Origin of the sequence: Burkholderia sp. LMU1-1-1.1 (assembly GCF_040675865.1) — a bacterium.
GTDB lineage: Bacteria > Pseudomonadota > Gammaproteobacteria > Burkholderiales > Burkholderiaceae_D > Rugamonas.
In genome coordinates this window covers 57672-115342 of sequence record NZ_JBEGHG010000010.1, presented here as the reverse complement: position 1 = coordinate 115342, position 57671 = coordinate 57672, and the positions used below count along the sequence as shown (strand labels likewise).

Below are 57671 nucleotides of genomic sequence, written 5' to 3'. Positions count from 1 at the left end.
CGCGGAATGGCGATGCGCACCGGGTCCGCGCTGCCTTCGTTTTCATAGTATTTGGCCAGGCGCTTGCGCAGCAGGCCGGCCGTGGTGCGGACGATGGTGTCGTCGGCGGGCAGGTAGTGCGGCGGCCTGCCGAACACCTCGACGCCGATGTGCTGCTCGGTCAGGCGCACGCTGTTGTCGGCCAGCGTGGCGGTGCACACGTAACGCAGAAATGACGAGAGCCGGCCGCTCCGTGAAAACTCGGCGCTGGCCAGCACGCGATCCATCGCGTCCAGCCCCGCGCGGGTTTTTGACATCTCCATATTCACCGCCCAGGTTGACCACGTGGGCAGGATAGCAAGTCGTTATGACAGTGGTGTTACATGGGCCGCCGACGACTCAGACGTTGTCCTTGATCTTGAATACCTCGACGCCGACGCCTTCGCAGTCCGGGTACACGTCCGGCTTCATCGTCGAGACGCGGGCGGCGCGCACGCGCGGATGGTCCAGCATCGCGCGCACGATGTCGTCGCACAGGCTTTCCTGCAGCTGCACGTGGCCGCGCGCCATCAGCTTGGCGATGGTGTCGCGGATGAAGTCGTAGTCGACCACTTCGTCCAACTGGTCGTGGGTCGGCGTCGACACCGCCAGCGGGATGTACAGGTCGACGTTGATCAGCAGCCGCTGCTCGCCCTTTTTCTCGAATTCGTACACGCCGATGTTGATCAGCACTTCGTAGTTGCGCAGGAACAGGCGGCGGCAGTCGGTCAGACTGGGGTGGAACAGGGCGGACAACATGGGATTACCTTCTTTCGATTTAAATTCTACTTATTCACTTGGCGAGCTCATTTTGCCAAAAACATCACGTCGCGCGGCAGCGGTATCAGGTGCTGGCCGCCGTCGACCAGCAGGGTGGTGCCGGTCATGGCGCGCGCCGAGGCGGCGTAGACGACGCTGTCGGCGATGTCCTCGGGGGTGCTGGAACGGCCCAGCGGGGTTTGCCGGTGGGCGTTGGCGAAACCGGCTTCGGTCTGGTCGCCGGACACCATCGTGATGCCGGGCGCGATGCCGACCACCCGCACCGCCGGCGCCAGCTGCTGCGCCAGCATCGTGGTGGCGGTGTGCAGCGCGGCCTTGGACAGGGTGTACGACAAAAAATCCGGATTGAGATTGTACAGTTTTTGATCGAGCAGATTGATGACGGCGGCCGGCTCGCCGCCGCCGCCGACCGTCGCCGCGTGCAGCGCCTGCGACAGCAGGATGGGCGCGGCGACGTTGGCGCGCATATGGGCGTCGAGGCGGGCGGCGGTGAAATCGGTGGCGCTGTCGTAGTCGAACAGCGAGGCGTTGTTGACCACGCAGCGCACCGGCCCGAGGGCGGCGATGGCGCGCGGCAGCAGTTCGCGCACGGCCGCTTCGTCCGACAGGTCGCACTGCAAGGCGACGGCGCGCCGGCCCAGCGCGACGATGTCGGCCGCCACTTGGCGCGCCTCGTCCTCCGAGGCGCGGTAGTGCACCGCCACGTCCCAGCCGGCGCGCGCCAGGCCGAGCGCGATGGCGCGGCCGATGCGGCGCCCGGCGCCGGTCACGAGGGCGACGCGAACGGTCGCCGGCGCGGCCTGGTGTGGAGTGTGCTGCGCGGTGGTCATGGTCGATGCGTATGGTTGTCTGGTCGATGTTAAAAATGTCGCGGGAATCACGCACTATCACGCGCGGACGCCGATTCGCTACAATGCCGGTATGTCCCTACCCGTACCCTCTAGCGACGCGCTGGCCGCGTCCCACGCCCTGCAGAACCTGATCGCCGCCGACATCGAACGCAATGACGGCGCGATTTCCTTCGCCCGCTTCATGGAGCTGGCCCTGTACGCGCCCGATCTGGGCTACTACAGCGGCGGCTCCGCCAAGCTGGGCAAAGATGGCGATTTTACAACCGCGCCGGAACTGACGCCGCTGTTCGGCGCCGCGCTGGCGCGTGTCGCCGCCGCTATTATCGCCCAAAGCGCGCCGCGCATCCTCGAATTCGGCGCCGGCACCGGCAAGCTGGCGTTCGACATCCTGACCGCACTGGCCGCCGACGGCGTCGCCGTCGAGCGCTATTTCATCGTCGAGCTGTCCGGCGAACTGCGCGCGCGCCAGCGCGAGCGGCTGCGCGATTTCCCGCAGGTGGAGTGGCTCGACGCGCTGCCGGACGCCTTTGACGGCGTCGTCTTCGGCAACGAGGTGCTCGACGCCATGCCGGTCCATCTGGTCACCAGGCACCCGGAAGGCTGGCAGGAGCTGCGGGTGACGGTGCGCGACGGCCGCTTCGACTGGCTGGAGGCGCCGGCCGACGACGCGCTGCTGGCGCAGATCGCGCGCCAGATCGCCGACCACGCCGAGCTGCCGGTCGGTTACGTCACCGAGGTGCACGGCGTGGCCTGCGGCTTCATGGCCACCCTGGGGCGCATGCTGCGCGACGGCGGCGCCAACGCCGCCTTCCTGTTCGACTACGGCTTCCCGGCGCACGAATACTACCTGGGCCTGCGCGCCACCGGCACCCTGATGTGCCACTACCGCCACCACGCGCATCCGGACCCGTTCTATTATCCGGGCCTGCAGGACATCACCGCCCACGTCGATTTCACGGCGATGGCGCTGGCGGCGCAGGACGCCGGCGCCGGCGTGCTGGCGTATCTGAACCAGGCCGGCTTCCTGATCGGCGCCGGCATCGGCGAGCTGCTGATGCGGACGGACCCGTCCGACACGAACAATTACCTGCCACGGGCGGGCGCCGTGCAAAAACTGCTGTCGCCGGCCGAGATGGGCGAACTGTTCAAGGTCTTGGTGATAGGAAAGAACGTCACGTTGCCTGGCGCCATCACAATGCATGACCGCAGTCATCGTTTGTAGACAAAATGGCACAATGGCCGGAAAAGCAAAGGCATTCGCTGCCTGAACGGTGGGATGGGCGGGCGAAGATCGGCTATGATGCAAGATCGAGCGCCGATTTAACGCCTTAGGAACAATGGGAAAGATACACACTCACTATGACAACCTGAAAGTGTCGCGCATGGCGCCTCAGGAAGTCATACGTGCCGCCTACAAGGCCCTCAGCCAGAAATACCACCCGGACAAGAATCCGGGTGATGAGAAGGCTGCGCGCATCATGGCCATTCTCAACAGCGCCTACGACACCTTGTCGGACACCCAGCGCCGCCGCGAGCACGACGAGTGGATCGCCGCCGAGGAGTGGGAGATCGAGTGGCTCGAGAGCACCCGCAACGAGGACGGGCGCGGCGACAAGCACCGCCACGACGCCGACCGCTGGAATCCCGAGCCGGTCGACGACCCGCAACCGTTGCCGGCGCCGCTGCGCAAGTGGCGGTGGTGGGCCGCGCTGGCCGGCTGCCTGGTGGCGGGCTGGATCGGCGGGACGATGGCGTCCGAGTCGGCGCTGCTGGAGGCGGCGCTGGGCGGCAAGGTGCGCGGCGGCGCCAAGGTGGAGGCGCCGCGCGTCGCCAAGGCCGAACCGCGCGAGCGCGACGACTGGGCCGGCGGGCACCGGCCGTTCTATCCCGAGGCCGACACCTCGCCGGCGCCCAAGGGGGCCCCGGTCAAGGTGGTGGCGATGTCGCAGATCGTGCTGCCGGGCGTCACGCCCGATTGCGACAACGACAGCCAGACCCTGGTCGCGCCCAACGGCGAGCCGTGGCCGGCCAATTCCGGCTACATCGAGGGTTTCACCATCGGCAACCGCGGCGACGACATCCAGCTGATGCTCGACAACGCCAACAACGCCTCGGCGGTGTTCATCAAGGTCTACGACGTCGAGCGGCGCGCCAACGTGCGCTACGCCTACGTGCAGGCGCACGACAAGCTGATGGTCGACAAACTATCGAATGGCAAGTACGAGATCCGCTACCAGAACCTCGACCCCGGCGCCAGCCGCGGCGGCTGCTCCGGCGCCGGTCCCGGCACCGGCACGGCGCCCAGCCGCACCGCCGCCGCCGGCGAGCACGCGCCGCCGGTCAGCAATTAGCCGGCCGCCGTCTCCATCAATCCCATCTCCTCGCTCGACATCAGCTTGTCGATATTGACCAGGATGAGCATGCGCTCGTCGATGGTGCCCAGGCCGATCAGGTAGTCGGAGCTGAAGGCCGTGCCCATCTCCGGCGCCGGCTTGACCTGCTCGGGCGTCAGGGTGGTCACGTCGGACACCGAATCGACCACCATGCCGACCACGCGGCCGTTGATGTTGAGGATGATGACGACGGTGAACTGGTCGTACACCGGCTCGCCCAGGTTGAACTTGATGCGCATGTCCACCACCGGGATGATGATGCCGCGCAGGTTGATGACGCCCTTGATGAACTCCGGCGCGTTGGCGATGCGGGTGACGGCCTCGTAGCCGCGGATCTCCTGCACCTTGAGGATGTCGATGCCGTATTCCTCGGAGCCGAGCGTGAAGGCGAGGAACTCCCTGCCGGCGATATCGGATGCGTTTTCTTGCATGGCGATGGTCCTTTTGTGTGTCCTGGTTTGGCCCGTCCCGGCACCTTGTTGTGGTCCTTGAAATATTGACCGGCGGCGGCGGCCGCCTGACAAGAGTATCAGAGTCGGGGCCCCGTGACGAGCGCGGTAAAAACGCTGTTTACTAAAAAGCGGCGCGCTGTTGCTATCGCTTCCACGGAGCTTGTCACAGGGGGGGAATCTGATTATGCTAGCCTAAGCTAAGGCACACGGCGCGGCCGGACGCCGGACCTTCCAGGAGATTGTGTATGACAGATTCAACCGCCTCAGACGACGACTGGCTGATCGAGGAAGACGAGGAGGCGCAGCCGGCGGATGGGGCGGGCGCCCCCGACCAGCGCCAATGGCGCGTGCTGATCGTCGACGACGACGTCGACGTCCACGCCGTCACGCGGCTGGCGCTGCGCAACGTCAGCTTCAAGGGCCGCGAGCTTGAACTGTTCTCCGCCTACAGCGGGCGCGAGGCGTTCGAGATCCTGCGCGACACGCCCGACATCGCGCTGGTGCTGCTCGACGTGGTGATGGAGACCGACGACGCCGGGCTGATACTGGCGCGCCGCATCCGCGAGGAGCTGCACAACGCCATCGTGCGCGTGGTGCTGCGCACCGGCCAGCCGGGCCAAGCGCCCGAGCAGCGCGTCATCATCGAATACGACATCAACGACTACAAGGCCAAGACCGAGCTGACCACGCAGAAGCTGTTCACCACTGTGATCTCGGCGCTGCGCGCGTACGAGAGCCTCAACATGCTCGAGCGCAGCCGCATCGGCCTGGGCAAGATCCTGGCCGGCGCCACCAATCTGTACCAGATCCATTCGCTGCGCGAATTCGCCTCCGGCGTGCTCAATCAGGTCAGCGCGATCCTCGACGTCGGCTCCGACGGCGTGCTATGCCTGATGCAGGGCGACACCGGCGTCACCAGCGTGGTGGCGGCCACCGGCGGCTACGCGGCGCTGAGCGAGTCGGAGCTGATGCCGACCAGCCATCCGCTGTGGCCGACCATCGCCAAGGCCTTCGCCGAAAAGAAAAGCCAGTTCGACCATCCGGCCAACGTGCTGTTCATCCACACGCGGGAAAACCGCGAGGTGGCCATCTCGGTCACGCCGCCGTGGCCCCTGGCGCAGATCCAGCGCGACCTGCTGGAGGTGTTCTGCCAGCGCATCGCGGCCGCCTTCGACAACCTGTACATGTTCGGGCAATTGCGCAAGGCGCAGGAGGCCACCGTGGTGGCGCTGGCCGACCTGGCCGAGTTCCGCGACAGCGGCACCGGCGGCCATGTGCGGCGCGTGCAGCAGCTGTCGTCTTCGCTGGCGGCCCGGCTGGCCGAACGCGGCTCCTATCCCGACGAGATCACGCCGCAGCTGCTGGAGATGATCGGGCTGGCGAGCATCCTGCACGATGTGGGCAAGGTCGCCACGCCCGACCACATCCTGCTCAAGCCGGGCGCCCACACGCCCGAGGAGCGCGCCGAGATGCAGACCCACGCGGCGGTGGGGCGCGCCATCCTGGAGCGCGCCGCCGGCATGGTCGACGGCGTCAGCTACCTGACCTACGGCGCCGCGATCGCCGGCGGGCACCACGAGCATTTCGACGGCAACGGCTATCCGAACCAGCTCAAGGGCACCGACATACCGGTGGCCGCGCGCATCGTCGCCGTGGTCGACGTGTTCGACTCGCTGCTGCACGAGCGGCCGTACAAGGAGCCGTGGCCGCACACCGAGGTGATGACCTACATCACCGAGCGCGCCGGCAAGCAATTCGATCCGGAGGTGGTGGCGTCGTTGCTGGAGCTGATCGAGCGCGATCCGACCATCGGCCGCACGCCGGATTAGGCGCCGCGCCTGCTTGGCGTAAACCCGCACCCCCAGGCGGGGTCGTACCCCCACGGGGTACGACCCCTAAGTGGCGGCGCGAGCCGATCGTTCAAGGCGGGCGGCTTGGATCGACCGGTCCCGTTGACTCTCTTCTGCCGCCATCGCCTCGAATTGCGCCGCCGGCATCGGCCGCGCGAACAAATACCCCTGCGCCTCGTCGCACTGTTTCGAACGCAGGAAGTCGCGCTGCGCCTCGGTCTCCACGCCCTCTGCCACCACGCCCAGCCCCAGCGAATGGGCCAGCGCGATGGTCGCCGCGACGATCACCGCGTCGTCCGGATCGGTCTCGATATCCTTGACGAAGCCGCGGTCGATCTTGATGCGGTCGATGTCGAACAACTTCAAGTAACTGAGCGACGAATAGCCGGTGCCGAAATCGTCGATCGCCACCTTGATGCCGCGCGAGCGCAGCTCGACCAGCAGCGCGCGGCTGCGCTCCGGGTCCTGCATCGCCGCCGATTCGGTGATCTCCAGTTCCAGCAGCGCCGGATCGATGCCCTGGCTGGCCAGCAAATGGTCCAGGTGCGGCAGCAGGCCGGCGCCGTGGCATTGGCGCGCCGACAGGTTGACCGCCAGCCGCAGGTGCGCCAGCGGCGTGCCGCGCCACGCCGCCAGCAGGCCGGTGGCGCGCTTGAGCACCCAGTCGCCCAGCGGCAGGATCAGCCCCGACTCCTCGGCGATCGGGATGAAGCGGTCCGGCCCCACCATGCCCAGTTCCGGGTGGTGCCAGCGCAGCAGCGCCTCGGCGCCGATGATCCGCTGCGTGGCCAGCTCCACCTGCGGCTGCAGATACAGCTCGAACTCTTCCTGTTCGAGCGCCTGCCACAGGCGGTTCTCCAGCATCAGCCGCTCGTGGGTGGCGACGTTCATCTCGGCCGAGAAGAACTGGAAGTTGCCGCGCCCCTGGCTCTTGGCGGCGTACATCGCGGTGTCGGCGTGGCGCATCAGCGTGCTGCCGTCCTCGCCGTCGGACGGGAACATCGCCACGCCCACGCTGGCGCCGCTGTGGATGGTCTTGCCTTCGAGGTCGTAGGGCGCGGTCAGCGATTCGACGATGCGCACGGCGATGTTGGAGACGTCGTCCGGCGTGACGCCGCCGGAGGCGACGACGATGAACTCGTCGCCGCCGAGGCGGGCGATGATGTCGACCTCGCGCAGCAGCTCGCGCAGGCGCTGGGCCACGGCGACGAGCAGCAGGTCGCCGGTCTGGTGGCCGTGGGTGTCGTTGATCTTCTTGAAGTGATCGAGGTCGATGAACAGCACCGCCGCCGCGCCGTGCGCGCGCCGCGTCTGCGCCAGCAGCTGCTCCAGGCGCAGGTTGAGCGACAGGCGGTTGTCCAGGCCCGTCAGGGTGTCGTGGTGGGCCAGCCGGTGGATGCGCTCCTGCGCCATGCGCTGCTCGGTGAGGTCGTGCAGGATGGCGACGAACAGGTGCTCGTCGGGCAGCTCGACCTCGCTCACCGAGATCGCCAGCGGGAACTCGCTGCCGTCGCTGCGCCAGCCGGTGAGGGTGTAGTCGTGCGTGACGCCGCAGGCGATCATGCGCAGCAGGCCGGCCGCGTCGAGGCCGTCGGCCTCGCCGACGCCGACCGGAATCAGGCGTTCGAGCCGCAGGCGCGTCATCTGCTCGGGCGTGTAGCCGAACAGGCGCCCGGCGGCGGCGTTGGCCGACATCAGCAGGCCGTCGCCGTCGATGGTGAGGATGGCGTCGGCGGCCTTGTTCAGGATCGCTTGCAGCCGCGCCTCGCGCTCGCGCAGGCGCGCCGTGCTGTCCTTGACCTGCGCCTGGATGCGGGCGCGCTCGCCGCTGATGAGCAGCATCAGCGTGCCCAGCAAGCCTGTCAGCAGCAGGCCGCAGGTCAGCACGGTCCAGCTTTGCCAGCCGCGCTGCTGCTGCAGGTAGGCCGGCGTCGGCGCCAGGGTCAGTTCGTAGATGCGGCCGCCGAAGTGCAGCTGGTGCTGGAAGTCGCCCGCCGCCGGCGCGCGCTGCAGGCTGTCGCGCAAGGTGCGGCCCGGGGTCTCGTCGTCCATGTCCTCGAAGCGCACCAGGAAGTGCTCGAACTCGGAGCGCTTGAGCGCCTGGTCGAGGTAGGCGTCGAACTGCAGCGCGATCAGCAGCGAGCCGACCGGCTGGTGCTGGGCGTTGTTGGGGTAGACGGTCTGCAGCAGCAGCACGCCGTGGCCGGGCAGGGTGCGCGCGAACTGCAGCGGCGCCGTCGCCGTCGGCTGGCCCGACTGGATCGCCCGTTCCAGCGCGGCGCGGCGCTGGTCCTCGGACAGGAAGTCGAGGCCGACGTAGTCGCGCCCCTCGGCCGGTTCGACGAAGGTGACCGGGAAGTAGCGCGGGCGCAGGGCTGACGGGCGCAGGGCGCCCGTCAGCGAGCGCTCGCGGATCTCGAAGGACGGCGCGACGTGCTGGCGCGCCCAGGACTCGAAGGCGCCGCGGTCGGCGCCCGCCACCGGCATCAGCCAGGCCATCGACAGCAACTCGGGGCGCTGGTCGAGATAGCCGTGCGCCAGGTTGCTGAAGTCGTCCGCCCCCAGCGTGCGGCGCGGATCGTTGAGCGCCTTGGCCATGGCGTAGATGAAGCGTTCGTGTTCGCTGAACTGCGCCTGCAGCAGGTCGCCGGTCTGCTGCGCCTTGAGGCGGAAGGTTTGCAGTTGCTGGTTGCTTTCCCATTTGTCCGCCTGCACGTAGATGGCGATGAAGGCGGCGGCCGACAGCACCAGCGGCAGGCCCACCAGCATGCGGCGGCGCTCCCACAGCGCGCGCGGGCGGCCGATGGCGATCCACGTCAGCGGCGCGGCCAGCAGCACGCCGATGGTGTCGCCCATCCACCAGGCCAGCCAGTCGCCCACCAGGCCGTCCCAGCGCAGCACGCCGGCCAGCAGCATGCCCGACAGCGAGACGGTGCAGCTGATGACGGTGACGCTGGCGGCCAGCAGGATGAAGCGCACCACGTCGCGCCCCGAGCCGAGCGCCGGATCGATGTGGCGGCGGAACAGGCGCGCGCCCACCCAGGCTTGCAGCGTGGCGCCGGCGCCGGTCGACAGCGCGCCGAGCACGGCCGCCGTGGTGACGCCGCCGAAGCCCTGCCAGGCCGGCATGAGGTTGACGCACAGCGAGCCGAGCGCCACGGCCGGCAGCAGCCGCATGCCGCCGACGGCGCAGGCGGCCAGGGCGATGCCGGCGGGAAGGAAGATCGGGGAAGCGTAGCCGGGCGGCAGCGCCAGTAGCAGGCCGAGGCGGCCGGCGATCACATAGGCGGCCAGCAGGGCCAGGTTGGCGAGCAGCACGGTGCGTCGGCCGGCGCCAGGGGAATACAGCTGCGTGGTGTTCAACTGCGGTGCTCCCGGGTCGCGTGGCAGGTTGATGAACGAAAAGCGTCGAAAGCGTCGAAAAGCGGGCGAGCGGCGGACCGATCTGCGACCGATTGTATAGGAAATCATTCAACGTAAAAACAACACTTGCACTTTTGCACGTGGTCCAGTTAAAATCTCGCCCCGAAGCAGACGGTTCATCCTCCAGGACGCAAAATATCGCGTTCCAAGCGTAGCGGGAGGGTTGACAGGTCAAAGTAATTGCTTCATACTCTGCGGTTCCTCGCGGAGGGGTGGCCGAGTGGTTAAAGGCGACAGACTGTAAATCTGTTCTCTATGAGTACGCTGGTTCGAATCCAGCCCCCTCCACCAAGTTGTTGCAGTGAGACTGAGTAGCAAAAGTGAAATGAACGATACCTCGCGGGTGTAGCTCAATGGTAGAGCAGAAGCCTTCCAAGCTTACGACGAGGGTTCGATTCCCTTCACCCGCTCCAGTGTTGTTGCAATGCAGATGCGCAGGCAGGGCATCAAATAGTAGTACCCAATCAGCCCTTTTAGCTCAGTGGTAGAGCACTCCCTTGGTAAGGGAGAGGCCACGTGTTCAATCCACGTAAAGGGCACCAGAATTCGCAGGGCATAAGTACCAGGCAAGACGTCGGCATATATGGCGGCATCGCAGCAAAATTCAGTAGCAAAAAATTCAGCAGCATTCACAGACAGTCGGGCGCGAGCCCGGGCAATCACACCAAATCGTTAGGAGTCTAAAATGGCAAAAGGTAAATTCGAACGGACCAAGCCGCACGTCAACGTCGGCACCATCGGCCACGTCGACCACGGCAAGACCACCCTGACCGCTGCGATCGCAACCGTTCTGTCGAAGAAATTCGGCGGCGAAGCTAAAGCATACGACCAGATCGATGCGGCTCCGGAAGAAAAAGCACGCGGCATCACCATCAACACCGCGCACGTCGAGTACGAAACCGCCGCCCGTCACTATGCGCACGTTGACTGCCCAGGCCACGCCGACTACATCAAAAACATGATCACCGGCGCGGCACAGATGGACGGCGCGATCCTGGTGTGCTCCGCGGCCGACGGCCCGATGCCACAGACCCGCGAGCACATCCTGCTGGCCCGTCAAGTTGGCGTTCCATACATCATCGTGTTCCTGAACAAGTGCGACCTGGTCGACGACGCGGAACTGCTGGAACTGGTCGAAATGGAAGTTCGTGAATTGTTGTCGAAATACGAATTCCCAGGCGACGACGTGCCTATCATCAAAGGTTCGGCCCGTATGGCGCTGGACGGCAAAGAAGGCGAAATGGGCGTTGACTCGATCATGCGCCTGGCCGATGCACTGGATTCGTACATCCCTACGCCAGAGCGCGCAGTGGACGGCGCCTTCCTGATGCCAGTGGAAGATGTGTTCTCGATCTCGGGTCGCGGCACCGTGGTGACCGGTCGTATCGAGCGCGGCATCATCAAGGTCGGCGAAGAGATCGAAATCGTCGGTATCACCGACACCGTCAAGACCACTTGCACCGGCGTGGAAATGTTCCGCAAGCTGCTGGACCAGGGTCAAGCCGGCGACAACGTCGGTCTGCTGCTGCGCGGCACCAAGCGTGAAGACGTGCAGCGTGGCCAGGTTCTGGCCAAGCCAGGTTCGATCAAGCCGCACAACCACTTCACCGGCGAGATCTACGTTCTGTCGAAAGATGAAGGCGGCCGCCACACCCCGTTCTTCAACAACTATCGTCCACAGTTCTACTTCCGTACGACTGACGTGACCGGTTCGATCGAGCTGCCAGCGGACAAAGAAATGGTTATGCCAGGCGACAACGTGTCGATCACCGTCAAGCTGATCAACCCGATCGCGATGGAAGAAGGTCTGCGCTTCGCTATCCGCGAAGGCGGCCGTACCGTTGGCGCAGGTGTTGTTGCGAAGATCATCGCTTAAGGAATATCCTGACTTACCACCAGGGGCGTCTCTGGTGGTATAATCGATATCCTTTGTAGTTTTACGTAGGGACGTAGCTCAATTGGCAGAGCGTCGGTCTCCAAAACCGAAGGTTGGGGGTTCGATGCCCTCCGTCCCTGCCACCGTTTTCTGGTGCAGGGCACCGAAAGTAAATTAAATGTCAAATCAATCCGTGCAGACCGTCAGCACGTCGAATGACAAGATTAAGGTTGTGCTGGCAATTGCCGTCGCAATCGCAGGCGTGGTGGGGTTCTATTACCTGTCAGACAAACCAGCTCTCGTGCGCGCAGGCGCACTTGTAGCTGGTTTGGCTTTTGCCGTTCTGCTCTTGTGGACTTCGTCGACTGGCCGTGATTTCCTGAATTTCGCCAAAGAAGCCGTGCGCGAAACGAAAAAGGTCGTTTGGCCTACCCGTCGCGAAGCGACCCAGATCACGGGCATCGTGTTCGCCTTCGTGCTGGTGATGGCGCTGTTCCTGTGGGGCACGGATAAGACATTGGAATTCCTGTTGTACGATCTCATTCTGGGCATACGAAAATAATGAACGAAAACGTGCAAGATGATGCGGCAGGCGAACCGGTGACCGGCGAAGTTCCGGCGACCGAGGCCGTCGCGGCGCCGGTAAGCGTTCCAGTAAGTAACAAGCGCTGGTACGTGGTTCATGCGTATTCCGGTATGGAAAAAAGCGTGCAGCGCGCGCTGACCGAGCGCGTCGAACGCGCCGGCATGCAGGACCAGTTCGGCCAGATCCTGGTGCCGACCGAAGAAGTGGTGGAAGTCAAGAACGGTCAGAAGTCCGTCACCGAGCGGCGTTTCTTCCCGGGCTATGTCCTGGTTGAGATGGAAATGACCGACGAGACGTGGCACTTGGTGAAAAACACCAACAAGGTGACCGGTTTCATTGGCGGCAAATCGAACAAGCCGACCCCGATTCCAGCGCGCGAGATCGACAAGATCATGCAGCAGATGCAAGAGGGTGTCGAGAAGCCACGGCCAAAAGTGCTGTACGAAGTGGGCGAACAAGTCCGCATCAAGGATGGTCCGTTCACCGACTTCAACGGCAACGTCGAGGAAGTCAACTACGAGAAATCGAAAGTGCGCGTCTCGGTCACCATCTTCGGCCGCGCCACACCAGTCGAGCTCGAATTCGGCCAGGTCGAAAAAGTATAAGCAACACCGTTCGCCAGAACGGGCGACGGTGTAAAAACCCGACAAATCTGGCACCAGAGGAGCCCCGCCATGCAAGCGATCGCATGGCGGGGCGCTACTACTCATACCCAAGATAGGAGCCATCATGGCAAAGAAAATCATTGGTTTTATCAAGCTGCAAGTGCCAGCTGGTAAAGCAAACCCATCCCCACCGATCGGTCCAGCGCTGGGTCAGCGCGGTCTGAACATCATGGAATTCTGCAAAGCGTTCAACGCGCAGACCCAGGGTATGGAACCAGGCATGCCGATCCCGGTCGTCATCACCGCGTTCGCCGACAAGTCGTTCACCTTCGTGATGAAGACGCCGCCAGCGACCTACCTGATCAAGAAGCACGCCGGCATCACCAAAGGTTCGCCGAAGCCACATACCGACAAAGTCGGTAAGCTGAGCCGCGCTCAAGCTGAAGAAATCGCTAAATTGAAAACGCCGGATCTGACCGCTGCCGACATGGATGCCGCTGTACGCACCATCGCCGGTTCCGCACGTTCGATGGGCATCACGGTGGAAGGTCTGTAATCATGGCAAAACTGTCCAAACGCGCAAAAGCTATCAAGGCTAAAGTTGATAGCACCAAGACCTATGCATTCGACAACGCCGTCGCGCTGATCAAGGAACTGGCCACCGCCAAGTTCAATGAATCGATCGACGTGTCGGTACAGCTGGGCGTGGATCCTAAGAAGTCGGACCAGGTCGTTCGCGGTTCCGTCGTGTTGCCAGCCGGCACCGGCAAGACCGTTCGCGTCGCCGTGTTCGCTTCGGGCGAAAAGGCCGAGCAGGCGAAAGCCGCCGGCGCCGACGTTGTTGGTATGGAAGACCTGGCCGAGCGCGTCAAAGCCGGCGACATGCCTTTCGATATCGTCATCGCTTCGCCAGACACCATGCGTATCGTCGGTACCCTGGGTCAGATCCTGGGCCCACGCGGCCTGATGCCTAACCCGAAGGTCGGCACTGTTACCCCTGACGTCGCTACCGCCGTGAAAAACGCGAAAGCCGGTCAAGTCCAGTACCGTACCGACAAAGCCGGTATCATCCACGCAACGATCGGCCGCAAGTCGTTCGCCGACGCCGATCTGAAGAGCAACCTGGTTGCCCTGATCGACGCGCTGAACAAAGCCAAGCCGGCATCGAGCAAAGGTGTTTACCTGCGCAAGGTCTCGCTGTCGTCGACCATGGGCGCTGGCGTCCGTGTCGACCAGGCTACCCTGGCTGCTTAAGTTTTAAAAATCAAGTCCTCGTGCGGCTCAGTCGCATGGGGCAGTTCTTTGGGCTGGTCGAGACTGCTTGCAGTAGCGGCCAGACAATCAAAGACCGTTGGGCTCAGCGCAGCAGGCAGGCGCCGGGTTAATTGAATTTTTCACCCAACGCAGATGGTGTACCCGATCAAGTTTCGTAGTCCATTGGACTCCTAAACCTCGGACGCCGTTGTTCGAACCGATGGCAGGCAGTCGCCCGTCATCATTTAAGGAGGTTGACCGTGGGTCTCAATCTGAATGACAAAAAGGCCGTCGTCGCCGAAGTTTCCGCAAAAGTAGCAAGCGCGCAAACTATCGTCGTGGCCGAATATCGTGGCATCCAGGTTGCTCACTTGACGCAACTTCGTGCCAAAGCGCGCGCTCAAGGCGTGTACCTGCGTGTGTTGAAAAATACGCTCGCTCGTCGCTCCGTCGAAGGCACGCAGTTCGCCAGCCTGGCAGACAGCATGACCGGTCCGTTGATCTACTCGATCTCGGACGATGCCGTTGCAGCAGCTAAAGTCATCGCTGACTTCGCTAAAACCAACGACAAACTGGTCATCACCGCAGGCAACTACGCAGGCAAGCAGCTGGATAAAGCAGCTGTTACCGCGTTGGCGAGCATTCCTAGCCGTGAAGTCCTCATTTCGCAGTTGTTGGGCGTTATGCTGGCTCCGGTGTCGGGCTTTGCACGTGGTCTGGCTGCTCTGGCAGCGAAAAAATCCGAAGGCGCTCCTGCCGCTGCTGAAGCAGTGGCGGAAGAAGCCCCAGCCGCTTAATTGCGACTGCGTCCCCGTCTAGGCGGGGCGGATTTTTCTCAAGTACCAATCTGATGTACTAACGAATCAATAAATTATTGGAGTTTCAAATGGCAATTAGCAAAGACGACATCCTGGCAGCAGTTAGCGAAATGTCCGTAATGGACCTGAACGAACTGGTCAAAGCTTTCGAAGAAAAATTCGGCGTTTCGGCCGCAGCAATGGCAGCTCCAGCAGCTGGCGGCGCCGCAGCTGGCGCGGCTGTTGAAGAACAGACCGAATTCAACGTTGTTCTGACCGAAGTCGGCGCGAACAAAGTCGGCGTCATCAAAGCAGTTCGCGAAATCACCGGTCTGGGCCTGAAAGAAGCCAAAGACGTGGTCGATGGCGCACCGAAGACCGTGAAAGAAGCTCTGTCGAAAGCCGACGCTGAAGCCGCTAAGAAGAAGCTGGAAGAAGCTGGCGCCAAGGCCGACCTGAAGTAATCAAGTTGTACGGCGGCTAGTTAGCGCCTCGAGCCAAAGCTGCGGATTTCCTTTCGAAAGGGAGGAAATCCGGCTTTGGCTCCTTTGTCGTCCTCGTCGTATTTGTAGCGTTTTGTCCGACGCTGCAGTGGTTAGTAGTTTATTCAAATCAGCTGGAAATGGTAGAGATTTCAGGTTTCGTCTGTGTGACATGCAGCCGAGATCGTTGCTGAAGTGGCTGTGGGGCGGTCGAAGCTGACCGGTTCGCGCACTGGCAAAACCTGAATTTTTTATCCTTTCTGTCACTCACGGAGTGTCCATGCACTACTCATTTACTGAGAAGAAACGCATTCGCAAATCATTCGCGAAGCGCGCCAACGTTCACCACGTTCCGTTCCTGCTGGCTACCCAGCTCGAGTCCTACCATAGTTTCCTGCAGGAAGACGTCGCACCGTCGACCCGCAAGAACGACGGCCTGCAGTCGGCCTTTACCTCGATATTCCCCATCGTGTCGCACAATGGCTTTGCGCGTCTCGAATTCCTGTCGTACGTCCTGGGCGATCCCGCCTTCGACGTCAAGGAATGCCAACTGCGTGGCCTGACGTTCGCGTCGCCGCTGCGCGCCAAGGTGCGTCTGGTGATCCTGGACAAGGAATCGCCGACCAAACCGGTCGTCAAAGAGATGAAGGAACAGGAAGTCTACATGGGCGAACTGCCTTTGATGACGACCACCGGTTCGTTCGTCATCAATGGTACCGAGCGCGTTATCGTTTCGCAGCTGCATCGCTCCCCTGGCGTGTTCTTCGAACACGACCGCGGCAAGACCCACTCGTCGGGCAAACTGCTGTTCTCCGCGCGTATCATTCCTTACCGCGGTTCGTGGCTGGACTTCGAGTTCGATCCGAAAGACATCCTGTTCTTCCGCGTCGACCGCCGCCGCAAAATGCCGGTCACGATCCTGCTCAAAGCCATCGGCATGTCGCACGAGCAAATCCTGGCGAACTTCTTCGTCTTCGACAATTTCAACCTGCGCTCGGAAGGCGCGGAGATGGAATTCGTTGCCGAGCGTCTGCGTGGCGAAGTCGCCCGCTTCGACATCGTCAACAAGGAAGGCAAGACCCTGGTGCTGAAGGACAAGCGCATCAACGCCAAGCACGTGCGCGACATCGAATCGAACGGCATCAAGCATATTTCCGTGCCGGAAGACTACCTGCTGGGCCGCGTGCTGGCCAAGAACATCGTTGATCCGGAGACCGGCGAAGTCGTCGCGTCCGCCAACGACGAGCTGACCGAAGACGTCCTCGGCCGCCTGCGCGAAGCCAACATCAGCGAAATCCAGACGCTGTACACCAACGATCTGGACCAGGGCGCGTACATTTCGCAAACCCTGCGCATCGACGACACCGCCGACCAGATGGCCGCCCGCGTCGCGATCTACCGCATGATGCGTCCTGGCGAACCGCCAACGGAAGACTCGGTCGAAGCGCTGTTCAACGGCCTGTTCTACAGCGCCGACCGCTACGACCTGTCGGCCGTCGGCCGCATGAAGTTCAACCGCCGCATCGGCCGCGACGAACTGACCGGCGCCATGACGTTGTCGAACGAAGACGTGCTGGCCGTGATCAAGATCCTGGTGGAACTGCGCAATGGCCGCGGCGAAGTCGACGATATCGATCACCTGGGTAACCGCCGCGTGCGTTGCGTCGGCGAACTGGCCGAAAACCAGTTCCGCGCCGGCCTGGTGCGCGTCGAGCGCGCCGTCAAGGAACGCCTCGGCCAGGCCGAAGCGGATAACCTGATGCCGCACGACCTGATCAACAGCAAGCCGATCTCGGCCGCGATCCGCGAGTTCTTCGGTTCGTCGCAGCTGTCGCAGTTTATGGACCAGACCAACCCGCTGTCGGAAATCACGCACAAACGCCGCGTTTCCGCCCTGGGACCTGGCGGTCTGACCCGCGAACGCGCCGGCTTCGAGGTGCGCGACGTGCACCCGACCCACTACGGCCGCGTGTGCCCGATCGAAACGCCTGAAGGCCCGAACATCGGCCTGATCAACTCGCTGGCACTGTACGCCCGCCTGAACGAATACGGCTTCCTGGAAACCCCGTACCGCAAGGTCGAAGGCTCCAAGATCACCGACCAGATCGATTACCTGTCGGCGATCGAAGAAGGCCGCTACATCATCGCTCAGGCGAACGCGACCATCAGTGCCGAAGGCACCTTGAGCGACGAGCTGGTCTCGGCCCGTGAAGCCGGCGAAACCATTCTGGTCTCCCCGGAGCGCATCCAGTACATGGACGTCGCCCCAGGCCAGATCGTGTCCGTCGCCGCGTCGCTGATTCCGTTCCTGGAACACGATGATGCGAACCGCGCATTGATGGGTGCCAACATGCAGCGCCAGGCCGTTCCTTGCCTGCGCCCTGAAAAAGCACTGGTCGGTACCGGTATCGAACGCACCGTGGCAGTCGACTCGGGCACCACCGTGCAGGCCCTGCGCGGCGGTATCGTCGACTACATCGATGCGGGCCGTGTCGTGATTCGCGTGAACGATGACGAAGCGACCGCCGGCGAAGTCGGTGTCGACATCTACAACCTGATCAAGTACACCCGTTCGAACCAGAACACCAACATCAACCAGCGTCCTATCGTCAAGGTGGGCGACCGTGTGGCCAAGCGCGACGTGATCGCCGACGGCGCATCGACCGACCTGGGTGAATTGGCGCTGGGCCAGAACATGACCGTGGCCTTCATGCCATGGAATGGTCTGAACTTCGAGGATTCGATCCTGATCTCGGAAAACGTCGTCAAGGACGACCGTTACACGTCGATCCACATCGAAGAACTGAGCGTCGTTGCTCGCGATACCAAACTGGGCGCGGAAGAAATCACCCGCGACATCTCGAACCTGGCCGAGAACCAGCTGGCTCGTCTGGATGAGTCCGGTATCGTCTACATCGGCGCCGAAGTGCAGGCCGGCGACACCCTGGTCGGTAAAGTGACGCCGAAGGGCGAAACCCAGCTGACCCCGGAAGAAAAGCTGCTGCGCGCGATCTTCGGCGAGAAGGCTTCGGACGTCAAGGACACCTCGCTGCGCGTGCCATCGGGCATGATCGGCACCGTCATCGACGTGCAGGTCTTCACCCGCGAAGGCATCGTCCGCGACAAGCGCGCGCAACAGATCATCGACGATGAACTGAAGCGTTTCCGCCTGGACTTGAACGACCAGATGCGTATCGTCGAGGGCGACGCCTTCCAGCGTCTGGAAAAAATGCTGATCAACCAGGTCGTCAATGGCGGTCCGAAGAAGCTGGCCAAGGGCGCCAAGATCACCAAGGAATACCTGGACGATCTGGACAAGTACCATTGGTTCGACATCCGTCCGGCCGACGACGCCGCCGCCACCGCCCTCGAAGCGATCAAGGAATCGATCAACGAGAAGCGTCACCAGTTCGATCTGGCCTTCGAAGAGAAGCGCAAGAAGCTGACGCAGGGCGACGAGCTGCAACCTGGCGTGCAGAAGATGGTCAAAGTGTATCTGGCCGTTAAGCGCCGCCTGCAGTCGGGCGACAAGATGGCGGGTCGCCACGGTAACAAGGGTGTGGTTTCCCGTATCGTGCCGGTCGAAGACATGCCATACATGGCCGACGGCACGCCGGCGGACGTGGTGCTGAACCCGCTGGGTGTTCCTTCGCGTATGAACGTGGGGCAGATTCTCGAGACCCACCTGGGTTGGGCGGCCAAGGGCCTGGGTATCCGTATCGGCGAGATGCTGCAACAGCAGATCAAGGTCGAAGAGATGCGCAAGTTCCTGACCACCGTCTACAACGAGAACGGCCGTCCGGAAGATCTGGACCAGTTCGACGACGAAGAGATCATGAAGCTGGCGAACAACCTGAAGAAGGGTGTTCCGTTCGCCACCCCGGTGTTCGACGGCGCGCACGAGTCGGAAATCCGCCGCATGCTGGACCTGGCGTACCCGGACGACATCGCCCAGAAACTGGGCATGACCCCGTCGAAGAACCAGGTCACGATGTACGACGGCCGCACCGGCGAAGCGTTCGAGCGCAAGGTCACCGTCGGCGTGATGCACATGCTCAAACTGCACCACTTGGTCGACGACAAGATGCACGCGCGTTCGACCGGTCCGTACTCGCTGGTGACGCAGCAGCCGCTGGGCGGTAAAGCCCAGTTCGGCGGCCAGCGCTTCGGTGAGATGGAGGTGTGGGCACTGGAAGCGTACGGCGCATCGTACGTGCTGCAAGAGATGTTGACCGTGAAGTCCGATGACGTGAATGGCCGTACCAAAGTGTACGAAAACCTGGTCAAAGGCGACCACGTGATCGACGCCGGTATGCCTGAATCGTTCAACGTGCTGGTCAAGGAAATCCGTTCGCTGGGTATCGATATCGACCTCGAACGAAACTAAAAGACAGGAAACACTGTCGTTTGGTTTGAGAAACGCAAAGCCCGGCTGGGTAACCAGTCCGGGCGATGTAGTCTCAGGAATTAGAAGTTTAATCACCTCTGGAGTGATACATGAAAGCACTGCTCGATCTATTCAAGCAAGTACAGACGAACGAGACCTTTGACGCGATCAAGATCGGTCTCGCCTCGCCTGAAAAAATCCGTTCGTGGTCCTACGGCGAAGTTAAAAAGCCGGAAACCATCAACTATCGTACCTTCAAGCCTGAGCGCGACGGTCTGTTCTGCGCCAAGATCTTTGGCCCGATCAAGGACTACGAATGCCTGTGCGGCAAGTACAAGCGCCTGAAGCACCGCGGTGTGATCTGCGAAAAGTGCGGCGTTGAAGTTACCCTGGCCAAGGTGCGCCGCGAGCGCATGGGCCACATCGAGCTGGCCTCGCCGACCGCCCACATCTGGTTCCTGAAATCGCTGCCGTCGCGTCTGGGCATGGTGCTGGACATGACCCTGCGGGACATCGAACGCGTGCTGTACTTCGAAGCATACGTCGTGACCGATCCAGGCATGACCCCGCTGAAGAAGTGCCAGATCATGTCGGAAGACGACTACGCCGCCAAGTACGAAGAGTACGGCGACGACTTCACCGCCTTCATGGGCGCCGAAGGTATCCGTGAACTGCTGCGCTCGATCGACATCCACCGCGATGCCGAGACCCTGCGCGTGGAACTGAAGGAATCGAAGTCCGAAGCGAAGATCAAGAAATACGCCAAGCGTCTGAAAGTGCTGGAAGCGTTCCAGCGTTCGGGCATCAAGCCCGAGTGGATGATCATGGAAGTGCTGCCGGTGCTGCCGCCGGAACTGCGTCCGCTGGTCCCGCTGGACGGCGGCCGTTTCGCGACCTCGGATCTGAACGATCTGTATCGCCGCGTGATCAACCGTAACAACCGCCTGAAACGCCTGATGGAGCTGCGCGCTCCAGAGATCATCACGCGCAACGAAAAGCGCATGCTGCAAGAAGCGGTCGACTCGCTGCTGGACAACGGCCGTCGCGGCAAAGCGATGACCGGCGCCAACAAGCGTCCGCTGAAATCGCTGGCAGAGATGATCAAAGGTAAGGGCGGTCGTTTCCGTCAGAACTTGCTGGGTAAGCGCGTCGACTACTCGGGCCGTTCGGTCATCGTGGTGGGTCCGCAGCTGAAACTGCACCAGTGCGGTCTGCCGAAGCTGATGGCCCTCGAGCTGTTCAAGCCGTTCATCTTCAACAAGCTGGAACTGATGGGCTTGGCTACCACGATCAAGGCCGCTAAAAAGCTGGTCGAGATTCAAGAGCCGGTCGTCTGGGACATCCTGGAAGACGTGATCCGCGAACACCCGATCATGCTGAACCGTGCGCCTACCTTGCACCGTCTGGGCATCCAGGCTTTCGAGCCGGTCCTGATTGAAGGCAAGGCCATCCAGCTGCACCCACTCGTCTGCGCGGCGTTCAACGCCGACTTCGACGGTGACCAGATGGCTGTGCACGTTCCGCTGTCGATCGAAGCGCAGATGGAAGCGCGCACCCTGATGCTGGCGTCGAACAACATCCTGTTCCCGTCGAACGGCGAACCGTCGATCGTTCCTTCGCAGGATATCGTGCTGGGTCTGTACTACGCGACCCGCGAAGCGATCAACGCGAAGAACGAAGGCATGCTGTTCCAGGACGTGTCGGAAGTCATCCGCGCCTACGACAACAAGGAAGTGGAACTGACGACCCGCATCACCGTGCGCATCGTCGAGCATCCGAAAGATCCGGCGACGGGCGAATTCGTCCGCACCGTGACGCGTTACGAGACCACGATCGGCCGCGCCATCCTGTCGGAAATCCTGCCGAAAGGCCTGCCTTTCTCGGTGCTGAACCGCGCGCTGAAAAAGAAAGAAATTTCCAAGCTGATCAACACCTCGTTCCGTAAGTGCGGCCTGCGCGCCACGGTCGTGTTCGCTGACCAACTGATGCAGTCGGGCTTCCGCCTGGCGACCCGCGCCGGTATTTCGATCTGCGTGGACGACATGCTGGTACCGCCACAAAAAGTCACCCTGATTTCGGCCGCCGAGTCCGAAGTCAAACAGATCGAGCAGCAGTACGCCTCGGGTCTGGTGACCTCCGGCGAGCGCTACAACAAGGTGGTCGACATCTGGGGCAAGACCTCGGACGAAGTCGGCAAGGCCATGATGGACCAGCTGAAAGTGGAAGACGTCATCAAGCGTGACGGCACCAAGTCGACCCAGGAATCGTTCAACGCGATTTACATGATGGCCGACTCGGGCGCCCGCGGTTCGGCGGCGCAGATTCGCCAGCTGGCCGGTATGCGTGGTCTGATGGCGAAACCGGATGGTTCGATTATCGAAACGCCGATCACCGCGAACTTCCGCGAAGGTCTGAACGTTTTGCAGTACTTCATTTCGACCCACGGCGCTCGTAAAGGTCTGGCCGATACGGCGCTGAAAACCGCGAACTCGGGGTACCTGACCCGTCGTCTGGTCGACGTGACCCAGGATCTGGTCGTCATCGAAGATGATTGCGGCACGACCAACGGCACCTTGATGAAGGCGATGGTCGAGGGTGGTGAAGTGATCGAAGCGCTGCGCGACCGTATCCTCGGCCGCGTGGTGGTCAACGACGTCGTCAATCCGGAAACCCAGGCTACCTTGTACGAAGCCGGCACCCTGATGGACGAGGACATGGTCGAAGAGATCGAGCGTCTGTCGATCGACGAAGTCAAGGTCCGCACCCCGCTGACTTGCGACACGCGCTTCGGCCTGTGCGCCAAGTGCTACGGCCGCGATCTGGGCCGCGGCATGCTGGTCAACGCCGGCGAAGCCGTCGGTGTGGTCGCCGCGCAGTCGATCGGCGAACCAGGTACCCAGCTGACCATGCGTACGTTCCACATCGGTGGTGCGGCGTCGCGTGCGGCGGTGGCCTCGTCGGTCGAAGCGAAGTCGAACGGTACCATCCGTTTCACCTCGACCATGCGTTACGTCACCAACGGCAAGGGCGCGCAAATCGTCATTTCCCGTTCGGGCGAAGTGCTGATCACCGACGACCACGGCCGTGAGCGCGAGCGTCACAAGGTGCCGTACGGCGCGACCCTGATCGTCAAGGACGGCATGGTCATCAAGGCCGGCACGGCCCTGGCGACCTGGGATCCGCTGACCCGTCCGATCATCACCGAGTACGCCGGTGTGGTGCGTTTCGAGAACGTCGAAGAAGGCGTGACCGTTGCCCGTCAGGTGGACGAAGTGACCGGTCTGTCGACCCTGGTTGTGATCGATGCGAAGCGTCGTGGTTCGCTGACCAAGACCATGCGTCCGCAAGTGAAACTGCTGAACGACTCGAACGAAGAAGTCAAGATCGCCGGCACCGAACACTCGGTGGCGATCGGCTTCCAGGTCGGCGCGCTGATCATGGTGAAAGACGGCCAGGCGGTATCGGTCGGCGAAGTGCTGGCACGTATCCCGACCGAATCGCAGAAGACCCGCGATATTACCGGTGGTCTGCCGCGCGTTGCCGAGCTGTTCGAAGCACGTTCGCCGAAGGACGCGGGTATGCTGGCCGAAGTGACCGGTACGGTTGCATTCGGTAAGGAAACCAAAGGTAAGCAGCGTCTGGAAATCACGGACATGGACGGCAACAAGCACGAGTTCTTGATCACCAAGGACAAGCAAGTGCTGGTCCACGACGGCCAGGTGGTGAACAAGGGCGAGATGATTGTCGACGGCCCTGCCGATCCACAAGACATTCTGCGTCTGCTGGGTATCGAAGCGCTGGCCCGTTATATCGTTGACGAAGTGCAGGACGTTTATCGTCTGCAGGGCGTTAAGATTAACGACAAGCACATTGAAGTCATTGTGCGCCAGATGCTGCGTCGCGTTCAGATCGTTAATGCCGGCGACACCAACTATATCGTTGGCGAGCAGGTCGAGCGTTCGGAACTGCTGGATGAAAACGATCGTGTGAATGCGGAGAATAAGATCCCTGCAACCTACGAAAACGTTCTGCTGGGTATTACCAAGGCGTCGCTGTCGACCGATTCGTTTATCTCGGCCGCATCGTTCCAGGAAACCACCCGCGTTCTGACGGAAGCCGCAATCATGGGCAAGCGCGATGGTCTGCGCGGTCTGAAAGAAAACGTCATCGTTGGTCGTCTGATTCCAGGCGGCACCGGTCTGGCATTCCACCGCGCTCGCAAAGAGAAAGAGCAGTGGGAAGTGGAAGAGCGTCAAGCTCTGCTGCTGGCAGAAAAAGCCTCGATGTCCGGCGGCGATGTGGAAGCGACCGAAACTGTCGCCCCGCACGACGGCGAAGCGTAATAGAAATAAAGCGCAATATGGAACGGCACCTTCGGGTGCCGTTTTTTTATGCCCGAATATTTATATCGGGCTATAAACAATATTTCCCGGCAATTAAATGACCCCGATATGTATAACCGCCTCGCACATAAAACAACATGTCCCGCTCCAGCGCCATCGTCCAAATAACGTTGCACACCGTGAAGACACGTAGGGCGGATTAGGCGGCACGCCGTAATCGGCCAAGCGCCGCCAATAACGCCGCGCGAGAGCGCCACCGGGAACTAAGGTATAGTCCGTGTAGAATTGGTGGACCTGACCCCGGAGTTTGCGCCAGCAATTAGTTTGTTCATGCTAAGATCTGGCTCATGATTGCTCAAGCCCTCTTCACCCCCGCCCAGCAGAAACTGCTGGGCTTGCTGTTTGTACGTGTCAATCAAGGTTTCCACTTGAACGAGATCATGCGTCTGACCGGCCTGGGCAGCGCTTCGGCCCAGCGCGAACTCAAACGCCTGCACGAATCCGGCGTCATCACGTCCGAACGCATCGGCAATGTGCGCCGCTTCAAGCCCAACAAGGATTGCATCGTGTTCGGGGAATTAAGCAGCCTGGTCAAGAAAACCTTCGGCCTGGTCAGCGTATTGAATTCCGCGCTGGCGCCGCTGCAGCACGTATTGAACGTGGCCTTTGTTTATGGCGCGACCGCCAAGGAACACGAGGGCATGGATACGCCGGTGGAGTTATTGCTGATCGGAGATAACACCAGCTACGGCGAATTATTATCCAGGCTGCCGGTCGCCGAGCGCTTATTGCGCCGGAAGATCAATCCCAATCTCTATTCGATTCCCGATTTTAAGCGCCGCCTGCGCGAGCAACAGCCATTTATTCTGCAGGTATTGCGCGAGCAGAAAATCTATGTGTTGGGCGATGAATCCGATTTGGAAAAAGTCAGCGGCGAGGAACCCGCGCCTTAATCACGCGGTTTAATATTCCACCGCCTATTCATTCGACCAGCCGGCGGCAACCTGTTTTTGCGGAAACGATAGAGAAAACCGCGTATATCGCCCGGCCTGCGATTCGCAACGAATCTTCCCGCCAAACGCGGTAATCACTTGCTCGCAAAACGCCAGCCCCATTCCGGTGCCGCCGCCATTATGCCGCGTGCTGTAAAACGGTTCAAAAACATGGGGCAGGACATCGGCCGGTATGCCGCTGCCGGTATCGGTGACCAGCAGCTTTTTATCGGCGCCGTCGATAAAGAAGGCGATCTCCAATTCTCCCCGGCCGGCCGATTTGATCGCGTACAAAGCGTTCTTGAACAGGTTGTACAGCACGTAGACCAGCAGCACGTCGGAGCCGAAGAACGTGAAATCGTGCCCTCCCTTGACCACCACTTTGTCCCGCATCGAGCTTTCGAACGGATAGCAGGCCAGTGCCTCCTCCACGCATTTTTTGATTGAATGGTTGGCGAAATCACTACGGCTGAGCATGCCGGCGCGCGCCGAGGCCAGCATCATGTCGACCACGAAATTCGAGCGGCTGATCTCGGCGTCGATATGCTGGGTCAGCTTGCCGAGGTAGTCCAGTTGCGCAGGTTGCAAGGTTGGCTCGATCAGCTTGTGTTCGACCGCCAGGTGGTAGCCGGCCAGCAGCTCCGGCAGCGACTTGGCCAGCACCCGCGATTGGCTGCGGATGGTGGCCAGCGGCGTGCGCATTTCATGGGCGATCGAGGCGGCCACCTCCATCGGGTCGGCCAGCAGGTTGTGCCGGACCATCGCCTGGGCGATCAGGCCGAGGCTGGCGGCGACAAACAGCATTCCCGGCGGATAAAACTGCACGCCGTAATTGCACAGATAGTCGACCGATGCGAAAAAGTAAATCAGCATGCTGACCAGGCAATAGCGCAAGCGGGTTTTCTCGGTCGACACGGCCAGCTGTTGGCGGCGGTACAGCAGCCATAGGCTGCGGCCCACGACCAACACGGTGTGCAGCAGGTGCAGCACGTGCAGCGGACCGGCCTTGGGATAAAAACCGAAAAAGTAAGTGTAGAGGCCGGCGATGAGCCAGTTGCTGCTCAGCAGGATCACGCCCAGCAGCCCGGCGAACAGGTACGACAGTTCGACCCAGCGCCGCTCGCTGCGGTGGGCGGTGATCTCGGCGACGAAATGGTACAAGGTGGTCGGCAGGAACAGGATCAGCAGGTAGCCGAGCTTGGCAGCCGCCAGCGCCTCATCCGGGTCGCGGATCTGGAACAGAATGGCCCAGGAAAATTGCCAGCAAAAGGTGGTGGTGCAGAGCAGAAACAAGGTCAGGCTGACCCGGCTGACTCCCCGCGAGTGCAACACGTATGCCCCGTAGCTCAGGAAGAGTAGCGAGACAACGGCGGGCAGGAGAGAGTGCATGTGCGCATTCGACAGGCTTGATGAAAGTCGAAGTATTGCGCGAGCCGGATAAGGCCGCTTGTATTTCGGGATGGTTCTTGCGATAGATCAAAGTGGCGCGAGATTGTGTCAACGCCAGCAGTTACTGTCACAAATGTGTTAAAAAGCCATGGCCTCAGGGTGGGCCGCCACGATGTCGTCACCGTGGCGGCCCTCGCGCTTATCGCTGGGAGGCGATCCAGCGGTCGACCTTTTCCTCCAGCAGGGCCAGCGGCACGGTGCCGTCGCTGAGCACCACCTCATGGAATTTAGGCAGGCTGAAGCGCTCGCCCAAGGCCTCCTCGGCGCGATGGCGCAGTTCGACGATCTTGAGCGAACCGATCTTGTAGCCCAGCGCCTGGCCCGGCCATGCCATGTAGCGCTCGGTCTCGGTCTTGGCGTAGTCGTCGTAGCCCAGGGTGTCGCGCATGTACTGGATGCTTTGCTCGCGGGTCCAGCCCTGCGCGTGCATGCCGGTGTCGACCACCAGGCGGGTGGCGCGCAGCAACTCGTCGTTCAGGTGGCCGAAGTATTGCGCCGGATCGTCGAACAAGCCCATTTCCTTGCCCAGGGTTTCGGAATACAGCGCCCAGCCTTCGGTGAAGGCGTTGTTGCCGCCGTACTTGCGGAAGTCGGGCAGGTTCAGTTCCTGCATCAGCGCGATGTGGAAGTGGTGGCCCGGCTTGCCCTCGTGCAGGAACAGCGTGGTCATGCCGGTGCTGCCGTACTTGGTCGGATCGTTGACGACCGACCAGAACACGCCCGGGCGCGAACCGTCGCCGGCCGGCGCCGTGTAGTGGTCGGACGCGGTGGCGCGGCTCAGCTCGGGTTCCAGCCGCAGGTCCAGTTTGGCCTTCGGCATCAGGGTGAACATCTGCGGCAGCTTGGTGTCGAGCACATCGTTCAGCTTGTGGAACACGGCCTGCACTTCCTGCTCCGTCTTGAACGGACGGAACTTGTCCTGCGCGGCGACCCACACCGGCAAGCCCTTGGCCGGGCCGTTGTAGCCGAGCTTGGGTCCGAGCACGGCGAACTGCTGCTGGATGCGCGCCACTTCGCGCAGGCCGATGGCGTGGATCGCGTCCGGTTTAAGCGTGGTGGTGGTGGCGTTGGCGACGCGCGCCTGATACCACGCGGCGCCGTCCGGCAGCGCGCCGAGGCCGGTCGAGGTGCGGCAGGCCGGCAGGTAGTCTTTTTCCAGGAAGGCGGCCAGGCGGGCCAGCGCCGGCATGATGTCGTCGCCGACGGTCTTGCGGTAGGCGGCCGTCAGGCGCTGCTTGTCGGCGTCGCTGAAGCCGGCCGGCAGTTTCTTGATCGGCGTGTAGAAGATGTTGCTTTCGGGGGTGTCGCTGACCAGCTTCTTGAACTGCGGCAGCGCCGAGATCATGATGGCCTTGGGCTGGGTGATGCCTTTTTTCATGCCTTCGCGCATGTTGGCGATGGCCTGGTCGATCCACGCCGGCATCTGCGAGATGCGGCTCAGGTAGGCGTCGTATTCCTTGACGGTGGCGATCGGCTGCGACGCCTCGCCGCCGGCGTAGTTGGCCAGCACGACCGGCACGCTGTCCATCTGCGTGATGGGCAACAGATGCTCGGGGAAGCGCTCCATGGCCAGCAGGCCGCGCAGCTCGTAGGCGAGGATGTCGTAGTTGATGCGGTCTTCGGCGTTCAGGTGGGCGCGCTTGATGGTCTTGAGGCGCTTGCTGAAGTCGCGGTACATCTTGAACTGCAGCGCGCGCTTGCCCGGCGAGATGCTCAGGCCGAGCTGGTCGTCGTAGCGGTTGTCGCCGTTCTCGGTGGCGCCGATCGGCTCGTAGCGGGCGACGGCGTCGTAGTATTGGTCGGCGATGGCCAGCAGCGCCTGGTGCGCCGGCGTGGCGCTGACGCGCGGCACGGCGGTTTCCGGGGCCGCTATGGTATTGCTGATTGGAACGAAGACCAGCGCGAGCGCGGCCGCGACGCTGGCAAGACGGGTTGCATGCTTCATGTTTTGTTTCCTGGTCGATGATAACTCTGGCGGCGACTAGCATAAGGCATAGCGTCGACCGGCCAAGAAACAAATTGTATCAAGCTACCTCAGGCGGCCGCTTCGGCGAAGCGGCTCTCGTACAGCGCCGCCACCAGATCCGATTGCGTGATGATGCCGGCGAAGCGCTGCTCGTCGTCGACCACCGGAATGTGGTGGAAGCCGGAGTCGGCCATCAGCGGCACCAGGTCGACGATGGGCGTGTCGAGCCGCGCCGTGGTCGGGTGGTGGGTCATGATCTGGCCGACCACCTCGGCCTTTTCGGTGTGCGTCACGCCGCTCTTGCGCAGGAAGCGCCGCAATTGCTTGCGGATGTCGCCGTAGTTGTCCAGCCCGCCGTGGTCGAGGAAATCGGTTTGCGTGACGATGCCGATCACCCGGCGCGCGCGGTTGAGCACCGGCAGGGCCGCGACGTGATGGCGCCGCATCAGCTGCCACGCCTGCTCGAGGTCGGTCCCGAATTCGGCGCTGACGATGTCGCGCGACATGATGTCCTCGCAATTGATGATGCCGAAGCGGCGCTGGTAGGCGCGCTGCTCGGTCTGCATGAACAGCGATTCCAGGTCGTCGCGACTGATGTCGAGCACCTGGTCGTGTTGCTTGAGCACGGCGTCCAGGTCCTCGGGCTTGAAGCCCAGCCGCACGGTCGGCACCGCGTCCCTGGTGCCGTGCGGATTCGGATGGGCGGCCTGCTGCGTGTGCGGATAGCGGCGCCCGGTCAGGTTGTTGTAGACGACGGCCATGCCGGTGAGGATGGCGGTGTTGACCAGCACCGTCAGCAGCGCGAATTCGAATCCGGCCGCGTGCACGGCGGGGCCGCCGATGACGGTCGTCAACGCCACCGCGCCGCCCGGCGGATGCAGGCAGCGCAGCGCGAACATGGCGGCGATCGCCGCGCCGACGGCCACCCCGCACAGCATCGGCAGCGGCAAACCCGCGCCCAGCCAGCGCACGCAGGCCGCGCCCACCAGGCCGCTGACGACGTTGCCGCCGATGGCGGACCAGGGTTGGGCCAGCGGACTGGCGGGCAGGGCGAACAGCAGCACGGCCGAGGCCCCCATCGGCGCGACCATGAAGATGGAGGCGCTGCTGGGCTCGAGCAGGAAGTGGCTGAGGACGGCGGTGATCAGCAGGCCGCACAGCGCGCCGAGGGCGGCACGCAACTGTTCGGCGCCGCTGGCGGTGGTCGGGCTGGGGAGCCAGCGGTCCAGGAAAGCGCGCATGGGCTTAATGAGTATTTGAAATAACTATTATCCCATGCCGGGCCGGCTCATGCACATTCATTGCACCTTATTGGTGCGAATCCCGGTGGGACACCAGCTCCAGCGGCAACGCCGTCGTGTATTTGATCTGTTCCATCGAGAACGCCGACGACACCCCGGTCAGCTGGCCGACCTTGATCAGGCGCTTGTAAAACGCGTCGTAGCCGTCGATGTCGGTGGTGACGACTTTGAGCAGGTAATCGACGTCGCCGCTCATGCGGTGGAATTCCTGCACTTCCGGCAACGCCATGACGGCGGCGGCGAAGCGGTCGAGCCACTTGGCGTCGTGCTGGCCGGTGCGCACGCTGACATACACCGTCACCGGCAGCCCGACCTTGCGCCGGTTGACGATGGCGACGCGGCTTTCGATATAGCCTTCCTCTTCCAGGCGCTTGACCCGTTTCCAGCAAGGCGTGCTGGACAGGCCGACCTTCTCGCTGAGCGCGGCGATCGAGAGCGTGCCGTCGACCTGCAGCGCGGCCAGGATGGCACAGTCGAATTTATCGAGTGAATTCATGTGGAGTGTGGTGAAAAAGAAGAATGAACATCCTGCACTTTATCAGAACCTTGGATGGAGCCGACCGCAACCCAAAAAGGTGATTTATACCGGATTGATCGATAGCGAAGCATGCTCATGCCAGGAGGTGCGTCAATAACAGACTATTTTGGCATATTTTATCGTTGCCGCTTGGGTAAACTGTTTAGCTGACTTCTCCATCCACGCAGCGAACACCATGACCACTGAAATCTACCTCGACGGCAACGCCACCACCGCCGTTCTGCCGGCCGCCATCGGCGCCGCCATCGACGCCATGGGCCAACGCTTCGGCAATCCCAGCAGCACCCACGCCACCGGGCTCAAGGCCAAGGCCCTGCTGGACCAGGCGCGCGCCTGCGCGGTGCGCCTGCTCGGCGTCGGCGACGGCCGTCTGATGTTCAACAGCGGCGCCACCGAAGGCATCCAGACCTCGGTGCTGTCGGCGCTGGTCGCCTTGCGCGAACGCCAGGCGCGCGGCGAGGCCATCGGCAGCCTGCTGGTCTACGGCGCCACCGAACACAAGGCCGTGCCGGAAAGCCTGGCGCACTGGAACCGGCTGCTGGGCTTGAATCTGACCCTGCACAAATTGCCGGTCGACGCGGCCGGCGCCCACGACCTGGCGCTGCTGCGGCAAGTGGCCGGCTCGGCCGCGCTGATTTGCACCATGGCCGCCAACAATGAAACCGGCGTCGTCAGCGACCTGGACGGTATCGAAGCGGTCATCAAGGAAACCGGCACGGCCGCCTACTGGATGGTCGATTGCGTGCAGGCGCTGGGCAAGCTGACGTTGGACCTGGCCGCCACCCGCATCGACTACGCGCCATTTTCCGGCCACAAACTGTACGCGCCCAAAGGCGTGGGCATGTTGTACGTGCGCGCCGGCGCGCCGTTCACGCCGCTGATCATGGGCGGCGGCCAGGAGTCGGGCCAGCGCTCCGGCACCGAAAACATGGCCGGCATCGCCGCGCTGGGCGTGGTGCTGGCCGCGCTCGAACGTGGCGATACCTTCCGCAGCCACGACGAGCTGTGGGCTTTCCGCGCGCGGCTGGCCGACAGCCTGCGCGCCGCCTTGCCCGGCGTGGTGTTCAACAATCCGTTCGACAAGGCGTTGCCGACCACGCTCAACTTCTCCGTGCCCGGCTTGTCGAGCCGCGAGTTGATGGACGTGTTCGACGCGGCCCAGGTGCGCGTCAGCGCCGGCAGCGCTTGCTCGTCGGCCAAGGCGGCGCCCAGCTACGTGCTCGACGCGATGGGCGTGCCGCTGTGGCGCAGCGCCGGCGCCATCCGCATGTCCTTCGGCCCGCTGGCCGACGAGGAGACCATCGCCGCCGCCTGTGCCCGCATCGAGCGCTGCGGCGCCGCGCTGCGCGCCAGTTGCCTGATCCCATCCGAAAGTGCCGCCGTGCCGCACGACGGCTTGCTGCAGCTGGGCGTCGAAGGCGCGTGCAGCTGGCTGCTGCTGGACGCGGCCAGCGGCGCTTGCGTGGTCATCGATCCATTGCCGGAGCTGACGCCGCGCATCGCCTCGTATGTGCGCTGCCAGAACTATCGGGTGCTGGCCGTCGTCGGCACCGCGCCCGACACCGGGCGCCAGTCGCTGGTGGAGGCCTTGGGCGATCACTATGCCGGCGGTGTCGTGGACCAGTTCGGTTGGCCGGCCGCCGCGCCGGCGCCGCTGGTGGTGTTGGAGGACGGCGCGGGCGCGCCCGCGATCACGCTCGGCGCGCAAGTGCTGGCGAGCATGGCCGTCGGCGCGGGCAACGCGACGCGCGCGTATCTGCTCGGGACCGCCGATGGCGACCGCTTGCCAGCCTCCGCTGTTCGCTTCGCGTTCAGCGCGGGTGCGCGGGACGAGGCGCTGCGGGCCGTTAGCGGGCCGCGCACCTTGCTGTGTCCAACGCGCGACGATCACAATCAATTCTGCGCGAGCATGGCCAAGCATCCGCCGGCAATGTTGACTGCCGAGACGCAACTAGCCACGCCGTCCGGCATGCAACTCGATAGCGCCGAGCTCGACGCGTTTTTGAGCGCGCATCCGGACGCGGTGTTGATCGACGTGCGCGAGGCGTATGAATTCGCCGCCACCGTTGTGCCCGGTCCGGGAGGCCGCGTCGCGCATAGCGTGCCGTTGAGCCGTCTGGCGGGACAAGCCAGCGTATGGTTGCGCGAGGAGCGGCGGCCGCTGGTGTTTTTCTGCCGCAGCGGCAATCGCAGCATGAAAGCCACGCAATGCCTGCGCCGCCTTGGACACGACCAGGCGTACAGCCTCACCGGTGGCCTGGCGTTGGCCGCGTGACTGTGCGCGTTAGGCGTATCCACGGAGACACGTGGGGTGGATTGGGCGGCACGCCGTAATCCGCCACGCGCCGCCAACACCGCCCGCGGCGGACGCGACGACACCGCAAAACTGCAAGCCACCCCAAGGGCCGCCACGGCCCTTTTCTTTGCCCCAAATCCACCACTCGCCGCTGTATGTACGTCAGCGTACAGTCCCCTTTCGTGCGCCCCAGTACGATGCCTTAGCACATAATTTCCCATTCGCAGATTCGTCGCGCCCGCAGCCGGAGCGCGGCCGCGTCTCGCATGCAACATAGCGAGGTATAACTTGAAAAAGACCAATCCCCTGATGCCCGAGATGACGCTCGGCTTCCGCGAATCGACCACCGCCTCCCTGGTCTCCGACGAAGATGACGAAGACTTGCCCTTACGCGCCGAGCTCTTCAGCGCTGCGCAAATGGGCGCGCACGGCAGAACGCTGGCGGCCCACCACGAACTGAGCACGCGCGGCGGCCCCGACCAATTGCTGTCGCGCCTGTCGGAAAACGCCGACTTCATCAACACAACCTGCGACGAACTGACCGAGGCCGTCAAGGCCGGCCGGCAGATCACGCCCGCCTCAGAATGGCTGCTCGATAACTTCTACCTGATCGAAGAGCAGATCCGCATCGCCCGCCGCCACCTGCCGAAGGACTACAGCAAGGAACTGCCGCGCCTGAGCCGCGGCGCGCCGGAGGGCTGCCCGCGCGTCTACAAGCTGGCGCTGGAGATCATCTCGCACGGCGACGGCCGCGTCGATCCCGAATCGCTGTGCCGCTTCGTCGTCGCGTACCAGGAGATCGCGCCGCTCAAGCTGGGCGAGTTGTGGGCGATCCCGATCATGCTGCGTCTCGCGCTGATCGAGAACCTGCGCCGCGTGGCCGTGCGCGTGGCCGACAACCGCGCCGACCGCGACCTGGCCAACAGCTGGGCCGACCAGATGACCGAGGTGGTGGAAAAAAATCCGAGCGGCCTGATTCTGATGGTGGCCGACATGGCCCGTTCGAATCCGCCGATCACCAGCGCCTTCGTCGCCGAGCTGGCGCGCCGCCTGCAGGGGCAAAGCTCGGCGCTGACGCTGGCGCTGTCGTGGATCACGCACCGCCTGGCCGAATCGGGCCAGACCATCGAGCAGCAGATCCAGGCCGAGATCCAGCAGCAGGCGGCCGAGCAGGTCTCGATCGCCAACAGCATCGGCAGCCTGCGCTGCCTGGGCACCATGGACTGGCAAGAGTTCGTCGAGACCATGAGCGTGGTCGAACAGACCTTGCGCCAGGACCCGGCCGGCGTCTACGGCCGCATGGAATTCGCCACCCGCGACCAGTACCGCCATTCGGTCGAGAAGATCGCCAAGCACTCGCGCCTGTCGGAGGTGGAAGTGGCGCAGCAGGCCTTGCAACTGGCCGTGGCGCACGCCAACAGCGGCGATGAGCGCCACAGCCACGTCGGATTCTATCTGATCGGCGGCGGCCTGCCCGCGCTGGAAAAGCAGGCCGGCATGCGCCGTCCGTGGCGCGAGGTGTTCCGCCACACGTCGGGCGCCTCGCCGCTGACGTCCTATCTGGGCGCGATCGCCGCCATCACCTTCGTCGCCACCGCGCTGCTGCTCGAACGCGCAGCCTTCCACGGCGTGAACGGCATCGTGCTGGTGGCGCTGGGCGTGCTGGCGCTGCTGGGCAGCAGCCAGCTGGCGCTGAGCCTCGTCAACTGGGTGACCACGCAGGTCACCCATCCCAACCCGCTGCCGCGCATGGACCTCGACGACGGCATTCCCGTCGAGGGCAGGGCGCTGGTGGTGGTGCCGACACTGGCCTACAGCAAGGACAACATCGAGGACCTGTGCGAACAGCTGGAAGTGCGCTTCCTCGCCAACCGCGATCCCAACCTGGTGTTTTGCCTGCTGACCGATTTCGCCGACGCCCCCGCCGAGACCTTGCCGGGCGACGCCGCGCTGCTCGAGCAGATGCAGTACCGGATCGAACAACTCAACCGCAAGTACGCCGTCCATCCGAGCGGCGATCCGGCCGCGCCTTTCCTGCTGCTGCACCGCCCGCGCCTGTGGAATCCGCAGGAGGGCTCGTGGATGGGCTATGAGCGCAAGCGCGGCAAGCTGCAGGACCTGAACCGCTTCCTGCGCGGCGGCGCGCGCGACAAATTCTCCGTGGTCGTCGGCGATGTCAGCCAGCTCGAAAGCATCAAGTACGTCATCACGCTCGATACCGACACCCAGCTGCCGCGCGACGCGGCCGCGCAGTTCATCGCCACCATGATGCATCCGCTGAACCGCCCGCGCGTCGACGCGGCGCGCGGCTGCGTGGTTGAAGGCTACGGCATCCTGCAACCGCGCGTGGCCGTCAGCCTGCCGAGCGAGAACGCCTCGCACTACGAAAAACTGTGCGGCGGCGAACCGGGCATCGACCCCTACACCCGCACCGTCTCCGACGTCTACCAGGACGTGTTCCTGGAAGGCTCCTTCATCGGCAAGGGCATCTACGATGTCGACGTCTTCGAGCAGGTATTGGGACACCGTCTGCCCGACAACCAGGTGCTCAGCCACGATCTGCTGGAAGGCTGCTATCTGCGCGCCGGCTTGCTGAGCGACGCACAACTTTATGAAGAATATCCGAGCCGCTACAGCGATGACGTCAGCCGCCGCCAGCGCTGGATACGCGGCGACTGGCAGCTGATCTCGTGGCTGTTCGGCCGCGTGCCGGGACCCGGCCGCAAACGCGAGAAGAACCCGCTATCGCTGCTGTCGCGCTGGAAGCTGTTCGACAATCTGCGCCGCAGCCTGACCGCGCCGGCGCTGGTGCTGTCGCTGATCGTCGCCTGGCGCTGGCTGCCCGACCCGTGGCTGTGGACCGGCGCGGTGCTGACCGTGATCTTCCTGCCGCCGTTCGTCAGCGCGCTGCACGACATGCTGCACCGTCCCAAGGACACCCTATGGAGCCAGCATCTGCGCGCCACCGTGCGCCGTACCGGCCTGCAGTTCTCGCACGCGGTGTTGATGCTGGTGTTCCTGCCGTACGAAGCTTACTTCAGCCTGGACGCGATCGTCCGCAGCGTCTACCGCATGCTGGTGTCGCACCGTCACATGCTCGAGTGGCGCGCCTCGGCGCTGTCGCGCGCGGCATCCGGCAACGCCAGCACCTGGATCAGAATGTGGCCGGCGCCGGTGCTGGCGCTGTTCGTCGGCGGCATGCTGCTCGGCTGGCGTCCCGCCAGCCTGGCGCCGTCCGCGCTGTTCCTGCTGGCGTGGCTGGTGGCGCCGGCCGTGGCGGACTGGATCAGCCGTCCGATCAAGCGCAAGGACGCGCAACTGTCGCCGGACCAGAACGTGTTCCTGCATAAGCTGGCGCGCCGCACCTGGGCCTATTTCGACCGCTTCGTCGGCCCCGACGACAACTGGCTGCCGCCCGATAACATGCAGGAGCATCCGGTACAGGTCATCGCCCACCGCACCTCGCCGACCAATATCGGCATGGCGCTGCTGGCCAACCTGAGCGCCTGCGACTTCGGCTACATCACGGTGTCGCAGCTGATCGCGCGCACCGGCGCCACGCTCGATGCGATGGACAAGCTGGAGCGCCACCAGGGCCACTTCTACAACTGGTACGACACGCAGACCCTCAAGCCGCTGCACCCGATTTATATTTCGACGGTCGATAGCGGTAATCTGGCGGGCCATCTGCTGACTTTGCAGCCCGGCCTGACCGGCATGTTCGACCAGCCGATCCTCGGCCCGCAGATCATCGACGGCATGCTGGCCACCGTGCGTGTGCTGGAGGAGACGCTCAACGAAGCGGCCGCCGCCAGCGCACCGGCCACCAGCGTCGCAACCGTGATCGCGGCCGCCGCCAACGCCGATGGCTCCGGCGACGGCGCCGCGCCATCCATCGCGAACCCGGGCGCAGAAGCCGTCGCCACGCCGCCGGATCTGGCGCCGCTGCTGGCGCTACTGGCCGCGAAGCCGGATACCACCCATCTGCAGCAGCTCAACGGATGGCTGGCCCTGGCCGCGCAGGCCGCCGAAGCGCTGCACGCGCAGGTCGAACCGCAAAGCGACGCCGCGATGTGGAGCGCCTCGCTGGTGCGGCAAAGCCATGCCGCCCTCGACGAGCTGGCGCTGTTGGCGCCATGGGTCAATCTGTCGTCCGATACCGTCTTCGACACCAGCATGACACGCATGCCCACCCTGCGCGAACTGGCCAGCCTGTCCCACGCCACGGCGGCCATTCCCGTGACCGACCTGGCCCCGGCCGAGCGCGAACGCCAGCAGCAACTGGCGCAGTTGCTTGAGCAGGGCAGCGCGGCCGCGCACGAACGCATGCGCGTGCTGGCCGAACTGGCGCAGCGCAGCTGTGCGTTCGCCCAGATGGAATACGGCTTCCTGTACAACCCGACCACCAATCTGCTGGCGATCGGCTACAACGTCAGCGAACGCCGCCTCGACGCCAGCTACTACGATTTGCTGGCGTCGGAAGTGCGCCTGGCCAGCTTCATCGCCATCGCCCAGGGCCAGCTGCCGCAGGACCACTGGTTCGCGCTGGGCCGCCAGTTGTGCATCGTCGCCGGCAAGCCGGTGCTGCTGTCCTGGAGCGGCTCGATGTTCGAGTACCTGATGCCGCTGCTGGTGATGCCGAACTATCCGAGCACCTTGCTGGACCAGACCTACAACGCCGTTATCGACGCGCAGATCGACTACGGCAAGCGCCGCGGCGTGCCGTGGGGGATCTCCGAATCCGGCTACAACACCGTCGACGCCAGCCTCAATTACCAGTACCGCGCCTTCGGCGTTCCCGGTCTGGGCCTGAAGCGCGGCCTGGCCGACGACCTAGTGATCGCGCCTTACGCCACCATGATGGGATTGATGGTGCAGCCGGAAGCGGCCTGCCTGAACCTGCAGAAGATGGCGGGTCTGGGCTTCATGGGACGCTACGGCTTCTTCGAGGCGATCGACTACACCGCCTCGCGCCTGCCGCGCGGCCAGAGCTGCGCCGTGGTGCGTTCGTTCATGGTCCACCATCAGGGCATGGGACTGCTGTCGCTCAGCTATCTGCTGCACGACCGGCCGATGCAGCGCCGCTTCGAATCCGATCCGCTGCTGCAATCGACCTTGCTGGTGCTGCAGGAACGCAGCCCGCAGGCCGGCGCCTTCTACTCCAACACCACCGAGCTGGCGGCGTTGCGGACGACCGTGCCCGATCAGCAGGCCGCGCCGATGCGCGTGCTCACCCAGCACAGCACACCGGTGCCGGAAACCCAGCTGCTGTCGAACGGCCGCTATCACGTCATGGTCACCAACGCCGGCGGCAGCTACAGCCGCTGGCGCGACCTGGCGGTGACGCGCTGGCGCGAAGACAGCACCCGCGACAACTGGGGCAATTTCTGCTATGTGCGCGACCTGGACGACGGCCAGTTCTGGTCCACCACCTATCAACCGACCCTGGTCGATCCGCGCAAATACGAAGTGATCTTCTCGGAAGGACGCGCCGAGTTCCGCCGCTCCGACCGTGGCCTGGAGCTGTACACGGAAATCGTGGTCTCGCCGGAAGACGACATCGAACTGCGCCGCACCCGCATCACCAACAAGAGCGACACCGTGCGCACCATCGAGGTGACCAGCTACGCCGAGGTGGTGATGGCGCCGGCGGCGGCCGACGCCGCCCACCCGGCGTTCAGCAAGCTGTTCGTGCAGACCGAGATCCTGCGCGACCAGCGGGCGATCCTGTGCACGCGCCGTCCGCGCGGCGCCAACGAGGCCATGCCGTATTTGATGCATTCGATGACGGTGCACGACGCGCCGGTCGTCGCGGTGTCGTTCGAGACCGACCGTTCGCGCTTCCTCGGCCGCGGCAACACCGCCGCCGCGCCGCGCGCGCTGCTCGAAAGCGGCCCGTTGAGCGGCGCCGAAGGCTCGGTGCTCGATCCGGTGGTGGCGATCCGCTACACCATCACGCTCAAGCCCGACCAGACGGCGACCGTCGATATCGTCACCGGCATGACAGAGCAGCGCGACGCCGCGCTGCATCTGGTCGACAAATACCAGGACAGGCATCTGGCCGACCGCGTGTTCGAACTGGCGTGGACCCACAGTCAGGTCGTGCTGCGCCAGCTTAACGCCAGCGAGGCGGACGGGCAACTGTACGGCCGCCTGGCCAACTCGGTCATCTATCCGAACGCCGCGCTGCGCGCCGACGTCGGCACCTTGGTCAAGAACCAGCGCGGCCAGTCCGGCCTGTGGGCGTACGCGATCTCCGGCGATTTGCCGATCGTGCTGCTGCAGATCAAGGACCCGGCCAACATCGATCTAGTGCGCCAGATGGTCCAGGCGCACGCCTACTGGCGCCTCAAAGGCCTGGTGGTCGACCTGGTCATCTGGTACGAGGATCAGTCGGGATACCGCCAGCTGCTGCATGAACAGATCATGGGATTGATCGCCTCCGGCATCGACGCCCAGGCGGTCGACCGTCCGGGCGGCATCTTCGTGCGCCTGGCCGACCAGATCTCCAACGAGGACCGGATCCTGCTGCAGTCGGTGGCGCGCGCCATCCTCAGCGACAGCCGCGGTTCGCTGGCCGAGCAGGTCAAGCGTCCCGGCCCGCAGTCGATGCGCATGCCGCCGTTGCTGGCGGACGGTCGCGGCGACTACGGCACCACCGTGCCGCCGCTTCGCCCCGCGCTCCCGCTGATGCTGGAAAACGGCATCGGCGGCTTCACGCCGGACGGCCGCGAATACGTGATCACCACCAGCGAGGGCCAGCGCACGCCGGCGCCCTGGTCCAACGTGCTGGCCAATCCGCACTTCGGTACGGTGATCTCGGAAAGCGGCCAGGCCTACACCTGGCACGAGAACGCGCATGAATATCGCCTGACGCCATGGCATAACGATCCGGTCAGCGACGCCAGCGGCGAAGCGTTCTATCTGCGCGACGAGCAGACCGGCGAGTTCTGGTCCCCCGCCGCGCTGCCCGCGCGCGGCAGCGGCGACTATGTCACGCGCCACGGTTTCGGCTACAGCGTGTTCGAACATAGCGAGAACGGCATCGCCACCGAGATGACGACCTTCGTCTCGACCGACGCGCCGATCAAGTACACGGTGCTCAAGGTGCGCAACGACACCCTGGTAACGCGCAAGCTGACCGCCACCGGCTATGTCGAATGGGTGCTGGGCGATATGCGTTCCAAGTCCGGCATGCACATCCTCACCGAGGTCGATCCGGTCAGCGGCGCCATGTTCGCCCGCAATCCGTACAACACCGAGTTCACCGGCCGCGTCGCGTTCTTCAACTGCGACGCCGGCCTGCGCTCGATCACCGGCGACCGAGGCGAATTCCTCGGCCGTAACGGCTCGCTGGCCGCGCCGACCGCGTTGCGCCGCGCGCGCCTGTCCGGCAAGGTCGGCGCGGGCCTCGACGCCTGCGCCGCCATCCAGGCGCCGTTCGACCTGTTGCCGGGCCAGGAGCGCGAGATCGTCTTCGTGCTCGGTGTGGCCGGCCGCCGCAACGCCGACGCCAGCAGCATGGTGCAAAAACACCGCAGCGCCGGCGCCGCGCAGGAGGCGCTGGCCGCCGTTCACGCGCACTGGGAAAAGACCCTGGGCGCGGTGCGCATCGAGACGCCCGAACCGGAGCTCGATGTCATCGCCAACGGCTGGCTGATGTACCAGACCATCGCCTGCCGCATCTGGGCGCGCAGCGGCTACTACCAGTCCGGCGGCGCGTTCGGCTTCCGCGACCAGCTGCAGGACGCGATGGCGACCATCCACACGCAGCCGCACCTGCTGCGCGACCAGTTGCTGCTGTGCGGCGCCCACCAGTTCATCGAGGGCGACGTCCAGCACTGGTGGCATCCGCCGTCGGACCGTGGCGTGCGCACGCACTGCTCGGACGATTATCTGTGGCTGCCGCTGGGCGCCTGGCGCTATGTCGCCAGCACCGGCGACATGAGCGTGCTGGAGGAAAACCTGCCCTACCTGGAAGGGCGCCCCGTCAAGCCGGAGGAGGACTCCTACTACGACATGCCTGGCCGCTCGAGCCGGAGCGGCACGCTGTACGAGCATTGCGTGCAGGCGATCCGCCACGGCCTGCGCTTCGGCGAACACGGCCTGCCGCTGATCGGCTCCTGCGACTGGAACGACGGCATGGACAAGGTGGGCGAGCATGGCAAGGGCGAGAGCGTCTGGCTGGCCTTCTTCCTGTGCGAGGTGCTGCAGCGCTTCGCCGACGTCGCCGACATGAAGGACGACACGGTGTTCGCGTCCGAATGCCGCGAGGAGGCCAGGAAGCTGGCCGCCAACGTCGAATTGAACGCGTGGGACGGCGAGTGGTACCGCCGCGCCTATTTCGACGACGGCACGCCACTCGGTTCGCACACCAACGAGGAATGCCAGATCGATTCGATCTCGCAGAGCTGGGGCGTGCTGTCCGGCGCCGCCGATCCGGCGCGCGTGCGCGGCGCCATGGAGCAGGTCAACCAGCGCCTGGTGCGGCGCGACTCGGGCATCATCCAGCTGCTCGATCCGCCGTTCGACAAGGCCGGTCCGAACCCCGGCTACATCCGGGGTTATGTGCCCGGTGTGCGCGAGAACGGCGGCCAGTACACCCACGCCGCGATCTGGACCGCGATGGCGTTCGCCCGCCTGGGCGACACCGAGCGGGCCTGGGAACTGGCGCGCATGATCAACCCGGTCATGCACGGCGGGACGGCGGAGGGCACGGCCAAGTACAAGGTCGAGCCGTACGTGGTCACCGCCGACGTCTACGCGGTGGCGCCCCATGTGGGGCGCGGCGGCTGGAGCTGGTACACCGGCTCCTCGGGCTGGATGTACCGCCTGATCATCGAGTCCCTGCTTGGATTGACGCGCGGGGCGCGGCAACTGACGCTGGCCCCGCGCATGCCGGCCGGCTGGAACAGCTTCACGCTGACCTACCGTTACGAGACATCGTCGTACGTGATCCGCGTGCTGCACGATGACGGCGCCGGCGCCGGCGCCAGCGCGGTGCCGGTGCTGACGGTCGACGGCGTGCCGCAGCATGAACAGGTGATCGCGCTGGTCGACACCGGCATGACCCACCAGGTCGAACTGCGCCTGCCCGCGCGGCTGGCTATTCCCGAGGAGGAACGACTGTAATGGTTTACTCAATTTAGTGCGGTAATGTCTGAATAGACAATAAAAAATCGAATTTGTTGGTCATATTCCAGTCATGCATAGTTGGCAGAATTTTAGGATTTCCAACCGCTGAAAGAAGATGACATGAACAAGTTCGCGCCGCTATCGAAGTTGATGTCGAAGTTGATATATACGCTGATGCTGTCCGCCGGCTTCGCCGGCGCGGCGCAGGCGTCCAAGGCCGATCACCAGGAATTCGAGGCGACGCTGCACGCGCCGTTCCTGGCCGACGCCAAGGCCACGTCCGAGCTGCCGGAGGCGCGCACGTTCACGTTGTCGTTCGACTACCCGTTCCTGGATCGGGCCAAGACGGTCGGCTGGACGCTGGAGGTGGTCAGTCCCGATGGCGTGACCGTGCAGCAGTGGAAGGGCAGCCGCGCGCTGGCCGACAAGCAGGTCGACGTCCGCGTCGCCTGGGACGGCCGTGGCGAAGGCGTGATCCTGTCGGACGGCGTGTACCAGGTGCGGATGCGTGCCAGCGACGGCGACGAGGAGGTCGAACAAAGCTGGGAGATCGGCGTGGGCAAGCGCGTGGCGCAGGCCATGCCGGCCTTCGCGCCGCTGCCGGTGTCGCGCCAGCGCGTGGACGGCAAGGGCAAGTCGGGCGTCGCCACGACCGAATCCGCGATGGACGACGGTGCCACCACCACCTCGGTGGCGGCGACGGCCTCGCTGCCGTACACCATCTACCTTGGCAATCTGCACAGCCAGACCAACCATAGCGACGGCGGCGGCGCGCTGTCCAGCTGCACCGGCGCGCAGAATCCGCAAAGCGCGGCGTTCGGCCCGGCCGACGCCTACGCCTACGCAAAAGGGAAGGGCCTCGATTTCCTGATGGCGTCGGAGCACAACCACATGTACGACGGCTCGGACGGCACCAAAACCACGGCCGATCCGGCGGTGGCGAAGGCGCTGTTCCAATCGGGCCTGACGGCGGCCGCCAACTACAACAGCGCCAATCCGGGCTTCCTCGGCATGTATGGCCTGGAATGGGGCGTGATCAACAACGGCGGCCACCTGAACATCTTCAACGCCACCGAATTGCTGGGCTGGGAGAGCAACGGCAGCGGCCAACTGCTGGCTGACACTCAGACCACCAAGAACGATTACGCCGCGCTGTACACGTTGATGCGCCAGCGCGGCTGGGTGGGGCAGTTCAACCATCCGTCGAGTTCCGGCCAGTTCATCGTCAACGGCACGGCGCTCGGTTACACGGCCGACGGCGACCAGGCGATGGCGATGTGCGAAGTGCTCAACACCTCGGCCTTCTCGACCAACACCAGCGAAACGGAGACCAGCCGCAGCACCTACGAGGGCGCGTGCAACAAGGCGCTGGAAGCGGGCTTCCACGTCGCCTTCTCCACCAATCAGGACAACCACTGCGCCAACTGGGGCGCGTCCTACACCAACCGCACCGGGGTGCTGATCCCGAACGGCACCGCGCTGACGTCGGCCAGCATGATCGCCGCCATCAAGGCGCGCCGCGTCTACGCGACGATGGACAAGGGCTCGCAGCTTATCCTGACCGGCAATGGCCGCATGATGGACGAGCGCATCACCAACAGCGGCCCGCTCAAGCTGGTGGCCAACTTCGCCAGCGCCGGCGGCAAGACGGTATCGTCGGTGCGCGTGTACGAGGGCGTCCCTGGCCGCAACGGCACGGTCACGCAGCTCTCAACCACTGCCACCACCACCATCACGCCCGCCGCCGGCGAGCATTTCTACTACGCCAAGGTGACGCAGAACGATGGCAAGATCCTATGGTCGGCACCGATCTGGGTCACGCAAACCGCCGCCAGCGCCGCTTTGGCCGACGGCGCGCAAGCCCGCTAACCCGTCTCAACCGTCGGGGTCAAGTCTGGCATTCGGACACGAGCTCAACCCTACTTGGCCGTTGACAGATGGGGCCGTGTCCGAATGACAGACTTGACCCCCGGGGTTAGACGCCGAGGCTGGCGCCGGCGCCCAGCAAGGTCGCCACGCCCAGCACCGCGAAGACGGCGGCGGCGATGCCGTGCACCAGCTTGAGCGAGACCCGGTTGGCGATCCTGTCGCCAAGGTAGACCGCCGGGACGTTGGCGATCATCATGCCGAGCGTGGTGCCGCAGACGACGGCGATCAGCGCGTCGTAGCGCGCCGCCAGCGCCACCGTGGCGACCTGCGTCTTGTCGCCCATCTCGGCGACGAAGAAGGCGATCAGGGTGGTCATGAACACGCCGTAGCCCGCCAGCCGGGTGTCCTCGTCATCGAGCTTGTCGGGCACCAGCGTCCATACGGCCATCGCCAGGAACGACGCGCCCAGGACCCAGCGCAAGGTGTCGGGCCCCAGCAGGCCGGTGATCCAGGTGCCGATGGCCGCCGCGAACGCGTGGTTGGCGATGGTGGCGATGAAGATCGCGGCGATGATGGGCAGGGGACGACGGAATTTGGCGGCCAGGACGAAAGCGAGCAGCTGGGTTTTGTCGCCGATTTCTGCGAGAGCGACAATGCCGGTGGAGACGAGGAATGCTTCCATGAGGAGGTAAGAAGTACGCGGGCCGGAAACGATTAACCAATGATCCAGGCGCGACTCCGGCCCATCATGGCCGCCCCTCGATCATGGTCTCGTCAAGTTTTTCAACCACCTGCACCACGGTCTGCGGACCGATTATGTTGATACAGGTTCCTGCGCCGGGAGGCGCAAGCCGACTACTCCCCAATTACGGCGCGTATTTTAGCACAGCCGCCCGCTGCTCCCGTTGGCGGCCGCACACATGCCTGTTACATGGCTGTGATATTCTGCATCGCGCTTCAGACCAACATTGAAAAGATCACCATGCCTATCAAGAAGACACTGTCCGCGTTGGTGCTTACCGCACTGATGTCGCTTGCCGCCCACGCCGACCCTTTGAGCTACGCGCGCTACGATCAGGTCCGCACCAGCGACCTGTATCTGGACCTGAAGGCCGATTTCGGCCGCAAGACGTTGGGCGGCTACGCCGAGCTGACCCTGAACTGGATCGACAAGTCGGCCCGCACCCTGGTGCTCGACACGAACGAACTTAATATCGCCAAGGTGCAGGTGCTCAATCCGAACGGGCGCTGGACCTCGGCCTCCTTCATGCTCGACAAGCTCGATGTGCAGAAGGGCCGGGCGCTGCGCATCGCGCTGCCGTTCCAGCCGCAGAAGGTGCGCGTCTACTACCGCACCGCGCCGTCGGCCGCCGCGCTGCAGTGGATGTCGCCCGCGCAGACCATGTCGGGCAAGCGCCCGTTCATGTTCAGCCAGTCGCAGGATATCAACGCCCGCTCGTGGGCGCCGGTGCAGGATACGCCCGCCGTGCGCTTCACCTACAGCGCGCGCATCGACGCGCCGGCCGGCCTGCGCGTCCTGATGAGCGCCGACAACGACCCCGCCGCCACCGGCGACGGCGGCTGGAAGTTCAAGATGGCGCAGCCGATTCCTTCGTACCTGCTGGCCATCGCCATCGGCGAGATCGAGGTGCGCAAGCTCGGTCCGCGCTCGGCGGTCTACGCCGAACCGGCCCGCATCGAGGCCGCCGCCAGCGAGCTGGCCGACACCGAGAAGATGATCAGCGCCGCCGAGAGCCTGTACGGCCCCTACCGGTGGGAGCGTTACGACATGATCGTGCTGCCGCCGTCCTTCCCTTACGGCGGCATGGAAAATCCACGCCTGACCTTCCTCACCCCGACCATGATCGCGGGCGACCGCAGCCTGGTCGACCTGATCGCCCACGAACTGGCGCACTCGTGGTCGGGCAACCTGGTGACCAACGCCTCGTGGAAGCACATGTGGCTCAACGAGGGCTTCACCACCTACGTCACCACCCGCATCGTCGAAAAGATCTACGGCCCCGAGATCGCCGAGATGAACCTGCAGGTCGAGCAGGAGGAGGCGCTGGTGTCGCTGCTGACGGTACCGGCCTCCAAGCAGGCGCTGTCCACGCGCGGCCCGGACACCGACCCGTCGACCTACGCCGACGGCGGCCTGATTTATCCGAAGGGCGCGTGGTTCCTGCGCACCATCGAGCAGCGCGCCGGACGCGAGGTGTTCGATCCCTTCCTGCGCGGCTGGTTCGACCAGCACGCGTTCAAGTCCGCCACCACCGAGGAATTCGTCGACTACCTGAAAAAGAACCTGCTCGACGCGCACCCCGAGTACATGCCGCAGGCGGAGCTGGAGGATTGGCTGTACGGCGCCGGCATTCCCGCCACCGCCGTGCGCGCGGTTTCGCCGCGCCTGGCCGCGCTCGACGCGCAGCGCGCCGCGTGGCTCAAGGGCGAGCTGCCGACCGCCGATTTGGGCGGCAAGGGCTGGATCGCGCTCGAGTGGATGCACTTCCTGAACGATATCGAGGGCAAGGCGAGCGCCGCGCAGATGCAGGAGCTGGACCAGGCGTTCGGCCTGGCCAAGAGCGGCAACAACGAGATCGCGTACCGTTTCTATCTGGGCTCCGTCAAGGCTGGCTACAACGTGCGCGAACCGCTCAACAAATTCCTCATGAGCGTGGGCCGGCAGAAATTCGTCGTGCCGCTGTATAGCGCTCTGCTGAAGAACCCGACCGACAAGGACTGGGCGCGCGCCGTCTACGCCAAGGCGCGCGACCACTATCATCCGGTGACACAAGCCTCGGTCGACAAACAATTCAAACTGAATAAATGATGAAATTCTCCCGTAACTATGCGGCGGCCGCGCTGATGGCGGCGTTTTGCACGGCATCCTGCACGGTGCTCGCCGCGCAGGACGCCGGCGCCGCCGCCACGACAACCGCTAGCGCCACCTCAACCGCGACGGCGGCCGTCCCCGCCTTCGACCTCGACGCCGACGTCAACCGCGCCCTCAAGACCTTCGGCGTGCCCGGCATGGCCATCGCCATCGTCAAGGATGGCAAGGTCGTCGCGGCCAAGGGCTACGGCGTGCGCAAGCTGGGCGGGCCCAAGCCGGTCGACGCCAAGACGCTGTTCGAGGTGGCCTCCAACTCCAAGGCCTTCACAGCCGCCGCGCTGGCGATGCTGGTCGACGAGGGCAAGATCGCCTGGGACGATCCGGTGACCAAGCACCTGCCGGGCTTCCAGATGTATGACGCCTACGTCACCGGCGCGATGACGGTGCGCGACCTGCTCACGCACCGCAGCGGCCTGGGTCTGGGCGCGGGCGATTTGCTGTGGTGGCCGACCACCAGCTTCAGCACCGACGAGATCATCTCGCGGCTGCGCTACATCAAGCCGGCCACCAGCTTCCGCAACAGCTATGCCTACGACAACCTGCTCTACATCGTCGCCGGCAAGATCATCGCCGAGAAGGATGGCAAGCCGTGGGGCGACGCCATCCGCGACCGCATCCTGGCGCCGCTGGGCATGAACGGCAGCACCACCAGCGTGGCCGCGATGCTGGCCAGCGCCGACTACGCGGCGCCGCACAGCAAGGTCAATGACAAGCCGGTGGTGGTCAAGCCGATCCCGGTGCCGAACGCGGTCGGCGCGGTGGGCCTCAACACCAGCGCCGAGGACGTGGCGCGCTGGATGAATTTACTGCTCAACGACGGCAAGACGCCGGACGGCAAGCAACTGATCAGCGCCAAGCAGCTGGCCGAGATGTGGACCCAGCAAACGCCGATGCGCATCCGCGAGCCGAAACCGGCGCTGGCGGCGACCAAGCCCAACTTCTCCGCCTATGGCCTGGGTTTCAGTCTGCGCGACTACAAGGGCCGCAAGATCGCCATGCACGGCGGCGCGCTGGTGGGATTCTATTCGACGGTGCTGATGGTGCCCGAGGAAAAACTGGGCATCGCGATCCTGACCAACGCCGAAAACGGACCGGCGATGGCGGCGCTGTACTGGCGCATCCTCGACCAGTACCTGAAGGTGCCGGCCAGCGACTGGATCAAGCTGTACGCCGAGCAGGAAGCGGCGGCCCACAAGGAGGAGCTGGAGCGCCTGGGCAAGGAGCACACGGCGCGCGCCGCCAGGTCGTCGCCGTCGCTGCCGCTGGCGTCCTACGACGGCGCGTATGAGGACCCGTGGTACGGCAAGGTCACCATCGCCGCCGAAGGCGGCAAGCGCGTGATGCGCTTCGCCCGTACGCCGGACCTGACGGGGGTACTGGAACACTTCCAGCACGACACCTTCATCGTCCGCTGGAAGGAGCGCAGCTTCAACGCCGACGCCTACGTGACGTTCGCGCTGAACCCGGACGGCAGCATCGAGCGCATGAAGATGGCGCCGATTTCGACCGAGACGGACTTCAGCTACGACTTCCGCGACTTGAATTTCACGCCCGCGCCGGCGCCGAAATAGCCGCATGAGTCCGGCTAGTGATATGATATCGCCCTCGCATTGCACCGGGTCCCGCAAAGGCACTTTGGCAAGCTTGAATGATCACTAATCGAGGGATGAAGAAGATGTCTATGCAACGAGTTATGCTGCGTGCCAAGCTGCACCGGGTCACGGTCACGCAGGCGGATCTGAACTACGAGGGTTCCTGCGGTATCGACATGGATCTGCTGGAGGCGGCCGATATTCTGCCGAACGAGCATATCGATCTGTATAACGTGAACAATGGCGAGCGTTTCGCGACCTACGCGATTCCCGGCCTGCGCGGCACCGGCGAGATCTCGCTGAACGGCGCGGCGGCACGCAAGGCGCACCTGGGCGACCTGCTGATCATCTGCACCTACGCGCCGATGACCGAAGAGCAGATCGCCGATTACAAGCCTAAGATCGTGTTCGTCGACGCGCAGAACAAGATCACCGGCATGAAGAAATAAGACCGCAACACCGGTCCAGGAAAAGCGTCCCGGGGACGCTTTTTTTTCGTCCCGCTTATTGCATATGCTAACCGCGTTTGTTGTCGGCCGCGTCCTGGCGCAGCAGCTGCGACATGTACTGCGGCGTGACGCCGAGGAACGACGCCACCACCTTCTGCGAGATGCGGTGCTCCAGGCCCGGATAGTCGCGCCGGAACGCCGCCAGCCGTCCCAGTGCCGGGCAGACGCTCAGGTACAGCCGCTTTCCCTGGTCGATGATGCCGTGCTCGGAGGCCTTCAGATAATAGTCGCGCAGCACGCCGTGGCGTTCCGACAGATCGGTCAGCGCGGCCCAGTCGATGCGGTAGCCGTGGATCGCCGTTTCGGCGATGACGAAGTTGTGCGACAGCTCGTTGCGGTTGGAGCGCAGCAGATCGTCGTGGGAGGCCGCGGCCTGGCCGTCGGTGCGGAAGTACAAGGTCACTTCGTTGCCGGCGTCGGTGACGAAGCCGGTGCGGGCGACGCCGCTGTGCAGCCAGTACACGCTGTGCGCCAGCACGCCGACGCGCTGAAGGTACTCGCCCTTGCGCATGCTGACCGGCGCGGCGATCGGCGCCAGCAGGCGCGATACCTCGTCGTACATTTCCGGGGTCACGCGGTAGCGTTGCGTGACGGCGTCCCGGTACTTTGCCCGGTGTTCTAAGAATGCCTGATTCATGTGTCGATGGCGCGGCTGAAGCAACCGGCGATGGTGTAGTGGGCGCCGGGATGTGAATACCCGACGACGAAGTGTAAACCTTTTCGCGTCGGAGGGTGCGGTGGTGCGCGAAAGCGCGGGGGAGGGGCTGGTCCTGGCGGTGCCGCCCGGACCAGCGGAGAGAGGGTTACTTGGTGTCCGGCTTGCCGATGAAGCGGTAGATGGCGGCGCCCAGCAGCGCGCCGACGATAGGCGCGACCCAGAACGCCCACAGCTGCGCGGTGGCCCAGTCGCCGACGTACAGCGCCACGCCGGTGCTGCGCGCGGGGTTGACCGAGGTGTTGGTGACCGGGATGCTGATCAAGTGGATCAACGTCAGCGCGAAGCCGATCGGCAGCGGCGCGAAGCCCTTCGGCGCGCGCTCGTCGGTCGCACCCAGTATGATCAGCAGGAACATCATCGTCATCACGACCTCGGTCACCAGCGCCGCCGTCAGCGAGTAGCCGCCCGGCGAGTGCTCGCCGTAGCCGTTGGAGGCGAAGCCGCCCGCCACGTCGAAGCCGGCCTTGCCGGTGGCGATCACATACAGCACGCCGCCGGCGACGATCGCGCCCAGCACCTGCGCCACGATATACGGCAGCAGTTTATTGGCGGGGAAGCGGCCGCCGGCCCACAGGCCGATCGACACCGCCGGGTTGAGGTGGCAGCCGGAGATGTGGCCGATGGCGTACGCCATCGTCAGCACCGTCAGGCCGAACGCCAGCGACACGCCGAGCAGGCCGATGCCGACGCCGGGAAAGGCCGCCGCCAGCACGGCGCTGCCGCAGCCGCCGAGCACCAGCCAAAATGTTCCAAAAAATTCCGCGCCATATTGTTTCATGTTCTTCCTTTGATTTAAGTGGGGGGTGCGACGCTGTCATAGCAGCTATGCAACCTTGTCAATCTACATCGAAAGTCAAAAATTGTCGAGAGTCGACGGCCCGCCGCGGCAGGCGTGAAAGTACCGTTTTGCTAGTCTCTATAAGGCTCCGTTCGTGGTTGCGTGGGTGCAACAAGAAGTTGCAATCGGCTTATCGGATTTAAACTTTATGAGAACAAACGCGGTTCAAGTGCGATAGAGTTGGGCCTTCAGGCGTTCCCATCGGCGACGTTTTTGAGACCTCAGCGGGGTGGCGGTTAGTGAAGACAAACTCATTTGTATTAGACAGAAGCATCGTGATGCCGTTTGCGCTCGCCGGCGCCGGCGCGGTGGGAACGATGGCCGCGGGGTGGGGCGCGTGGGGCTGGTACACGGTGCTGTGGGCCGCGTTGCTGCTGGCCGCCGCCGCGTGGTGCGCCTTCGGCCAGACGGCCGGCGGCGCTGGTGCCGGATCGTCGATGGTCGACGATTATCTCGACGGGCGCGAACGCTTCGGCGACGCCGTGCTGCCGATCTGGTGCCGCCATATTGAAAACTCCCGCACGCAAATGGAGGAAGCCGTCGCCGACCTGGCCGGACGCTTTTCCAACATCGTCGATAAGCTCGACAACGCGCTGCACGTCGCCAGCCTGGACGGCGGCAAGGGCGCGCCGTCGATGACCGAGGTGTTCACGCGCAGCGAGTCCCAGCTTGGCTCCGTGGTGACGTCGATGAAATCGGCGATGACATCCAAGCAGGCCATGCTCGCGCAGATCAAGGACCTGGAACGCTTCACCCGCGAGCTGCGCGACATGGCCGAAGGCGTGGCCAGCATCGCCGCGCAAACCAACCTGCTGGCGCTCAACGCCGCGATCGAGGCGGCGCGCGCGGGACCGGCGGGACGCGGCTTCGCCGTGGTGGCGCAGGAGGTGCGCAGTCTATCGAGCCGCTCGGCCGAGACGGGCCGCAACATCTCCAACCGGGTCGGTTTGATCAGCAGCGCCATCCTCGCCGCCAGCCAGGCGGCCGAGCAGTCGAGCGAGCAGGAAGATCGCTCGATGCAATCGGCCGAGGGCATGATCGAAACCGTGCTGGCCGACTTCCGCACCATGACCGACGCGCTGGTGCAGTCGTCCGATCTACTCAAGCAGGAGAGCATCGGCATCCAGGGCGAGGTGGGACAGGCGCTGGTGCAGCTGCAGTTCCAGGACCGCGTCAGCCAGGTGATGGCGCACGTGCGCGAGAACATGGAGCTGCTGCCGTCGCTGCTGCGCGAGAACCGCGGCCGCTACGAGGCCGACCACGTGCTCGAGCCGCTCGACCCGGCGCCGCTGCTGCACGAGCTGCAGAAGACCTATGCGATGGCCGAGGAGCACGCGGTGCATGTCGGCTCCAAGCACGCCGCGCCGGTCGCCGCCGACGCCGACGAGATCACTTTTTTCTGAACCACAGGTAGATAGGGTAGATAAACCATGGCAAAAACGATTATGGTGGTCGACGATTCAGCGTCTTTGCGCCAAGTGGTGGGCATCGCGCTCAAGGGCGCGGGCTACGAGGTCATCGAAGGCCGCGACGGCGTCGACGCGCTGTCCAAATGCACCGGCCAGAAAATCCATCTGGTGGTGTGCGACGTGAACATGCCCAACATGGACGGCATCACCTTCGTCAAGGAGTTCAAGCAGCTGCCGAACTACCGCTTCACGCCGGTCATCATGCTCACCACCGAATCGCAGGAGGGCAAGAAGGAGGAGGGCAAGGCCGCCGGCGCCAAGGCGTGGGTGGTCAAGCCGTTCAAGCCGGAGGTGCTGCTCGGCGCCGTGGCCAAGCTGGTGCTGCCGTGAGCAAGGATGAAGACGCCGGCGTCACCGGAGTTACCCGCATCGCCATCGACGGCGAGCTGACGATCTACCGCGCCGCCGATCTGAAGGTGACGGTGCTGGAGGCGCTGCGCAAATCGCCCGTGCTGGAAGTGGACCTGTCCGGCGTCACCGAGCTCGATACGGCAGGCCTGCAGGTACTGATGCTGGCCAAGAACACGGCCGCCGTCGACCAGCGCGAACTGCGCCTGCTGAACCACAGTCCCGCCGTCGTCGAGATTGTCGAGATGCTCAACCTGGGCGCCTTCTTCGGCGACGCCCTGCTGATCCACAGCTAATTCATCAGAGGGCTAGTCATGAACCTGGACGAAGCGCTACAGACGTTCATCACCGAAAGCCGCGAGCTCCTGGAGGACATGGAGAACGCGTTGCTCAACATCGACATCGCCGGCGACCAGGCCGAGGCGATCAACGCCATCTTCCGCGCCGCCCACACCATCAAGGGCTCGGCGGGATTGTTCAGCCTCGATCACATCGTTGCCTTCACCCACGTGGTGGAAAGCCTGCTTGACGAGGTGCGCGATGGCCGCGTGGTGATCAACGATGAGATGATCGTGCTGCTGCTGTCGTGCTGCGACTATTTGTCCGGCATGACCGAGGCGCTGGCCGCCGGCCAGCTGGAGGCCGATCCCGACACCGCGCCGGAGGGCGAGATGCTGCTGCACCAGCTGCGCCGGCACATGTCGGGCGGCCATACGGAGGCCGATCCGGCCCGGGCCTCCCATGCCCCGGCGTCGGCGCAGTCGCTGACGGTGCAGTCAGAACCCGGCGTCGAGCGCATCGACAAGGTGGCCGGCGACAGCGACTATTGGCACATCTCGCTGCGCTTCGGCCGCGGCGTTTTGCAGAACGGGATGGACCCGATCGCGTTCCTGCGCTACCTGGCCAAACTGGGCAAGATCGTCGGCATCGCCACCGTGCCCGACGCCCTGCCGGCGGCCGAGGAGATGGACGCGGAACTGTGCTACCTGGGCTTCGAGATCGCCTTCGACAGCAACGCCGACCGCGAGGCCATCGTCGGCGTGTTCGAGTTCGTGCAGGACGACTGCGAGATCCGCATCATCCCGCCGCACAGCAAGGTGTCGCAGTATGTCGATTTGATCCGCGCCTTGCCGGAGCAGCCCGCGCGCCTGGGCGAGATCCTGGTCCTGTGCGGCAGCGTGACCGCGTCCGAACTCGCCGGCGCGCTGCAACAGCAATCGAGCGGCGAGGCGAAGGGCAAGGATGGCGGGGACGAGCCGCCGCCGCGCCTGGGCAGCATCCTGGTCGCCGCCGGCAACGTGCCGCCGGTGGTGGTGGAGGCGGCGCTGGCCAAGCAAAAGCAGGTGGTCGAGCAGAAGGCGCAGGAGAGCCGTTCGATCCGCGTCGATTCCGACAAGCTCGATCGGCTGATCGACCTGGTGGGGGAATTGATCATCGCCGGCGCCCGCGCCAGCATGATCGGCCAGCAGATACACAACACCGACCTGCAGGAATGCACATCGACCTTATCGGGCCTGGTCGAGGAGGTGCGCGACGCCGCGCTGGAGCTGCGCATGGTCAAGATCGGCGCCACCTTCAACCGCTTCCAGCGCGTGGTGCACGACGTCGCGCGCGAGTTGGGCAAGGACATCGGCCTGATGGTCGACGGCGAGGATTCGGAGCTGGACAAGACGGTGGTGGAAAAAATCGGCGATCCGCTGATGCATCTGGTGCGTAACGCCATGGACCACGGCATCGAGCCGGCTGACGTGCGCATCGCCAGCGGCAAGCCGGCCAAGGGCATGATCAAACTGAACGCCTTCCACGAATCGGGCAGCATCGTCATCGAAGTGAGCGACGACGGCGGCGGCCTGCGCAAGGAGAAGATCCTGGCCAAGGCGGTCGAGCGTGGGCTGGTCGATCCGGAACGCAAACTGAGCGACAGCGAAATCTATAACCTGATCTTCGAGGCCGGGTTCTCGACGGCGGAAAAAGTCACCAACCTGTCCGGGCGCGGTGTCGGCATGGATGTCGTCAAGCGCAATATCACCGCGCTGCGCGGCAGTGTGGACGTCAGCAGCAGGGAGGGCGCCGGCACCACCGTCACCGTGCGCCTGCCGCTGACGTTGGCCATCATCGACGGCTTCCTGGTGCAGGTGGGCGGCTCGGTGTTCGTCATCCCGCTCGACATGATCGAGGAGTGCATCGAGTTCGCCACCGAGCCGGGGCAGGACTATTGCAATTTGCGCGGCCAGGTGCTGCCGTTCATCCGTCTGCGCTCGCTGTTCCGCATCGACGGCGCGGCCACGCGGCGCGAGAGCATCGTGGTGCTCAAGCTGGGCACCACCCGCGCCGGCCTGGTGGTCGACACCTTGCTGGGGGAGTTCCAGACCGTCATCAAGCCGCTCAGCCCCATGTTCAGCGAAGTCAAATGCATCAGCGGCTCGACCATCCTTGGCAGCGGCGAGGTGGCGCTGATCCTGGATGTGGCCTCGCTGATGCAGGCCGTCGGCGGCAAAGGCACGGTGGCCCTGGCCGCCTAGTGAAACGAGGAGATTACGCATATGGTTAACCAGCCGGCCAATCCGCTCTCGGCCAACAACATCGTCACCTACGGCAGCAGCGCGATCGTCGCGCTGCAAAGCGGGGCGGCGCTGCCCAGCCAGTTCCTGACCTTCATGCTGGGAGAGGAGCAGTTCGCCGTCGGCATCCTGCACATCAAGGAGATCATCGAATACGGCAGCCTGGCCACGGTGCCGATGATGCCGGCGTGCGTGCGCGGCGTGATCAACCTGCGCGGCGCGGTGGTGCCGGTGATGGACCTGTCGGCGCGCTTCGGCCGCAGTCCCAGCGCCATCACCAAGCGCAGTTGCATCGTCATCGTCGAAGTCGAGGGCGCCGGCACCGAGGGCAAGCAGGTGCTGGGCATGCTGGTCGACGCCGTCAACGCGGTGGTGGAGATCGCCGCCGGCGACATCGAACCGGCGCCATCGTTCGGTACCCGCATCCGTCCCGACTTCATCGCCGGCATCGGCAAGTTCAATGGCAAGTTCGTCATCCTGCTGGCGATCGATCGCGTGCTGTCGACCGAGGAGGTGGTGGAGATGGCCCGCTCCGGCGCCAACGATGCCGCCGCCGCTCCTCCGCTGCTTTCCTGATCTTTCCAGTTTTCTGAATGTGACGCGTCATGCCTTTGGTAGCCATTTCCGATCGTGAGTTCATGCAGTTCCAGCGCTTCATCTACGACGCCGCCGGCATCACTATGTCCAACGGCAAGCAGGCGCTGGTCAGCGGACGCCTGGCCAAGCGCCTGGCGCACTACCAGCTCGATAGCTACAGCGATTATCTGCGCCTGCTCGAGAGCCGCTCCGACCCCGCCGAGCTGCAGATGGCGGTCGATCTGCTGACCACCAACGAAACCTATTTTTTCCGCGAGCCCAAACACTTCCAGCTGCTGCGCGAGCTGGCCCTCGATGCGCGCGAGAAGCGGCAGACGATGCGCGTGTGGAGCGCCGCCAGCTCCAGCGGCGAAGAGGTCTACAGCATCGCGATGGTGCTGGCCGACGTGCTGGGCGACGCCGCCTGGGAAGTGCTGGGCACCGACATCAGCACGCGCGTGCTGCAGCGCGCCCGCAGCGGCCACTATCCGATGGAGCGCGCCAGCCAGATGCCCCAGGATTACCTGAAGCGTTTTTGCCTCAAGGGCCAGGGCAGCGAGACCGGCACCATGCTGATCGACCGCGCGTTGCGCCAGCGGGTCCAGTTCCAGCAGGTGAACCTGAACGCGCCGCTGCCCAAGGTCGGCAGCTTCGACGTGATCTTCCTGCGCAACGTGATGATCTACTTCAACCTGGAGACCAAGCGCCAGGTGGTGGCCCGGTTGCTGGCCCAGCTTCGTCCCGGCGGCTATTTCCTGATCGGCCATTCGGAAACCCTGAACGACATCAATGACACCTTGTCGGTCGTGGCGCCATCGATCTACAGGAAAGCATAGCGGCCGCCATGCCCGATTCGAAAATCATCGATGTCTTTCTCATGCCCGGCGATTATTTCGTCGGCGACGAGCGCTATCGCGTGCGCACGCTGCTGGGGTCCTGCGTCTCCGTCACGCTGTGGCATCCATCGCGCCGCATCGGCGCCATGTCGCACTTTCTTCTACCCGGCACAGGACATCGGAAGCCGCACGACAAGCCGGGCATGTACGGCGACGACGCCATGCATCTGCTGCTCGACGGATTGGCGCGTCACGACGTGGCGCCCGGCCAGTGCCAGGCCAAGATATTTGGCGGCGGCGCCATGTTTCCCCGTAATCCCAATGCGCGCGACATCGGTCTGCAGAACGGCGACTTCGCGCGCGAAATGCTGCACAAGAACGGCATACACGTGGTGTCCGAAAGCCTGTTCGGCGAAGGGCACCGGCAATTGATCTTCACCATCCGCAGCGGCGATGTACTCAGCCGCCAGGTTCCGCCGGAACCGAAAGCTGCCCGCACCAGGGAAAACGCATGAGTACAATAAACGTCATGATCGTCGACGATTCGGCCGTGGTGCGGCAGGTCCTCAGCGGCTTGCTCAATGCCTCGCCGGGTATCACCGTCACCTACGCGGTGGCCAATCCGCTGCTGGCGATGGAACGCATGAAGGTGCAATGGCCGGACGTGATCGTGCTCGATGTCGAGATGCCCAAGATGGACGGCATCACCTTCCTGCGCAAGATCATGGCCGAGCATCCGACGCCGGTGGTGATCTGTTCGACGTTGACGGAGAAGGGCGCGCAGACGTCGGTCGAGGCGCTGGGCGCCGGCGCGGTCGCCATCATCACCAAACCGCGCCTGGACCTCAAGCAGTTCCTGCACGATAGCGCAGACGAACTGGTGTCGGCGGTGCGGGCGGCATCCGGCGCGCGCGTCGGCAAGCTGGTGGGCCGGGCGCCGGCGCCGCCGGTGGCCGCCAAGCTCAATGCGGACGCCGTGCTGCCGCCGGCCGACGCCAGGCCGATGACCGCCACCACCGAGCGCGTGGTGGCGATCGGCACCTCCACTGGCGGCACGCAGGCGTTGGAGGAGGTGCTGACCTCGTTGCCGCGCGTGTGCCCTGGCATCGTGGTGGTGCAGCACATGCCGGAAAAATTCACGGCCGCCTTCGCGGCGCGCCTCGACAGCGTGTGCGAGGTGCGCGTCAAGGAGGCCGCCAACAACGACCGCGTGCTCCAGGGCCAGGTGCTGATCGCGCCTGGCGGCAAGCATATGCTGTTGCGCCGCACCGGCGCCCAATACTTCGTCGAAGTGGTCGACGGTCCGCTGGTCAACCGCCACCGGCCGTCGGTCGATGTGCTGTTCCGCTCCGCCGCGCGGGCGGCCGGCGCCAACGCGCTGGGCGTGATCATGACCGGCATGGGAGACGACGGCGCCGCCGGCATGCTGGAGATGCTCAAGGCCGGCGCGCGCACGGTGGCGCAGGACGAGGCGAGCTGCGTGGTCTACGGCATGCCCAAAGAGGCCGTCAAGCGCGGCGGCGTCGAAAAAACAGTGGCACTCAATGCGATTTATCGCGAAATCCTGCAGCAGCTGTCCCTATAAATTGCTTTTTATCCGCATTACGAAGAAGGAGATCATCATGCTATCAACCTTGACGGTCAGGACCAAGATCCTGGCATTGCTGGCGGTGGCCATATTGGCACTT

Annotated in this window: 41 protein-coding genes, 4 tRNA genes and 1 riboswitch (2 of these 46 cut by a window edge); of the genes, 33 read left to right on the top strand and 12 right to left on the bottom strand. The window is 64.1% G+C overall.

From position 1 onward, the window contains the following. From MRBLMU1_RS10920 to MRBLMU1_RS10910, 3 genes are all read right to left on the bottom strand, one after another. Nucleotides 1-296 carry the beginning of a hypothetical protein gene (locus tag MRBLMU1_RS10920; RefSeq protein WP_363500869.1) on the bottom strand. It extends 1012 nt beyond the left edge of the window, so 296 of the gene's 1308 nt are visible here — the first part of the coding sequence; its start codon is at nt 294-296; its stop codon lies beyond the left edge, outside the window. Between the two features lie 82 nt (nt 297-378). Next, nucleotides 379-777 carry a dihydroneopterin aldolase gene (locus MRBLMU1_RS10915; RefSeq protein ID WP_315222486.1) on the bottom strand — a complete coding sequence of 133 codons (399 nt, stop codon included), beginning with the start codon at nt 775-777 and terminating at the stop codon, nt 379-381. 47 nt (nt 778-824) lie between these two features. Continuing rightward, on the bottom strand, nt 825-1628 hold the full coding sequence (locus tag MRBLMU1_RS10910) for an SDR family oxidoreductase (RefSeq protein ID WP_363500866.1): 804 nt from the start codon (nt 1626-1628) through the stop codon (nt 825-827). 91 nt (nt 1629-1719) lie between these two features. Here MRBLMU1_RS10910 and MRBLMU1_RS10905 point away from each other — a divergent pair, with 91 nt between their 5' ends. Together MRBLMU1_RS10905 and MRBLMU1_RS10900 are read left to right on the top strand one after the other, a co-directional pair. Next, entirely contained in the window at nt 1720-2871 is a 1152-nt protein-coding gene (locus MRBLMU1_RS10905; RefSeq protein ID WP_363500863.1) for a class I SAM-dependent methyltransferase, read from the top strand. Nucleotides 2872-2986: 115 nt separating this feature from the next. Next, nucleotides 2987-4000 carry a J domain-containing protein gene (locus MRBLMU1_RS10900; protein ID WP_363500860.1) on the top strand — a complete coding sequence of 338 codons (1014 nt, stop codon included), beginning with the start codon at nt 2987-2989 and terminating at the stop codon, nt 3998-4000. Here MRBLMU1_RS10900 and MRBLMU1_RS10895 read toward each other — a convergent pair. Then, complete coding sequence (locus MRBLMU1_RS10895) at nt 3997-4473, bottom strand: chemotaxis protein CheW (protein WP_363500857.1); 477 nt, start codon at nt 4471-4473, stop codon at nt 3997-3999. The genes MRBLMU1_RS10900 and MRBLMU1_RS10895 overlap by 4 nt on opposite strands. Before the next feature lie 266 nt (nt 4474-4739). On the opposite strand from MRBLMU1_RS10895, the gene MRBLMU1_RS10890 reads away from it, so the two are divergent. Beyond that, entirely contained in the window at nt 4740-6323 is a 1584-nt protein-coding gene (locus tag MRBLMU1_RS10890; protein WP_363500854.1) for a DUF3369 domain-containing protein, read from the top strand. A 66-nt stretch (nt 6324-6389) separates the two neighbouring features. Here the strand turns inward: MRBLMU1_RS10890 and MRBLMU1_RS10885 are convergent, their stop codons facing one another. Beyond that, nucleotides 6390-9707, bottom strand: coding sequence for an EAL domain-containing protein (locus MRBLMU1_RS10885; protein WP_363500851.1), 3318 nt, complete (start codon nt 9705-9707; stop codon nt 6390-6392). A 266-nt stretch (nt 9708-9973) separates the two neighbouring features. On the opposite strand from MRBLMU1_RS10885, the gene MRBLMU1_RS10880 reads away from it, so the two are divergent. The 14 genes from MRBLMU1_RS10880 to MRBLMU1_RS10815 all read left to right on the top strand — a co-directional run bounded on the left by MRBLMU1_RS10880 (nt 9974) and on the right by MRBLMU1_RS10815 (nt 25050). Continuing rightward, nucleotides 9974-10058: transfer RNA gene (locus MRBLMU1_RS10880), tRNA-Tyr, on the top strand. Between the two features lie 48 nt (nt 10059-10106). Beyond that, nucleotides 10107-10180: transfer RNA gene (locus MRBLMU1_RS10875), tRNA-Gly, on the top strand. Between the two features lie 54 nt (nt 10181-10234). Continuing rightward, nucleotides 10235-10309 (top strand) — tRNA-Thr (locus MRBLMU1_RS10870). A gap of 143 nt (nt 10310-10452) precedes the next feature. Next, complete coding sequence (gene tuf / locus MRBLMU1_RS10865; protein ID WP_363500678.1) at nt 10453-11643, top strand: elongation factor Tu; 1191 nt, start codon at nt 10453-10455, stop codon at nt 11641-11643. Between the two features lie 67 nt (nt 11644-11710). Next, nucleotides 11711-11786 (top strand) — tRNA-Trp (locus MRBLMU1_RS10860). Nucleotides 11787-11821: 35 nt separating this feature from the next. Beyond that, nucleotides 11822-12205 carry a preprotein translocase subunit SecE gene (secE, locus tag MRBLMU1_RS10855; protein ID WP_363500848.1) on the top strand — a complete coding sequence of 128 codons (384 nt, stop codon included), beginning with the start codon at nt 11822-11824 and terminating at the stop codon, nt 12203-12205. Next, on the top strand, nt 12205-12834 hold the full coding sequence (nusG, locus tag MRBLMU1_RS10850; RefSeq protein WP_363500845.1) for a transcription termination/antitermination protein NusG: 630 nt from the start codon (nt 12205-12207) through the stop codon (nt 12832-12834). Before secE ends, nusG begins: the two co-directional genes overlap by 1 nt. Before the next feature lie 124 nt (nt 12835-12958). Then, nucleotides 12959-13390, top strand: a complete 432-nt coding sequence (rplK, locus tag MRBLMU1_RS10845; protein WP_363500842.1) for a 50S ribosomal protein L11 — start codon at nt 12959-12961, stop codon at nt 13388-13390. Between the two features lie 2 nt (nt 13391-13392). Then, nucleotides 13393-14088, top strand: a complete 696-nt coding sequence (rplA, locus tag MRBLMU1_RS10840; RefSeq protein ID WP_363500839.1) for a 50S ribosomal protein L1 — start codon at nt 13393-13395, stop codon at nt 14086-14088. Nucleotides 14089-14348: 260 nt separating this feature from the next. Beyond that, a complete protein-coding gene (rplJ, locus tag MRBLMU1_RS10835; RefSeq protein ID WP_363500836.1) occupies nt 14349-14885 on the top strand; it encodes a 50S ribosomal protein L10 in 537 nt (178 codons plus the stop codon). A gap of 89 nt (nt 14886-14974) precedes the next feature. Beyond that, complete coding sequence (rplL, locus tag MRBLMU1_RS10830) at nt 14975-15349, top strand: 50S ribosomal protein L7/L12 (RefSeq protein WP_209720660.1); 375 nt, start codon at nt 14975-14977, stop codon at nt 15347-15349. A gap of 298 nt (nt 15350-15647) precedes the next feature. Further along, nucleotides 15648-19754, top strand: a complete 4107-nt coding sequence (gene rpoB, locus MRBLMU1_RS10825; RefSeq protein WP_363500832.1) for a DNA-directed RNA polymerase subunit beta — start codon at nt 15648-15650, stop codon at nt 19752-19754. 110 nt (nt 19755-19864) lie between these two features. Next, complete coding sequence (gene rpoC / locus MRBLMU1_RS10820; RefSeq protein WP_363500829.1) at nt 19865-24097, top strand: DNA-directed RNA polymerase subunit beta'; 4233 nt, start codon at nt 19865-19867, stop codon at nt 24095-24097. 347 nt (nt 24098-24444) lie between these two features. Continuing rightward, complete coding sequence (locus MRBLMU1_RS10815; protein WP_363500826.1) at nt 24445-25050, top strand: ArsR family transcriptional regulator; 606 nt, start codon at nt 24445-24447, stop codon at nt 25048-25050. A gap of 24 nt (nt 25051-25074) precedes the next feature. Here MRBLMU1_RS10815 and MRBLMU1_RS10810 read toward each other — a convergent pair whose 3' ends face one another. Further along, nucleotides 25075-26478 carry a sensor histidine kinase gene (locus MRBLMU1_RS10810; RefSeq protein ID WP_363500823.1) on the bottom strand — a complete coding sequence of 468 codons (1404 nt, stop codon included), beginning with the start codon at nt 26476-26478 and terminating at the stop codon, nt 25075-25077. 105 nt (nt 26479-26583) lie between these two features. Here MRBLMU1_RS10810 and MRBLMU1_RS10805 point away from each other — a divergent pair, with 105 nt between their 5' ends. Then, entirely contained in the window at nt 26584-26748 is a 165-nt protein-coding gene (locus MRBLMU1_RS10805; protein WP_363500820.1) for a ubiquitin-like domain-containing protein, read from the top strand. On the opposite strand, the gene MRBLMU1_RS10800 is transcribed toward MRBLMU1_RS10805, so the two are convergent. From MRBLMU1_RS10800 to MRBLMU1_RS10790, 3 genes are all read right to left on the bottom strand, one after another. Beyond that, on the bottom strand, nt 26678-28483 hold the full coding sequence (locus MRBLMU1_RS10800) for a DUF885 domain-containing protein (RefSeq protein ID WP_363500817.1): 1806 nt from the start codon (nt 28481-28483) through the stop codon (nt 26678-26680). The two genes, MRBLMU1_RS10805 and MRBLMU1_RS10800, sit on opposite strands and share 71 nt — an antisense overlap. An 89-nt stretch (nt 28484-28572) precedes the next feature. Further along, a complete protein-coding gene (locus MRBLMU1_RS10795; protein ID WP_363500814.1) occupies nt 28573-29745 on the bottom strand; it encodes an HPP family protein in 1173 nt (390 codons plus the stop codon). 67 nt (nt 29746-29812) lie between these two features. Then, nucleotides 29813-30301, bottom strand: coding sequence for an Lrp/AsnC family transcriptional regulator (locus MRBLMU1_RS10790; protein ID WP_363500811.1), 489 nt, complete (start codon nt 30299-30301; stop codon nt 29813-29815). A gap of 217 nt (nt 30302-30518) precedes the next feature. On the opposite strand from MRBLMU1_RS10790, the gene MRBLMU1_RS10785 reads away from it, so the two are divergent. The 3 genes from MRBLMU1_RS10785 to MRBLMU1_RS10775 all read left to right on the top strand — a co-directional run bounded on the left by MRBLMU1_RS10785 (nt 30519) and on the right by MRBLMU1_RS10775 (nt 43643). After that, the gene (locus MRBLMU1_RS10785; protein WP_363500808.1) at nt 30519-32618 is read left to right on the top strand and encodes an aminotransferase class V-fold PLP-dependent enzyme; all 2100 of its coding nucleotides are present in this window, start codon (nt 30519-30521) and stop codon (nt 32616-32618) included. Nucleotides 32619-32957: 339 nt separating this feature from the next. Beyond that, nucleotides 32958-41771 carry a GH36-type glycosyl hydrolase domain-containing protein gene (locus tag MRBLMU1_RS10780; RefSeq protein WP_414646064.1) on the top strand — a complete coding sequence of 2938 codons (8814 nt, stop codon included), beginning with the start codon at nt 32958-32960 and terminating at the stop codon, nt 41769-41771. Between the two features lie 123 nt (nt 41772-41894). Then, nucleotides 41895-43643: a CehA/McbA family metallohydrolase gene (locus tag MRBLMU1_RS10775; RefSeq protein ID WP_363500805.1), complete on the top strand. Its 1749-nt coding sequence runs from the start codon at nt 41895-41897 to the stop codon at nt 43641-43643. Between the two features lie 106 nt (nt 43644-43749). On the opposite strand, the gene MRBLMU1_RS10770 is transcribed toward MRBLMU1_RS10775, so the two are convergent. Next, nucleotides 43750-44325, bottom strand: a complete 576-nt coding sequence (locus tag MRBLMU1_RS10770) for a TMEM165/GDT1 family protein (RefSeq protein WP_363500802.1) — start codon at nt 44323-44325, stop codon at nt 43750-43752. Nucleotides 44326-44333: 8 nt separating this feature from the next. Continuing rightward, nucleotides 44334-44519: riboswitch (yybP-ykoY riboswitch) on the bottom strand. A gap of 106 nt (nt 44520-44625) precedes the next feature. Between MRBLMU1_RS10770 and MRBLMU1_RS10765 the strand changes: the two genes are divergently transcribed. The 3 genes from MRBLMU1_RS10765 (at nt 44626) to panD (ending at nt 48577) form a co-directional block, all read left to right on the top strand. Further along, nucleotides 44626-46473: a M1 family metallopeptidase gene (locus MRBLMU1_RS10765; RefSeq protein WP_363500799.1), complete on the top strand. Its 1848-nt coding sequence runs from the start codon at nt 44626-44628 to the stop codon at nt 46471-46473. Further along, nucleotides 46470-48107, top strand: coding sequence for a serine hydrolase (locus tag MRBLMU1_RS10760; RefSeq protein ID WP_414646062.1), 1638 nt, complete (start codon nt 46470-46472; stop codon nt 48105-48107). The genes MRBLMU1_RS10765 and MRBLMU1_RS10760 overlap by 4 nt, the downstream gene beginning before the upstream one ends. 110 nt (nt 48108-48217) lie before the next feature. Continuing rightward, nucleotides 48218-48577 carry an aspartate 1-decarboxylase gene (gene panD / locus MRBLMU1_RS10755; protein ID WP_090326118.1) on the top strand — a complete coding sequence of 120 codons (360 nt, stop codon included), beginning with the start codon at nt 48218-48220 and terminating at the stop codon, nt 48575-48577. A 67-nt stretch (nt 48578-48644) separates the two neighbouring features. Here the strand turns inward: panD and MRBLMU1_RS10750 are convergent, their stop codons facing one another. Together MRBLMU1_RS10750 and aqpZ are read right to left on the bottom strand one after the other, a co-directional pair. Further along, nucleotides 48645-49274 carry a Crp/Fnr family transcriptional regulator gene (locus tag MRBLMU1_RS10750; protein ID WP_363500795.1) on the bottom strand — a complete coding sequence of 210 codons (630 nt, stop codon included), beginning with the start codon at nt 49272-49274 and terminating at the stop codon, nt 48645-48647. A gap of 166 nt (nt 49275-49440) precedes the next feature. Next, the gene (aqpZ, locus tag MRBLMU1_RS10745; protein WP_363500792.1) at nt 49441-50133 is read right to left on the bottom strand and encodes an aquaporin Z; all 693 of its coding nucleotides are present in this window, start codon (nt 50131-50133) and stop codon (nt 49441-49443) included. A 338-nt stretch (nt 50134-50471) separates the two neighbouring features. On the opposite strand from aqpZ, the gene MRBLMU1_RS10740 reads away from it, so the two are divergent. The 9 genes in view from MRBLMU1_RS10740 to MRBLMU1_RS10700 are tightly spaced (at most 37 nt apart) and all read left to right on the top strand, a layout consistent with a single transcriptional unit that may run on beyond the window. Then, a complete protein-coding gene (locus MRBLMU1_RS10740; RefSeq protein WP_363500789.1) occupies nt 50472-51596 on the top strand; it encodes a methyl-accepting chemotaxis protein in 1125 nt (374 codons plus the stop codon). 27 nt (nt 51597-51623) lie between these two features. Next, nucleotides 51624-51992 carry a response regulator gene (locus MRBLMU1_RS10735; protein ID WP_363500786.1) on the top strand — a complete coding sequence of 123 codons (369 nt, stop codon included), beginning with the start codon at nt 51624-51626 and terminating at the stop codon, nt 51990-51992. Next, a complete protein-coding gene (locus MRBLMU1_RS10730) occupies nt 51989-52306 on the top strand; it encodes an STAS domain-containing protein (RefSeq protein WP_363500783.1) in 318 nt (105 codons plus the stop codon). The genes MRBLMU1_RS10735 and MRBLMU1_RS10730 overlap by 4 nt, the downstream gene beginning before the upstream one ends. Nucleotides 52307-52324: 18 nt before the next feature. Next, on the top strand, nt 52325-54532 hold the full coding sequence (locus MRBLMU1_RS10725; protein ID WP_363500780.1) for a chemotaxis protein CheA: 2208 nt from the start codon (nt 52325-52327) through the stop codon (nt 54530-54532). A gap of 21 nt (nt 54533-54553) precedes the next feature. After that, the gene (locus MRBLMU1_RS10720) at nt 54554-55147 is read left to right on the top strand and encodes a chemotaxis protein CheW (protein ID WP_363500777.1); all 594 of its coding nucleotides are present in this window, start codon (nt 54554-54556) and stop codon (nt 55145-55147) included. A 29-nt stretch (nt 55148-55176) separates the two neighbouring features. Then, on the top strand, nt 55177-55983 hold the full coding sequence (locus MRBLMU1_RS10715; RefSeq protein ID WP_363500774.1) for a CheR family methyltransferase: 807 nt from the start codon (nt 55177-55179) through the stop codon (nt 55981-55983). A gap of 8 nt (nt 55984-55991) precedes the next feature. Continuing rightward, nucleotides 55992-56498 carry a chemotaxis protein CheD gene (locus MRBLMU1_RS10710; RefSeq protein ID WP_363500771.1) on the top strand — a complete coding sequence of 169 codons (507 nt, stop codon included), beginning with the start codon at nt 55992-55994 and terminating at the stop codon, nt 56496-56498. Beyond that, a complete protein-coding gene (locus tag MRBLMU1_RS10705) occupies nt 56495-57568 on the top strand; it encodes a protein-glutamate methylesterase/protein-glutamine glutaminase (protein WP_363500768.1) in 1074 nt (357 codons plus the stop codon). Before MRBLMU1_RS10710 ends, MRBLMU1_RS10705 begins: the two co-directional genes overlap by 4 nt. 37 nt (nt 57569-57605) lie before the next feature. Then, nucleotides 57606-57671: the start of a methyl-accepting chemotaxis protein gene (locus MRBLMU1_RS10700; RefSeq protein ID WP_363500765.1), read on the top strand. 1623 nt of this gene lie beyond the right edge of the window; the window shows 66 of its 1689 coding nt (coding positions 1-66); the start codon lies at nt 57606-57608; the stop codon falls past the right edge of the window.

Bases quoted from the DNA above. Each gene is read 5' to 3' on its own strand.
- MRBLMU1_RS10915 (WP_315222486.1), bottom strand. From the start codon at position 777: ATGTTGTCCGCCCTGTTCCACCCCAGTCTGACCGACTGCCGCCGCCTG.
- MRBLMU1_RS10910 (WP_363500866.1), bottom strand. From the start codon at position 1,628: ATGACCACCGCGCAGCACACTCCACACCAGGCCGCGCCGGCGACCGTT.
- MRBLMU1_RS10905 (WP_363500863.1), top strand. From the start codon at position 1,720: ATGTCCCTACCCGTACCCTCTAGCGACGCGCTGGCCGCGTCCCACGCC.
- MRBLMU1_RS10900 (WP_363500860.1), top strand. From the start codon at position 2,987: ATGGGAAAGATACACACTCACTATGACAACCTGAAAGTGTCGCGCATG.
- MRBLMU1_RS10895 (WP_363500857.1), bottom strand. From the start codon at position 4,473: ATGCAAGAAAACGCATCCGATATCGCCGGCAGGGAGTTCCTCGCCTTC.
- MRBLMU1_RS10890 (WP_363500854.1), top strand. From the start codon at position 4,740: ATGACAGATTCAACCGCCTCAGACGACGACTGGCTGATCGAGGAAGAC.
- tuf (WP_363500678.1), top strand. From the start codon at position 10,453: ATGGCAAAAGGTAAATTCGAACGGACCAAGCCGCACGTCAACGTCGGC.
- secE (WP_363500848.1), top strand. From the start codon at position 11,822: ATGTCAAATCAATCCGTGCAGACCGTCAGCACGTCGAATGACAAGATT.
- nusG (WP_363500845.1), top strand. From the start codon at position 12,205: ATGAACGAAAACGTGCAAGATGATGCGGCAGGCGAACCGGTGACCGGC.
- rplK (WP_363500842.1), top strand. From the start codon at position 12,959: ATGGCAAAGAAAATCATTGGTTTTATCAAGCTGCAAGTGCCAGCTGGT.
- rplA (WP_363500839.1), top strand. From the start codon at position 13,393: ATGGCAAAACTGTCCAAACGCGCAAAAGCTATCAAGGCTAAAGTTGAT.
- rplL (WP_209720660.1), top strand. From the start codon at position 14,975: ATGGCAATTAGCAAAGACGACATCCTGGCAGCAGTTAGCGAAATGTCC.
- rpoB (WP_363500832.1), top strand. From the start codon at position 15,648: ATGCACTACTCATTTACTGAGAAGAAACGCATTCGCAAATCATTCGCG.
- rpoC (WP_363500829.1), top strand. From the start codon at position 19,865: ATGAAAGCACTGCTCGATCTATTCAAGCAAGTACAGACGAACGAGACC.
- MRBLMU1_RS10815 (WP_363500826.1), top strand. From the start codon at position 24,445: ATGATTGCTCAAGCCCTCTTCACCCCCGCCCAGCAGAAACTGCTGGGC.
- MRBLMU1_RS10810 (WP_363500823.1), bottom strand. From the start codon at position 26,478: ATGCACTCTCTCCTGCCCGCCGTTGTCTCGCTACTCTTCCTGAGCTAC.
- MRBLMU1_RS10800 (WP_363500817.1), bottom strand. From the start codon at position 28,483: ATGAAGCATGCAACCCGTCTTGCCAGCGTCGCGGCCGCGCTCGCGCTG.
- MRBLMU1_RS10795 (WP_363500814.1), bottom strand. From the start codon at position 29,745: ATGCGCGCTTTCCTGGACCGCTGGCTCCCCAGCCCGACCACCGCCAGC.
- MRBLMU1_RS10790 (WP_363500811.1), bottom strand. From the start codon at position 30,301: ATGAATTCACTCGATAAATTCGACTGTGCCATCCTGGCCGCGCTGCAG.
- MRBLMU1_RS10785 (WP_363500808.1), top strand. From the start codon at position 30,519: ATGACCACTGAAATCTACCTCGACGGCAACGCCACCACCGCCGTTCTG.
- MRBLMU1_RS10780 (WP_414646064.1), top strand. From the start codon at position 32,958: ATGACGCTCGGCTTCCGCGAATCGACCACCGCCTCCCTGGTCTCCGAC.
- MRBLMU1_RS10775 (WP_363500805.1), top strand. From the start codon at position 41,895: ATGAACAAGTTCGCGCCGCTATCGAAGTTGATGTCGAAGTTGATATAT.
- MRBLMU1_RS10770 (WP_363500802.1), bottom strand. From the start codon at position 44,325: ATGGAAGCATTCCTCGTCTCCACCGGCATTGTCGCTCTCGCAGAAATC.
- MRBLMU1_RS10765 (WP_363500799.1), top strand. From the start codon at position 44,626: ATGCCTATCAAGAAGACACTGTCCGCGTTGGTGCTTACCGCACTGATG.
- MRBLMU1_RS10760 (WP_414646062.1), top strand. From the start codon at position 46,470: ATGATGAAATTCTCCCGTAACTATGCGGCGGCCGCGCTGATGGCGGCG.
- panD (WP_090326118.1), top strand. From the start codon at position 48,218: ATGCAACGAGTTATGCTGCGTGCCAAGCTGCACCGGGTCACGGTCACG.
- MRBLMU1_RS10750 (WP_363500795.1), bottom strand. From the start codon at position 49,274: ATGAATCAGGCATTCTTAGAACACCGGGCAAAGTACCGGGACGCCGTC.
- aqpZ (WP_363500792.1), bottom strand. From the start codon at position 50,133: ATGAAACAATATGGCGCGGAATTTTTTGGAACATTTTGGCTGGTGCTC.
- MRBLMU1_RS10740 (WP_363500789.1), top strand. From the start codon at position 50,472: ATGCCGTTTGCGCTCGCCGGCGCCGGCGCGGTGGGAACGATGGCCGCG.
- MRBLMU1_RS10735 (WP_363500786.1), top strand. From the start codon at position 51,624: ATGGCAAAAACGATTATGGTGGTCGACGATTCAGCGTCTTTGCGCCAA.
- MRBLMU1_RS10725 (WP_363500780.1), top strand. From the start codon at position 52,325: ATGAACCTGGACGAAGCGCTACAGACGTTCATCACCGAAAGCCGCGAG.
- MRBLMU1_RS10720 (WP_363500777.1), top strand. From the start codon at position 54,554: ATGGTTAACCAGCCGGCCAATCCGCTCTCGGCCAACAACATCGTCACC.
- MRBLMU1_RS10715 (WP_363500774.1), top strand. From the start codon at position 55,177: ATGCCTTTGGTAGCCATTTCCGATCGTGAGTTCATGCAGTTCCAGCGC.
- MRBLMU1_RS10710 (WP_363500771.1), top strand. From the start codon at position 55,992: ATGCCCGATTCGAAAATCATCGATGTCTTTCTCATGCCCGGCGATTAT.
- MRBLMU1_RS10705 (WP_363500768.1), top strand. From the start codon at position 56,495: ATGAGTACAATAAACGTCATGATCGTCGACGATTCGGCCGTGGTGCGG.